This is a genomic window from Flavobacterium pedocola, from assembly GCF_053764385.1.
The window spans coordinates 230,687-288,357 of record NZ_JBSNCR010000002.1 but is presented as its reverse complement, the minus strand read 5'-3'; the positions used below and the strand labels follow the sequence as shown (position 1 = coordinate 288,357).

Here is a 57,671-nt window from a genome sequence, read left to right as displayed (position 1 = left end):
GTTTTCTGCTTTGAAAACGAAACTTCCGGCTACTAATACATCGGCTCCGGCCTCCACTAGCTGTCTGGCGTTTTTATTGGTTACCCCGCCGTCAATTTCGATTAGGGTGGCAGCACCGTTTCTGTTGATGATTTCCTTCAGTTGTTTTACCTTTTTATAGGTGTTTTCAATAAACGACTGTCCTCCAAATCCCGGGTTTACACTCATGATACATACCAAATCAATATCGTTGATCACATCTTCCAAAAGCGAAACATTGGTATGCGGGTTTAAAGCAACTCCGGCTTTCATGCCTTCTGCCTTGATGGCTTGCAAGGTGCGGTGTAAATGGGTAGAAGCTTCGTAATGAACCGTTAAAATATCAGTTCCTAAGTCTTTAAAGGTTTTGATGTAACGATCAGGGTCTACGATCATCAGGTGAACATCGATCGTTTTTTTAGCATGTTTGTTGATGGCTTCCAAAACCGGCATTCCAAAAGAAATGTTGGGTACAAATACACCGTCCATGATGTCGATGTGAAACCAGTCAGCCTCACTTGTATTAATCATTTCCACATCGCGTTGTAAGTTGGCAAAATCAGCTGCCAATACAGAAGGTGCAATAATTGCTTGTTTACTCATTATAAAGTGTGTTGTTGTGTTTGAAGGTGCAAAGATAGTTATTACTTATAAGTTTAAAGATATAACTAATGGGTTTTTGGATGCTTTTTAATTGTATTTTAACGCTAATGGATTGAAATTCAGATTGAGTTTGTGAAAAAATAGCATTATAAATGTCTGAAACTGAACCGAAGTCTGCTTAAAAAAAGTTTTCTTGTTAAGTGTATAAAAAAGCAAAACTCCGGGAACCCGAGCTTGCGAACAGACTGGAGTTTTGATTCCTTAAAAAGCAAAACTCCGGTAATCAGCCGGAGTTTCAATCATCAATCAAAAAACGAACAGTTATTGAAACTGTTGTTGCGTTCAATATTTTAAGAAGTAATTATCAAATTTTGAGCCGTAAAGTTAAAATAAACAATTCAATTTACAACTTTTTTTTAAATTTTCCAATTATCCTAAGTAAGTTTTAAGGATTTTACTTCTGGAGGTGTGTTTTAATCTGCGAATTGCTTTCTCTTTGATCTGACGTACGCGCTCGCGGGTCAGGTCGAAAGTTTCTCCGATTTCTTCCAGTGTCATTGGGTGTTGGTCACCTAATCCGAAGTACAAACGCACTACGTCTGCTTCTCTTGGTGTTAATGTTTCCAAAGCTCTTTCGATCTCGGTGCGAAGCGATTCGTGAATCAATTCTCGGTCCGGGTTTGGTGATTCTCCTGAACGTAAAACGTCGTATAAGTTTGAATCTTCCCCTTCTACAAGCGGTGCATCCATGGAAAGGTGACGACCGGAGTTTTTCATACTCTCTTTTACGTCGTTCACGGTCATGTCTAATTCCGCTGCAATTTCTTCTGCTGAAGGAGCGCGCTCTTGTGATTGCTCCAACAACGCATACATTTTGTTGATTTTGTTAATCGAACCAATTTTGTTTAACGGTAAGCGAACAATACGCGACTGTTCGGCCAATGCCTGAAGGATCGACTGGCGAATCCACCATACGGCATAGGAAATAAATTTAAAACCACGGGTTTCATCGAAACGCTGTGCAGCTTTAATCAAACCTAAATTTCCTTCATTAATTAAATCGGGTAGGGTAAGACCTTGATTCTGATATTGTTTAGCAACGGAAACCACGAAACGCAAATTGGCTTTTGTCAATTTTTCTAAAGCTCTCTGGTCGCCGGCTTTGATTCGTTGTGCTAATTCTACCTCTTCGTCTGCAGTAATAAGGTCTACTTTTCCGATTTCCTGAAGGTATTTGTCTAAGGAAGCAGTTTCACGATTGGTTACCTGCTTGGTAATTTTGAGCTGTCTCATTAATTGTTCTCCTTATCTTTTTAAGTGTTCAGGTTGTTATACGTAACAAAAAGATAAAAAGTTACAGGAGTTGCAAAAAAATATAAAAAAAGAGCTTCAGATATCTGAAGCTCTTTTAGTTAAGGGATTATTTTTTTAAAATTTGGACCGACTGCCTCCCTTTAGCCGTTGCGATTGTCAGGAAATAATTTCCAGGGCTGATATTTCCGTCCAGTGTGAAGCGCAAGGAGTGCTTTCCGGCTGGCTGGGTTTTGTTAGCTATCACTTTTTTTACAATCCTTCCTTGCAGATCGATAATGTCTACAGTAATAGTTTCGTTGTTTTCCAAAGTATATTCAAAAGTAGCCTCATTTTCTATCGGGTTTGGATAAATCAATAGTGATGAATTTTGATTTTCAAGAGCCAAAGTGCCTAATTGAACATCGGTATATCTCGCTAAGAAATTAAGATTAACATCTCCGCTAAACATTCTTGTCAGGTAAGATTCACCAAGTATTACAAGTTTGTTGTCGGGTTGGAGTAGGGTTTTAACTACTTTGGAATTGTTGTACATGATTAAGCCTAATTCTCCATTTCCGTTGATGCCAAATGTGTTATCTACAGTGCCATCAGTATTGTATCTGCTCATTGAAGCATGACCGTTTTTGGTACCCCCTTTTATGAATTTACCATCCGGTTGAACCGATAAAGCTCCTTGATTGTTTGTTCCTGCGGCATCGGCTGCAATTCCGTTTGTTCCAAACGTTGGATCCAGTGCGCCGTTAGCTGTAAATTTAAAAGTTTTGCTTTCAGTACCGATTCTTGACGATACAAGGAATTTGTCGTCAGCAAGTACCTGAGAAGCAAATGGGTAATTACCCGAGTTAAGTTGTAAAACTACTTTTCCGTTGGTTCCAAAAGTGGTGTCTAAAACGCCATCAGGGCTTAAACGCAAAGCGCACAAATTGTAGTCAAGAGTTGGAGTGATTAATTCATCGGTAACACCTATTATAATGATTTTGTTGTTGGATTGGACAACAATTTCTCTTGGGAATTCTGTAAATGTTGAACTGGTTTCGATAAAACGAGTAGTGAACATGCCGTTAGATCCGAAAGTTGTATCGAATGTACCATCGGAATTCATACGTAGCATACCAAATGAAGTGCCACCATCATCGTAATCAACCGCAACTAATATTTGGCCGTTAGGTAACAGGTGTATATTGTCGACATAACTTACTGTATAGCCAGACGCTTCAAATAGGTCAACAGAACCATTTGTGCCAAAAAAGGAATCCGCTGTTCCGTCCGCATTGAACCTTTTCAGAGTTTGGTTGCCTGTAACGATGATTTTAGAGTCGTTTTGGATAGCCATATTATAGGAGTAGTCATCTGAAGGTAAGGTGGTTACACCGGCAATTCCGAAACTTGTATCAACACTTCCGTTGGCATTGTGTCTTCTTATTGATGGGGTTGGAGTGTCCACTAAAATAAGGTATTTTCCATCCGCTAATAGTTTGATGTCCTTTGGGGAATCATAACCTACATAGGTTGTAATCCAATCGGTACCGGTTGCAAAAGTTCCGTTTTCTGAAATATCAAATCTTTTGCCTCTATAGAAGGATGTGGCATTTGAAGAATATCCACCCATGGTTATAGAATTGTCCGGTTTTACGGTTAAATAGGTTGCAACATCATTTTCGTTGTCAAAAGTAAATATCCCTCCCGAATTTCCAAAACTTGTATCGGTAGCACTTCCGTTTGCCAGGTATTTAATCAGTTTGTAATTATTGTCACTTGTACCCGAAACCAATAACTTGTCATCTGCTAAAGCCTTTATTATAGGCATTCTGTGAAGTGCGTTAGCTGAGTTCCCCAGGGTTAAGGTAACGTTTTCCGTTGAAATTAATTTTCCGTTGGCTGAACCGAAAGTAGTGTCCAGAGTTCCGTCTGTGTTGAATTTTACTATAGCAAATTTGCCAGCCGCCGAACCTGCCATTACAATTTTTCCATTTGATAAAATATCCAATGAACGTCCATAATCATTATTGGCTGATATAGGCACTGTTGTGATTCCGTTGGTTCCAAAACCACTGTCCAAAGTACCGTTGGGGTTCAGTCTTACAAGTGCAAAATCATAAGCTCCGCCAACAATTGACTGGCCTCCGATAATGATTTTATTGTCGGATTGTAATTTAACGGAAAATGCTTCGTCATGACCCGTTCCAATTGGAAGTATTAAAATACCATCCGAATCAAAAGCAGTGTCAAGGCTTCCGTCTGAATTCAATCGGGCCGCTACAAAATCATTGTTTGTTCCGTTCGAAAGATAGCCTACAACGACAATTTTGTTGTCCTGTTGTTGAATAACGGCTTTAATGGTTATATTGTTTGAGCCAGTAGAGATATTGTTTATTCCAGTGGTGTTAAAAGAGATGTCAATGTCGCCATTGGCTAAAAATCTTGAAACCGAACGGCCGGAAACCGTTAGTATTTTGTTGTCATTTTGAAGGTATACTGCCTGACTGAATACCCCTGAGCCTGTTCGCCATCCTTTTTGGTTGAATGAACGGTCAAAAGTACCGTCGGTATTATAACGGGCAATAAAGTTTGTGCTGGGAGCATTATAGTTTGTACTGAACCGCCCAATGCAAACGGTTTTTCCATCGGGTTGCAATTGAGCATCATAAATTATTTGTTTTGCTTCGTTGTTTGAGATCCCGTGATCAATGATTCCCGAGCTGTTATATCCAAAGCCCGGATCTAATGTTTGTGCGAGGCACGATGATGTGGTAAAAAGAAAAAATAAAATTTTTTTCATAGAATGCTTGTTGTTTGTTGGAATTTGTAAAAAATCGCACAAAGGTAGTTATCCTGTTATGAAAAAGAATATTTTTTTAAAAAAAATACTTACAAAAACAATTTGATAGTTCAATCGGTTAATAATCACCTGATTAGTTTGGATTGCCTGTTTGTTGGATTGTAAAAAGCAGCTGTTGATTGGCTTGAATGAAGAACTTACATTGAAATTATGGTAAAAAGTTGCGTAGGTTTTAAAAGAAATGCGGTTTTTTTGAAAAATGATGCGAATGAGCTTTGTTCCGAAACAGGACTGCATAAAAAAACCCTGCCGTAAAGGCAGGGTTCAACCTATGAATTAACTAATTGTAATTAACCTTGAGGATTTTCTTTTGTAACTTCTTTTTTCTCTTCACGCGGTGGTCTTGGTAACAACTGCTTGCGAGAAACTTTTTCTTTTCTTGTTTTAGGGTCTATTCCTAAGTATTTCACCATGAACACATCGCCCATTTTAACTACATCGGCAACATTTTCAGTGCGCTCCCAAGCTAATTCTGAAACGTGAAGTAATACTTCGTTTCCTGGAGCTTTAGTGTATTCTACCACAGCACCGAAATCAAGCATTTTGATCACTTTTACTTCGTAAGCTTCACCAACAGTCGGTTTGAAAATGATAGAGTCGATTTTTGCTAAAACCGCTGCGATTCCGTCCGGATCGGTTCCTAAAATTTCCACTACACCTTGCTCGTCCACTTCGTTGATTACGATAGTCGTTCCGGTAGCTTTCTGTAATTCCTGAATTACTTTTCCTCCAGGTCCGATTAAAGCACCGATGAAGTTTCCAGGAATAGTTCTGGTGATGATTTTTGGAGCATGTTTCTTAACGTCAGCTCTTGGTGTATCAATAACTTCGATTAATTTGCCTAAGATGTGTAAACGTCCGTCACGTGCCTGCTCTAATGCCTGCTCCATGATGTCGTAACGCAATCCGTCAATTTTGATATCCATCTGACAAGCGGTAATACCGTCTGCTGTTCCGGTTACTTTGAAGTCCATGTCTCCTAAGTGATCTTCGTCTCCTAAGATGTCTGATAAAACTGCAAATTTTTCACCGTCTGTGATCAATCCCATAGCGATTCCGGAAACCGGTTTTACCATTTGAACACCTGCATCCATTAACGCTAAAGTTCCGGAACAAACTGTCGCCATGGAAGACGAACCGTTCGATTCCAATACTTCAGAAACCACACGGATAGTGTAAGGACAATCTGCAGGGATCATGTTTTTCAAAGCACGTTGCGCTAAGTTTCCGTGACCTACTTCTCTTCTTGAGGTTCCTCTTAACGGTTTTGCTTCACCGGTTGAGAATGGAGGGAAGTTATAATGTAAGTAGAAACGCTCTTCACCTTGTTCTGAAGGTAAATCAATAATGTTTGCTTCTCTTGATGTACCTAAAGTTACGGTTGCTAACGCCTGAGTTTCCCCACGTGTAAATACTGCAGATCCGTGAGCAGATGGTAAATAATCCACCTCACACCAGATAGGACGGATGTCGGTAGTTTTTCTACCGTCTAAACGTGTTCCTTTTTCAAGTACTACGTTACGAACCGCTTCTTTTTGTGTTTTGTAGATGTATTTGGAAACCAATTCTGCTAAATCAGCATTTTCAGCGTGCTCTTCTTCAGTGAATAACGCTTTTACTTCTTCTTTGATTTCAGCGAATTTCTCTCCGCGTTCCTGTTTTGAAGAAGCTTCCTGAGCGATAGCATAATATTTGTCGTACGATGCTGCTTTAACTCTTGCGTAAACAGCCTCATCGCTTTTTTCAGCTTCGTATTCTCTGTACGCTGGAGTGCCGATAGCGGCTCTCATGCGCTCTTGGGCAGCAATCTGAATTTTGATGGCTTCGTGTGCAAATTTGATTGCCTCCACCATTTCGCTTTCAGAGATCTCTTTCATTTCGCCTTCCACCATACAAACTGAATCAGCAGAAGCACCAATCATCATGTCGATGTCGGAAACTTCCAATTGCTCACGGCTTGGGTTGATGATGAATTTTCCGTCCACACGTCCAACGCGCACTTCGGAAATCAAGTTGTAGAACGGAATGTCCGATACAGCTAAACACGCAGAAGCAGCTAAACCTGCTAAAGCATCCGGCATCACGTTATCGTCATGCGACATTAACTGGATCATGATTTGCGTTTCCGCGTGGTAATCATCCGGGAATAACGGACGCAATACACGGTCTACCAAACGCATGGTTAAAACTTCGCTGTCGCTTGGACGTGCTTCTCTTTTGAAGAAGCCTCCCGGGAAACGACCCGCTGCGGCGAATTTTTCACGATAATCTACCGTTAAAGGTAGAAAATCAATACCTGGATTGGCAGTACGGGCAGATACTGCCGTTGCTAATAACATTGCATCGCCCATACGAACCACGACAGAACCGTCGGCTTGTTTGGCTAGTTTTCCTGTTTCGATCGAGATGGTTCTTCCGTCTCCTAAATCGATAATTTCTTGGGTAACCTTAGGAATCATAAAATTTAATTCTTAATTAAACAAAGGGTTTCAGTTGTGTGTTGTTGTGTTGTTGTTGTAGTTGTCTAATACCCAATGAAAAACCAAACTTTTTTCTGTCAAAATATACAAAACAAAAAGAGGCGCGCAGGCACCTCTTCTTCATGATTATTTTCTGATGTTTAATTCTTTGATAATCGCACGATATCTGTTGATATCTTTCTTTTTTAAGTAGTCAAGAAGACTTCTTCTTTTACCTACCAATAAAACTAGTGAGCGCTCAGTGTTGAAATCGTGACGATTTTTTTTCAAGTGCTCAGTCAAGTGAGAAATTCTGAATGTGAATAACGCGATTTGACCTTCAGTAGAACCTGTGTTCTCAGCTTTTCCTCCGTGTTTTGCGAAAAGATCTGCTTTTACTTCTTTAGTTAAGTACATGCTAATATTATTAAAATGATTATTATGTAGATTGAGATGATCTCAATACGGGTGCAAAGGTAAACTTATTTTTTAATTGTGCAAAATATATATTAATCGAATTGCTTCTTCAGATAATCAACGACATGGGTTTCGATCTCGTTCATGGTCGTCTCCGAAATCAGAATGGCTTTTATTGCGCTTAGCTCGGCTGGAGCATTGGCCTTCTCGTTGTACCATGATCCCAAACCGGGACTTTTTTGGTTTCGCCATTTCTTTATTTGTTCGGGAGAAATTTTTTCCCAATCTAAGTTGTCAAAAGTGTTGTCGACGGTTGCTTTGAAATAAGTTGTTTTATTGCCGGCGTTTTTCAGCGGAACAATAAATTCTGACCAGCTGTGGTTTCCGTTGGTGACCACCTTTCCTTCATAGCCTAAAGTTTTCAGTAGGCAGACAAAAGACATTTCCCTTTCGCTGCACCAGCCGAACGTTCTGAATTTTCCATTTTCCGGTGTGGAATAATTAGGTTTGTCACTTAAGAAATCGTTCATGAACAGAGAAGGAATTCTGTCAACATCCGCCAGTGATTTGTATTTTTGTAATCCTTTCGGCGGTTTAACGGTGTTCAGTTTTTGGTTGGTTGCCGCGTATATAATCTCATGTCTTGGATTTGGATTGACCCAATGCCAATAATAAGGGATGTTCAGGATTTCTCCTTTGGAATTGTTGGCGGCACTTTTATTGGTAAAAAGTTTGTGCAGAATCTTAAACGTGTAAAACGATTTAGCGTTTGACGAATCATCCGGATTGATTTCATTTTCGGAAAAAAGTGCTTCAATATCCGAATGGTCTATGGCATAAAAATCCTTGTAATGATTTTCAACCAGTCGGGTAAAGAAATCAGGAGCCGGCATTTCTTTGTAACTATAGTTTTTGGGCTGAAAATCACTTGCGATTTCCTGAGCGTGTTTTTGGCATCCGCTTAATACAAAAAAGACAAGCAGTATTGTGGAACGTTTCAGAAGCATCTTAAAACAGTTTCGCAACTTCCAGATTCACAAATTCCAAAAAGCGTTCGTCGGCTTCGGTAAACGGATCGATTACATGGCTGTCGATATCGATTTGTCCGATGTTTACCCCGTCAACAAAAAGCGGTACCACAATCTCGGATTTCACCGTTAGGCTGCAGGCAATATAATTGTCCTGGGCTTTTACGTCCGGCACTACAAAATTAGCATTCGATTCGGCTACCTGACCGCAGATACCTTTTCCGAACGGGATTATCGTATGGTCGGTTTCCGCGCCGACATAAGGGCCCAAGTGCAGGGTTTTGGCTTCGTGATTGGCGAAATAGAAACCTACCCAGTTGTAATAACTAACGTTGTCGGTTAAAAGCTGGCAAAGGTTTTTAAGTTTCTCCTCCCTTGAAGTTCCGTTCTGGGAAAGTACTTCGATTACTTTTGGTTGTAATTCCTGAAAGCTCATGTTTTTTAGTTTTATGCAAAAGTATTGAAACGCCTTCTTTTAATTTTTATATTTTTGTTAAAATCAAATCCGTGAAACAACTGCTGCTGCAATACAAGCCTTTTTTTATTTTCCTGCTCAAGTTTTTTGTGCTGTATGCGGCGCTTTCGTTGGTGTATAAAGGATATCTTAATCAGTTTGATGAGAAATTGCTTGAGGTTGATGGCTTTACTGAAATAGTGGCCGAACAATCCAAATCGGTTTTGCATTTCATGGGCAAGGAGGCAACAGTTGAGCAGAGTATTTACGAGCCCTGCATGAATTTCATCTATAAAGGAAAGTTCGTGGCCCGCATCATTGAAGGCTGCAATGCAGTAAGTGTGATGATTTTGTTCGCTTCGTTTATCTTCGCTTTTTCAACAAAATGGCCCAAAACCATAGCCTATATTGTGCTGGGATGTGTAATCATTCACCTGCTGAATGTTTTGCGAATCGCTTTTCTGGCCATGGCACTTTACGGTTATCCTGAGTACGAGCATTTCCTGCATGGTGTTTTGTTCCCGTTGTGTATTTATGCAGTGGTTTTTGTGTTATGGGTGTTATGGCTTCAGAAATTTTCCGGTTATGAGAAACTACATACTAAGAAATAAAGGGAAAATAGGTGTGGTGCTGCTGCTGGTAACTTTGCTGGCGATTATTCGTTTTTTTGAGAAAACATTGTTTTACGATCCGTTTCTGGTTTTTTTTAAAGGTGACTTTCAAAATGAGAATTTGCCGGAATATAACGGTTTGCAACTGTTTTTTGGATTGCTGTTCCGATACGTTCTGAATACCGTTATTTCACTTGGGATTATTTACGTGATTTTTAAGGAAATACCGCTTTTGAAGTTTGCCGGTTTTCTGTATGCGGTACTGTTTGTGGTTTTGGCGGCGGCTTTTTTCGGATTACTTTCCTTTTCCGAAACCCCCGATTATATGATGCTTTTTTATATCCGACGGTTTTTGATCCAGCCACTTTTCCTGGTGTTGTTTTTACCTGCCTTTTACTATCAGAAAAAAGTTTCCTGAAAATAATTTCGTATCTTTAAGGAAAGTACACAATTATGAAGGTTATCAAGCAATCTGGCGATATTGTTCATTTCGATCGGGAGAAACTCCGTAATTCCCTTCAGCTTTCGGGCGCTAAAAAAGAAAAAATAGACAATATTCTCAGTATTATCGAAAGGGAAATCTATGACGGGATGCCAACGCGAAAAATCTATAAAATGGCATTCCAGTTGCTCAAGAAAACTTCCAAGGTTCACGCAGCGCGCTACAATCTTAAATCGGCAGTGCAGGCTTTGGGGCCGGCCGGTTTTTTCTTTGAAAAATATATTGCGTTGCTGTTCCGTTCTGAAGGGTTTTCTGCCAAGACTAATATGATACTCGAAGGCAGCTGTGTTTCCCATGAAATCGATGTGCTGGTCAAACGGGAAAACATAACGGCAATGGTGGAATGCAAGTTTCACAGCAGCAACGAAATCAAATCCGATGTTAAAATCCCGATGTACATTTTGTCACGCTTCAACGATCTGAAGGGAAAAGAACATTCGGTTTTCAGCCAGAACGATACGATTAACAAATGTTGGGTGATTACCAATAACAGATTTACCTCGGAAGCGATTCAGTTCGGTACTTGTTCCAATATGAAGATGGTCAGTTGGGATGCTCCGGCCAACGAATGTTTAAAATACAAGATTGAGGAAAACGGCTTGTATCCGGTTACCTGTCTGACCACGCTCACCCAATACGAAAAAGAAAAACTGCTGATCCGCGACGTGCTGCTGGCTTCCGATCTGATCGGGAACAGTGAACTGCTGTCGGATATCGGGATCAATCATAGCCGGATAAAAAACATCATGCGCGAAGCTTCGGATTTATGTGATTATGTAGGTAATAAATGCACTATTTTTAATGATTAGGTTATGAAATCGCCACTACTATCAAGTTTGTTGTAACAAATACCTATGATTAAAAAGGCGATTCCATATGTTACCACTGAAAATAAATTTTAAACATATGAAAATACAATTTCTGGGAGCCGCTGGTACGGTTACAGGTTCCAAAACTTTGATCGAATCTAACGGAATAAGGATTTTAATAGACTGCGGTTTGTTTCAGGGGAACCACGAAATTCGTCAGCAGAATTGGGAACCTTTGCCGGTTTTACCATCGTCAATTGATTATGTTTTGCTTACCCACGGGCATTTGGATCATTGCGGTTGGTTGCCGATTTTGGTCAATCAGGGTTTTGAAGGGAAAATTTTCTGTACCAGTCCGACCAAAGCGATTTCCCAATTGATCCTGATGGACAGTGCCAAAATACAGGAAGAGGAAGCTGAAAGGGCCAATAAGGAAAAATATTCCAAACACAATCCCGCCGAACCTTTGTACACGGTGGATGAAGCCGAAAAAGTATTGCCGCATTTCAGAGTGATTCAGCCGGATAAGGAATTCAACCTCGATGCGGAAATTTCCGCCCGATATTTTTATGCGGGTCACATTTTGGGCGCCTGTTCCATTGAACTGAATCTGGAAGGCAAGCGGCTTGTTTTTTCCGGAGACATTGGCCGCGACAATGATGATCTGTTGTTTCCGGCCGAGAAACCCAAGCTGGGCGATTATGTGTTTCTGGAAAGCACCTATGGGGATAAACGCCATCCGGATAACAGTCCAAAGGATGAACTGGCGCAATACATCAACGAAGCCTTTGAAAATGGCGGTAATGTGGTGATCCCGAGTTTTGCCGTTGAACGGGCGCAAGCCATTATGTATTTGATCTGGCAACTCAAAAAAGAAGGTAAAATTCCCGAGATGCCCTACATCATCGATACGCCTATGGGGATTGAAATGCTGGAACTTTTTACCCAAAACCGCGACTGGCACAAACTCCGGATAGATCAATGTGAGGAAATGTGTAAAGTGTTTTCCATGATTACGGAGTATGAAGATACGATAGCGGCCATTTACGATGATCGCCCTAAAGTGGTGATTGCTGCCAGCGGGATGTTAACCGGCGGCCGGGTGTTGAGCTATCTGGAACGTTACATTATTCAGCCCGAAAGCATCGTGGTGATTGTAGGTTATCAGGCGGAAGGGACAAAAGGTAGAAGGCTCCTGGATGGTGAGAAGGAAATCAAAATTTATGGAAAGTATTATCCGGTAGAAGCTAAAATTGTTGAAATCGAAGGGCTTTCCGCACACGGGGATCAGCAGGATTTGCTGGATTGGCTTTCGGAATTAAAAGAAAAACCGGAAACTGTTTTTTTAGTCCATGGTGAAACGGAAGCCTTGGAAACGCTGAAGGATAAGATCGAAGAACAGTACAAAATCCGATGTGAAATTCCGTACCAGGGACAAGTGACGGAAATCAATTAACAGGATTTTAGATTTTTGTTTCAGAAAAAGATGTACTTTTGGTTCGATTTTTTAGAACAATGAAAATAAATAAGCACATAAGTTTTATTCTGGCGTTGCTGCTATTGGTTTCCAATGTAGGCTTGGCGTTCAATGTGCATTATTGCGGTGGTGAATTGGCCGGCGTTTCTTTGGATTATAAAAAATACGAACCTTGTGTTGAAGAAAAGGTCGAAGAAGAAAATGCCTGTTGTGCTACTTCCAACGAACACGACAGCTGTTGTTCCAACGACAAAATCGATTTAAAAAAATCCTTTTCCGATGAAGTAATCGTAAAAAGTTTTCAGCTTGATTTAGGAGCTTTTACTTTTACGGATACTTGGAAACCGATAGTCTTTGAAGCGGTTGAAGAAGTTGCCGTAACAAGCGACACACCTTCTTTTTATTGTGATAGTAACGCACCGCCACTCTACAAACTTTATTGCCAATATATTTTCTACGATAAATTTTAATGTTTTGAGACTCCGATTGCTTCGGAGTAAACTTCTTTTCAAACATTAAAATTAAAATCATGTATAAATTTTTTATGATTTTCGCTGTGTTGTTGGCTCAGTTGGCTTCAGCACAGGAAAAAGTGACCGGTACGGTTACCGATGAAAAAAACCAACCGCTGATGGGCGCCTCCGTAATCTGGAAGGATTCCACTGTAGGAACGATGACCGATGACAAAGGGCAGTTTGAATTACCGATGAATCCGGGAAGCCATGAAATTTCCGTGAGTTATGTAGGGTATGAAACGACAGACCTGATGGTACACGAGCCGAAAGCCGTAAGCGTTCAGTTGAAACCGGTTAAAGCGTTGGATGGGGTAGTGGTGAATGCAAAACGCAATTCGCTGCAAAGATCCTATACCAAAACATTGAACACAACCACGATGAGCAGCAAGGAATTACTGAAAGCTGCCTGTTGTAACCTTTCCGAGAGTTTTGAAACCAATCCGTCCATCGATGTGAATTTCTCCGACGCCATTTCCGGCAGCAAACAGATTAAAATGTTAGGGTTGACGAGTCCATACATCCTGATTGCGGAAGAAAATATTCCTTCGGTCCGCGGGGCTTCTCAGGCTTACGGTTTGTCTTTTATCCCTGGAACCTGGGTGGAAAGCATTCAGATTACCAAAGGTGCGGGAAGTGTGGTGAACGGGTATGAGAGCATCTCCGGACAGATCAATACCGAACTGATTAAGCCTGCGAATGATATTCCGTTCTTCCTGAATGCCTATGGGTCTACGGACAGCCGTTACGAGCTGAATACGCATTTCAACAGAAAAATTAATGATAAGATAAGTACCAGTTTGTTTGTGCATGGGAATACGCGTGTTTCCAAAAATGATATGAACGACGACGGATTTCTGGACAACCCGCTTGGGAAACAGATCAACGTAATGAACCGCTGGCAGTACAACAACCTGGAGAAGGGCTGGGTGAGTTTTCTGAATGTTCGTTATATGAGAGACGAAAAGCAAACCGGTCAAAAAGACTTCGATCCGGACAGGGATAAGCTGACGACAAATCATTGGGGTTCGGAAATCAACACGGATAAACTGGAAATGTCTTCGAAAATCGGTTATGTGTTCCCGGATATGCCCTGGAAAAGCTTCGGTTTTCAGAATTCCTTCAACTATCACAATCAGGAATCGTATTTCGGCTTGAATCAGTATAACATCAAGCAGAACAGTTTTTATTCCAACTTGATTTATAACTCCATCATCAGCAATACCCTGCACAAATTCGCTACCGGTTTGAATTTTACTTCGGACGATTACAACGAATATGTAACGGTTGGGCTTCCGATGGATGTTAGTCGCCGTGATAATTCCTATGGTGCTTTCTTTGAATATACCTATGACAATACCGATAATTTCAGTTTGGTGGCCGGAGGACGTTTCGATGTGCACAACCGTTTAGGGGCTTTCTTTACCCCGAGAATACACATGCGTTATAATCCGTGGGAAAAAGCGGTTTTGAGAGCTTCAGTGGGAAGAGGAAAACGAAGCGCGAACATCTTTGCGGAAAACCAGAACCTTTTTGCGACCTCAAGAGCTTTCTCGATTTTAAATACCGACGGAAAAATTTACGGATTGGATCCTGAGATTGCCTGGAATTACGGGTTGAGCTTTTCGCAGAGTTTCCAGCTGTTCGGTAAAAAAGCGGAAGTGGCTTTGGATTATTACCGCACCGATTTCCAGAATCAGGCCGTTGTGGATTTGGATTACAGCCCGCAACAAGTGGTTTTTCATAATCTGGACGGAAAATCGTTTGCCAACAGTTTGCAGATTGATTTCAATGTGGACCTGATGACGCATTTTACCATCAGGACAGCTTATAAATTCTATGATATCCAAACCGATTATTTAAACGGAACTTTAGAACGTCCGTTGCAGGCCAAACACCGTTTCTTTACCAATCTTGCGTATGAAACGCACATTAAGGAAAAAGGACAGCAATGGAAGTTTGATTTTACCTACAATTGGATGGGAAAACAGCGTTTGCCGAATACAGGTTCTAATCCGTCCGTGTATCGTTTGAGTGAGTATTCCAATCCGTTTTCGGTGATGAATACACAAATTACCCGAACGTTCTCAAGTGTTTTTGAAGCCTATGTGGGCGGTGAAAATATTGGGAATTACAAACAAAAAAATGCTATTTTAGGGGCTGATGATCCTTTTGGTCCGTATTTTGATAGTTCTATGATATATGCTCCGGTTTTCGGACAGATGTATTATGCCGGTATTCGATTTAAAATAAAAAATAAAAAATAAAACCATGAAAAAAATTATAGTTGTAGTGCTTGTTTCCCTTTTCGGATTCGCAATGCAGGCACAGGAGAAAAAAAATAAAAATGCCAAAGCTGATTTTGAGGTAAAAGGCAACTGTGAAATGTGTAAAAAACGTATCGAGAAAGCGGCTTATTCCGTAGCTGGAGTGAAATCTGCGGTGTGGCATTCAGATGACCAAGTGTTGCATTTAGTCTATAACGAACAGAAATGTTCTTCCACGGATGTTTCAAAAGCGGTTGCAAAAGCCGGTCACGATACACAAGAAGTAAAAGCTACCGAAAGTGAATACAATGCGCTCCACGGTTGTTGTCAGTACGACAGAAAATAAATAGTTAAATCCGTCTTAAAGGCGGATTTTTTTTATGCCGTTGTGTAGTATCGGAATATTTTTGCCTTATAAAAGTAAGGTTAATCCGTTTAAGAATGAGTAAAGGTTACAGGTGGTTTGTGGTTTTGTTTAGTGTTTTAAGTTCGGTTTATGCACTAGCTCAGGAAAAGAGTCATAATGAAAATATTTGGCTGCATTATGTAGGTAAAAATAAACTGAGTGAAAAAGTATCTTTCACTTTTGAGGCATCTATGCGGTATGCTAACTGTTTTTCAGAAAAACAACAATGGTTTGTGCGTCCATCTGTCGATTATCAGTTTACCAAAAGTTTTGCCGGAAGTTTGGGATACAGCCATTACAATACGTATGTTTACGGAGATCCGGCCATGAACAAAACCGATATTCCGGAAGATCATGTTTGGGTGCAAGGGACGTATGTGCACAATACCGGTGATTTTAAATTTACCCATCGTTTGCGTGACGAACATCGTTTTGTCGGGATTGCCAAATATGAGGCTGCATCCGGAGATTTTGAGATCGACCATTACGACTACCGAAACCGTCTTCGGTATATGTTTTTAGTGAATTATCCTTTTACTAAAAAGGGCGGTCAGGTAAAACTCTTCGGATTCTTAGGTGATGAGGTTTTTGTGAATATGAGTTCGAATGCCGGAATGACGTTTTTCAATCAAAACCGGATTATAGGTGGAGTAGGATATAATTTTAATACTCACCATCAGGTTCAGTTATCGTATATTCAGCAGTATATCTGGAATTATGCCAATACGCTGCAGGAGAATAATGCCACGTTTAGGTTGTCCTATATCACGAATTTTGACTGGTACAAAAAACAGCAATAAAAAAGAAAACCCCGAAAGTTATTTCGGGGTTTTCTTTTTTATAAAGGTTCAGGATTACATCATGCCGGGCATTCCGCCGCCCATTGGCATTCCGCCACCTGCGTTTTCTTCTTTGATGTCCACTAAAGCACATTCCGTAGTTAAAATCATTCCGGAAACCGAAGCGGCATTTTCCAATGCAACACGGGTTACTTTTTTCGGATCGATAACTCCTGCTTTCAGCATGTCTACGTATTCGTCGGTTTTAGCATTGTATCCGAAGTTGTCTTTTCCTTCCGCAACTTTTGCTACTACTACAGAACCTTCTAAACCTGCGTTTTCTACGATGGTTCTTAAAGGTGCTTCCACAGCGCGGGCTACGATTTGTATTCCGGTTGCTTCGTCTGCATTGTCGGCTTTTACTTTGTCAAGTACTTTTTTGGCTCTTAATAAAGCAACGCCACCTCCGGCAACGATACCTTCTTCCACAGCCGCGCGGGTAGCGTGTAAAGCGTCGTCTACGCGGTCTTTTTTCTCTTTCATCTCTACTTCTGAAGCAGCTCCCACGTAAAGAACAGCAACGCCACCAGCCAATTTAGCCAAACGCTCCTGTAATTTTTCTTTATCGTATTCTGATGTTGAGGATTCCATTTGCGCTTTAATCTGGTTCACACGGTTTTTGATCAATTCCGCTTCACCGGCTCCGTTTACGATCGTGGTGTTGTCTTTGTCGATGGTTACTTTTTCTGAAGTTCCCAGCATTTCCAAAGTTGCGTTTTCTAAGTTATATCCACTTTCTTCAGAGATAACGATACCTCCGGTCAAGATGGCGATGTCTTCCAACATGGCTTTTCTTCTGTCTCCGAATCCCGGCGCTTTTACCGCGGCAATTTTTAAAGCACCGCGTAATTTGTTTACCACTAGGGTAGAAAGTGCTTCGCCGTCTACATCTTCAGCGATAATCAATAAAGGTTTTCCGGATTGGGCAACAGGTTCTAAAATCGGAAGTAATTCTTTTAAAGAAGATACTTTTTTGTCGTATAATAAAATGTAAGGGCGTTCTAATTCCACTTCCATTTTTTCGGTATTCGTTACGAAGTAAGGTGATAAATAGCCTCTGTCGAACTGCATGCCTTCCACCACATCTACATAAGTGTCGGTTCCTTTTGCTTCTTCAACAGTGATTACACCTTCTTTACCTACTTTTCCGAATGCCGTAGCTATCAAATCACCAATCATATCGTCGTTGTTAGCCGAAATGGAGGCAACTTGTTTGATTTTATCCGTAGAAGAACCAACTTCTTTCGCTTGTTTTCCTAAATCGGCAACGATGGCTTCCACTGCTTTGTCAATTCCTCGTTTTAAATCCATTGGATTAGCGCCGGCAGCTACGTTTTTCAAACCTTCTTTAACGATGGCTTGTGCCAAAACAGTTGCAGTTGTAGTTCCGTCACCCGCTAAATCGTTGGTTTTGGAGGCTACTTCTTTTACCATTTGCGCGCCCATGTTTTCCAAAGGGTCTTTCAGTTCCACTTCTTTGGCTACTGAAACCCCGTCTTTAGTTACGGTTGGAGCACCGAAAGATTTTGAAATGATTACGTTACGTCCTTTAGGGCCTAGAGTTACTTTTACTGCATTGGCTAATGCGTCCACACCGCGTTTTAAGCCGTCGCGTGCTTCAATGTCGAATTTAATATCTTTTGCCATTTTTTATTTTTTAGATAATCGCAAGAATGTCGTCCTCGCGCATGATTAAATAATCTTTTCCTTCAAATTTTAAATCGGTTCCGGCATATTTTCCGTAAAGAACCGTGTCGCCCACTTTAACGGTCATCGTGTGGTCTTTTGTACCATTTCCTACAGCTACCACTGTGCCTTTTTGTGGTTTTTCTTTAGCAGTGTCCGGGATGATGATTCCTGAAGCGGTTTGTGTTTCTGCTGCAGCAGGTTCCACAAGAACGCGATCTGAAAGAGGTTTGATTGTTAATGCCATAATTATATGCTTTATGTTATTACGTATTTGATGTTTCTGCCTGGTTCAGAAATTGTGCCAGTGCTTTTAAACTGACAAAATTACTAAATAAAAATGCCAGCACTGACAGGCTGGCATTTTTAAAGCATTTTGCTTGAAATTATTTTTTAGCTTCTTCTGTTGCTGCAGGTTGTGCAGCATCAGTGGCAGCAGGAGCTTCTGGTTTTGCGTTGGTAGCAGCCGGAGCAGTTGTAGTTGCAGCTGGAGCCGGAGCACTTCCGTCAATTAATTTAGAATTGTTGTCGCCTAAATTTCCTGAAAAGCTTAAGCTAGACAATAAAATCAAAACGATTAACAGACCAGCTAAAGTCCAAGTACTTTTGTCAAGGAAATCAGTGGTTTTCTGAACACCACCCATCATTTGCGTTCCGCCAACTGAAGAAGACAAGCCTCCACCTTTAGGATTCTGAACCATGATAACTACTACAAGTAGGAAACAAACGATTGTGATTAACACTAAAAAAATTGAAAACATATTGTAAATCTTTAATTGTTATTTTGTTGTAAAAGTCTAATATCCGAAATTCGGTCTGCAAAGAAACTACTTTTTTCCGGATATTTCAAAATTAAAATCTCATAAGCTTGTATAGCTTTCTGATATTTTTTTTGTTCCAGGTATACTTTTGCTAAAGTTTCGGTCATTAAATACGAGTTGTCTTGTGTGGATTTCTCAATATTTATTGGGGTTACCGGCGCATTTTTGGTAGGTGTTATTTTTGGATTTGCTTCAATGAATTTATCAATCAGCTCCGATTTTTTTTGTTTTTCGCTGTCGATTTCCGGAGCCGTTTCTTCTTCTTTTCTGTCAATTGGGGCAAATTTGGTCAGTTGGAGCCATTCCTGGAACGAATGTTTTTCGCTATCGGAAAATTCCAAAGGTTTGCCAATTTCCAGTTTTTCTTCTAAAGTAGGTTCGGTTTCTTCTGCTGTTTCAATGGGAAGTACTTCTTCTGCTATAACTTCTGGTTCGGTCTCAATTGCTTCAGGTTCCGCGATTTGAATGGAGTGGAGGATGGATTGCTCGAGTGGGTTGATTTTGGGCTGCACTTCAATTTTATCCGAAACCACAATCTTATACTGATTGACGATAATTTCGTTGATGGCCGCTTCTTTTTCCTCCAGAAAAGTCTTCTGAATTGCCGTGAACCCTTCCGAAGTAATGAATTCAAAAAGCACGCTGCGGTCTGTGGTATACGCCGCTGTTTTTTTAAGTTCCTGATTGTAACGGAAACTGTTCTGATTGTACAGTCCTTTCAGATGCAAGGCACGAAGCGCCTGAAAATAGGGGAACTCCTCTAAAACCGTTTCCAGTTCCAGGGTTTGCCTGCCGTTTATCGCATCAGGTTTGTGGATCAGATATGTTAAATCGTTTACGTTCAAGTTTCAGTGCTCTGTTTTAAAATTACCATTTCGCCAGTGAGGCATTAAAAACATCCTGGGTTATCCTTTCGAAAATCTCGTCCAGAGCGGCAGTAAGTCTGGAACCTACTAATTGCTCATTCCCTGGGAAGTCGTGGTAAAAGGAAAATATTTTTTCAAAGTCGTCGTCCGGCTTTTTCTTGTTGAAAAAACGAACTTTTACAGAGATGGACAAACGGTTTTGAGCCGCTTGCTGGTCTGCGGTGGCCGTCATCGGTGTGATGCGGTATTCTGTGATTTCCCCTTCGTAAACCAAATCACCATTGTTGTTGGTTAGGTTTAGATTGGTTTGGTTCTGAAGGATTTCCTGAAGTTTTAAGGTAAACGTCCTTTCGATTCCAGGTTCGATCAATTGGGCTGTGTTCTGAAAATAATTTACCTGAAAGGTTTTGGCGTCAATTTTTCCGGTTCCGGTGAAATTGTAGTGGGAGCAGGAATTGAAGCAAATAGCAATCAGGAAAATGGTGATATAGTGTAATTTTTTCATCTGTAAGTAAAACCCAAATATACTATAAATCAAATTGTTTTATTTTTCGGTAAAGCGTTCTTTCGGAAATACCCAATTCATCGGCGGCAGCTTTGCGTTTTCCTTTGTTACGTTCCAAGGCTTTTTTGATGAGTTCGATTTCTTTTTCGTCCAGGCGAAGCGAATCTTCTTCTTCCACGGCTTCGGCAAAAAGATAATTCTGGTCGTCATCGTCTTCAAATTCTTCCTGCTGGTCCTGGTTTGGTACCGGAATCGCGCTGATGGATGATTCTTCGAACGGAATTTCGGTTTCTTCCTTCTGGCCGTAAATGCGCTGAATCAGGTTCTGGTTCGTTTCCTGAACGTTTTTCACATTTCCGCTCTGCATCAGGTCTAAGGTCAGTTTTTTCAAATCGTTCAAATCGCTTTTCATGTCAAAAAGGATTTTGTACAGGATTTCCCTTTCGGAACTGAAATCGCTTTCTGATTTTTTACCAATCACCGATGGCAGATTACTTCCTTCCGGCGGCAAATAAGAAGCCAGCGTGCTGGCGTTGATGTCGCGGTTGGTTTCCAGTACCGAAATCTGTTCGGCGGCGTTGCGCAACTGACGGATGTTTCCGCCCCAACGGTATTTTATAAGGTACTGTACGGCATTGTCGTCCAGTTTGATAGGCGGCATTTTGTATTTATGGGCAAAATCCGATGCAAATTTTCTGAACAACAAATGAATGTCTTCTTTTCGGTCGCGTAAGGCTGGTAATCCGATCTCAACAGTGCTCAAACGATAGTACAAATCCTCGCGGAATTTGCCTTTTTCGATAGCTTCCTGCATGTTCACGTTCGTAGCCGCTACAATGCGGACATTCGTTTTTTGCACTTGCGAAGAACCTACTTTGATGAATTCACCGTTTTCCAGTACACGAAGCAATCGAACTTGTGTGGTTAAAGGTAATTCACCTACTTCGTCCAGAAAGATGGTTCCGCCGTCTGCCACTTCGAAATACCCTTCACGGGTGGAAGTCGCTCCGGTAAAAGAGCCTTTTTCGTGTCCGAACAATTCACTGTCAATGGTTCCTTCCGGAATGGCACCACAGTTTACGGCGATGTATTTTCCGTGTTTGCGGTGGGACAGCGAGTGGATGATTTTCGGAATACTTTCTTTACCAACACCGCTTTCCCCGGTGACCAATACAGAAATGTCGGTCGGGGCCACCTGAATGGCTTTTTCAATGGCGCGGTTGAGTTTCGGATCGTTTCCGATAATCTCAAAGCGTTGTTTTATGGCTTGAACGTTTTCCATTTTTATTGTTTAAAGTTTCGGAATTTGGCTGAAACCGGCATCACTTTAATGATTTTTTTATGTTTAAAGATCTGAAAAGATTTTTTAAATCATTGTGTTCCTGTGCTGTAATTTGTTTTTTGAAAACAGGTACGGCATTGTTTTTGTTGAGAAAAATCAGAAACCACTCTTCAGTTTCGGTTATGTTGTCAATATCGCTCCACTTGTAATTGTTAGTGAAAGATGCTGCATTTTGTGAGAAACCCTGATTGTCGAAATGCAGTTTTTGCGGTTCGAAATTTTTCGGATTTGCTTCCAGATTCTTTTTTATGGAATAGCTGAAAATTATATAAGCAAGTGCAATTGCCGGAATTAAACCAAGAACAGGAATAATGTTTTCCATTGTAATCATGTCCGATCCGTTATCAGCTTTGTTTAAAATATCCGGAAGTATTTGTGCAATGAATAGAAACAGGACAAAAAAAGGGAAAAACTTAAAAGGAGTTCTTGTAAAAAGTATATGTTTACTTGCCTTTAGTAAGTCTTTTTTATTTGGCTGATATAAAATTGTGATTTCCTTGTCTGTCATTGTTTTTTATTCCTCTGTTTAAACCGTTTAACTTTGCATTTCAGTCGAATAGCCAACCGCTTCCCCAATTAAGGTAGCCGAGGTACAGTCGCAGATTTTTACCAACACAAAATCCCCCGGTTTGTAATTTTCTTTCGGGAAAACCGCCACCGTGTTTTGTGAATTTCTTCCGCTCCAGTGGGCGTCGGAACGTTTGGATTCTTTCTCGATCAGGACTTCAACGGTTTGTCCGATAAAACGTTGTGCGCGCTCTAAGGATGTTTTCTGTTGCAAGTCGATGATTTCGTTTAATCTACGTTTTTTAATTTCTTCCGGTACATCGTCTTCCATTTTTCTGGCTGCCAAAGTTCCCGGTCTTTCCGAGTAAGCGAACATGAAACCGAAATCGTATTTTACGTGTTCCATCAGGCTTAAAGTGTCTTGGTGGTCTTCCTCAGTTTCTGTTGGGAAACCTGAAATCATATCCTGCGACAAAGAAATGTCCGGGATGATTTCATAAATTTTATCTACAAGCGTCATGTACTCTTCACGAGTGTGCTGACGGTTCATTTCTTTTAAGATTCTGGTACTTCCTGATTGTACCGGTAAGTGGATGTACTTACAGATGTTATGGTGTTTTGCCATGATTTCAATTACTTCCACGTGCATGTCCTGCGGGTTGGAAGTCGAGAAACGGAATCGCATTTTAGGGAATTGGGTAGCACACATGTCTAGCAGCTGGGCAAAATCCACAGCAGTAGCTTTTTGCATGTCGGTAGCTTTTTCGAAATCTTTTTTCAAGCCTCCGCCGTACCAAAGGAAACTGTCTACGTTTTGTCCTAAAAGTGTGATTTCTTTGAAACCTCGGTTCCATAAATCATGGATTTCTTCTAAAATGGATTGCGGTTCACGGCTGCGCTCACGTCCTCTTGTAAAAGGAACCACGCAGAAGGTACACATATTGTCGCAACCACGGGTGATGGAAACAAAAGCGCTTACGCCATTACTTTGCAGACGAACCGGAGAAATATCCCCATAGGTTTCATCTTTGGACAAGATTACGTTGATGGCGTCACGGCCTTCGTCTACGTCCTTTAACAGGTTCGGAATGTCTTTGTAAGCATCCGGGCCTACTACCATATCCACGATTTTTTCTTCCTCAAGGAATTTGCTTTTCAGGCGTTCGGCCATACAGCCCAAAACACCAACCTTCATTCCCGGATTGATTTTCTTAATCGCGTTATATTCTTGCAAACGTTTACGAACGGTTTGTTCTGCTTTATCACGTATGGAACAAGTATTTACCAGTACCAAATCCGCTTCTTCAAGGTTTTGTGTGGTGTTGTAGCCTTCATTCGCCAAAATGGAAGCCACTATCTCGCTGTCTGAGAAATTCATCTGACAACCGTAACTCTCGATAAAAAGTTTCTTTTGGTTTTCCTGCTTCTGTTCCGTCACAAGGCTAGTACCCTGTTTGTTTTCTTCGATAATCTTTTCCATAAATCACTTCAAAGTGTAAAAATCAGTCCGCAAAGATAATACTAAATTTGACTTTCTGACAAGATGGCAGATTTGTTTAACATTTTCACTGTAAATTCATACCTATATATATAGGTATAGTTTTCCACTTGTCGGGAAAATTGACTTTTAAAATTGTCAAAACTGCAATATTTAAAAAATTCCTATACTTTTGCGGTTCAAATAAAAGAGTAAATGGCAAAGAATTTAGTAATCGTTGAGTCGCCGGCAAAGGCAAAAACCATCGAGAAATTCCTTGGAAAAGATTATCAGGTGGAGTCCAGTTACGGGCACATTGCTGATCTTCCGTCTAAGGAAATAGGAGTGGATGTAAACAATAATTTCAAACCGAAATATGAAGTTTCCTCCGACAAGCGAGCCTTGGTAAAAAAACTCAAAGATTTGTCTAAATCGGCCGAAACCGTTTGGTTGGCTTCCGATGAGGACCGCGAGGGAGAGGCTATTGCATGGCACTTGGCGGAAGAACTGAAACTGGATAAAAGTAAAACCAAACGAATCGTTTTCCACGAGATTACCAAAACAGCCATTCAAAAGGCAATCGAAAATCCGCGAGGAATTGATTATAACCTGGTAAATGCACAACAGGCGCGACGAGTATTGGACCGTTTGGTAGGATACGAATTGTCTCCTGTGCTTTGGAAAAAAGTAAAAGGCGGTTTATCGGCCGGACGTGTACAATCGGTATCCGTTCGTTTGATTGTGGAGCGTGAACGCGAAATCCAGAATTTCAAAGCGGAAGCTTCTTACAGTGTTTCTGCGGAATTCACCAACGAAGCCGGAAAAACCTTCAAAGCCAAATTACCAAAGAATTTTGGAACAAAACAGGAAGCGGAAAACTTCTTAAAACAAAATATTGGTTCCTTATATAAGGTGTCGGATTTAGAAACCAAGCCGACCAAAAAATCACCGGCGGCTCCGTTTACCACTTCGACGTTACAACAGGAGGCAGCACGTAAGTTGTACTTCCCGGTAGGTGTTACCATGATGATGGCGCAGCGTTTGTATGAAGCGGGATTGATTACTTATATGAGAACGGACAGCGTGAACCTTTCTAACGAAGCAATGACAGCTGCAGAAGCAGAAATCACTAAATCCTACGGAAAGGAATTCAGTAAGCCAAGAAATTATGCCACGAAATCCAAAGGAGCGCAGGAAGCGCACGAAGCGATACGCCCAACGGATATGTCGCGTCATACGGTAGATATCGATCGTGATCAGGCGCGTTTGTATGATTTAATCTGGAAAAGAACTCTGGCTTCCCAAATGAGTGATGCGCAATTAGAGCGTACCAATGTGAAAATTGAAGCCAACAACCATAAAGAACTTTTTGCAGCCACAGGCGAGGTAATCAAATTCGAAGGGTTTCTGAAAGTGTACCTGGAAGGTCATGATGATGAGGAAGAAGAGCAGGAAGGAATGTTGCCGGCTTTGCGTGTAAACGAAAAGCTTGTAAACAATTATATTACCGCTACAGAGCGTTTCTCAAGAGCCGCTGCCCGTTATACGGAAGCGTCTTTGGTGAAGAAGCTGGAAGAATTGGGCATCGGTCGTCCGTCTACGTATGCACCTACCATTTCGACCATCATCAGTAGAAATTATGTGGAAAAAGGAAATTTTGAAGGGCAGGAGCGTAAATACCAGATGCTTACTTTGAAAGGTTCTGAATTGAAAGCAGAAGAACTGAAAGAAAATGTAGGTTCCGACAAAGGGAAATTGGTGCCGACGGACATCGGTATCATTGTGAACGATTTCCTTGTGAAAAACTTTGAAACGATTTTAGATTACAACTTCACCGCGAAAGTAGAGCAGGATTTTGACGAAATCGCCGAAGGAAATATTGAATGGGCAAAAATGATGAACGATTTTTACAATCATTTTCATCCGATAGTGTCCAAAGTTGAAACCACTGCCGAAAGAGAAACCGGTGAGCGTATCTTAGGGGTGGATCCTAAATCCGGTAAACAGGTATCTGTTCGTTTGGGGAAATTCGGGCCGATGGCACAGATAGGTGATATCGACGAAGAGAACAAGTTGTTCGCGAGTTTGCGTCCGGAGCAGAATATCGGGAGCATCACTTTGGAAGAAGCTTTGAATTTGTTCTTGCTTCCTAAAACATTAGGGACTTATAAAGGAGAAGAAGTAGAAGTGAACAATGGCCGTTTTGGCCCGTATGTGCGTTTCGGAAAAACCTTCATTTCTTTGCCAAAAGGAGAAGAGCCGTTGGATGTGACTTTTGAGCGTGCCGCCGAACTGATTCAGGAAAAAGAGCAGGCAGATGCGCCAATCGCCATGTATAAAGGTATGGAAGTGCAAAAAGGGGTGGGGCGTTTCGGGCCTTTCATCAAATGGAACAGCATTTTCATCAACGTAAGTAAAAAATACAATTTCGATAATTTGTCCCAAACCGATATTACGGAATTAATTGAAGATAAATTGCAGAAAGATATCGATAAGGTGATCCATAATTGGGAATCGGAAGGTATCCGCGTGGAAAAAGCACGTTGGGGACGTTCGGTTATCCTTAAAGGGAAAATTAAAATCGAATTGAGTAAGGATGTGGATGCTTCCAAAATGACGCTGGAGCAGGTGAAGGAACTTATTGAGAAAAAAGCACCGGCTAAGAAAACTGCTGCCAAAAAAGCAACTCCAAAAAAGAAATAAGATATGGCTTTTGATTTTTTTCAGCCTTTAGAAGATGACTTTCTTGCTTTTGTGCAGAGTTTGAGCAATCAGACTTTGGGAAAAAAAGTGGCTTTTCATACCCGAACAGATTTTCCGAATATTGAAAGAGCGTCCATCGCTATTATTGGGGTTTTGGAAAATCGTGGAGCAGGCTTGGATGCTGAAAGACATGAACTGGCACATGTCCGCAAAGAATTTTACAGTCTTTTTCCGGGGAACTGGGAGACCGAAATTGTGGATTTAGGAAATGTGGTTGCTGGCAATTCGCTGGAAGATACGTATTATGTATTGAAAACGGCCGTTGCGGAATTGATACGAAACAAAGTGATTCCGGTGGTAATAGGTGGTTCCCAGGATTTGACCTATGCGATGTACCGCGCCTACGATCAGTTGGATCAGATGGTAAATGTGGTGTCGATTGACAGTCGTTTTGATTTCGCTAAAGAACAAAGCCTGCCGGCCCATTCGTATTTGTCTAAGATGATTGTCGAAGAACCGAACAATCTTTTTAATTATAGTAATTTAGGATATCAGACCTATTACAATTCGCAGGAAGAGATCGATTTGATTGAAAAATTGTATTTTGACGCGTACCGTTTGGGGGAAGTGTGTAACAATCCGGCTATCGCAGAGCCTGTTTTCAGGGATGCCGACCTGGTTACGCTTGATTTGAATTCAATAAAATCATCAGATTCGGGTAATTTTGTGAATTTTATTCCAAATGGATTTGATGGTAAAGAAATTTGTGTACTTTCGCGCTATTCTGGAATTAGTGATAAGGTTTCGGCTTTCGGGATCTTTAATCATAACGACTCTAAAGCAGAAGCTGTGCTGATTTCCCAGATCATATGGTACTTTATTGAAGGTTACCATTATCGTTCAAAAGAATATCCTTACGGAAGTAAAGAAGATTATTTAAGGTATATCGTTCCGCTTGAAGACGAAGAATTGATTTTCTATAAGAGTGATAAAACGGAAAGATGGTGGATTGAAGTGCCTTTTTTAACAAATATTAACAATAAAATAAAAAGAAGCGCGTTATTACCCTGTACCTACGACGATTATGTAGGGGCTACTAATCAGGAAATCCCTGAAAGGTGGTGGAAGGCTCAGAAAAAAAACCTCCTATAAAAAGGATAAAGTATTGATTTTACCTGAAAAAAGGATGATTGATACTTTTTTAAGTTTTTTTTAGGAAAAAAATTGTTTTTTTAAAAATAAATAGATAGGTTTACGCCCTTAAAAATGTGTATATAATTAACCCAAATTTATATGAAGAAGTTCATTGCGTTAACAGCACTTTTATCATTATTCTTTAGCAGCTGTCACAAGAACGACAGAGGCGAGCTAGTAGGAGTTAAAGGAAGAAAATGGCATCCGGAAAAACCTTTTGGAATGACATTGGTTCCTGGCGGTGCGTTTATTATGGGTAAATCAGATGATGATTTGGCCAATGTAGGGGATGCTCCAACCAAAACTGTTACAGTTCGTTCGTTTTACATGGATGAGACGGAAATTACTAATAGTGAGTATCGTCAGTTCGTAGAATGGGTGAAAGATTCTACTATCAGAACAAGATTAGCTATTCTTGCCGATGAGCAAGGACAGAAGCCTGGTGCTGGTAAAGGTGGTAAAGGCGGAAGCATTGGTGATTTTGCTTTTAAAGATCAAGATCCTGCAAAAATGTCTGCATACGATAAGTATATGTACGAAAACTATTACAGTATTGGTACAGATGAAGATCCGTATGCCGGAAGACGTTTAAATAAGAAAGTTAAATTACATACAAATGTTCAGAAATACCCGGACGAGTATTACGTAGAGGTAATGGACTCTTTGTATTTGCCTGCAACAGAATCGTATAATGGGTTAAGAACTTTTGATGTTTCTAAATTGAAATTCAGATATACTTGGATGGATATTCAGGCTGCAGCTAAAGATAAAACTGTTGGAAACAGCAGAAAGAAAAGAAGTAAGTATATGAAGACTGAAAATATCGAGATCTATCCAGATACTACGGTATGGATTAAGGACTTCGCTTACTCTTACAACGAGCCAATGCATAATGACTATTTATGGCACCAAGCCTATGGAGACTATCCTGTAGTGGGTGTTTCTTGGAAACAGGCTAAAGCGTTTTGTGCTTGGAGAACTTTGAATAAGAATGCTTATATCAAAAAGAAAAAAGGAAGAGATCAGGTGAACTCATTCCGTTTGCCAACAGAGGCAGAGTGGGAATATGCTGCAAGAGGTGGTCTGGAGTCGGGAACGTATCCTTGGGGTGGTCCTTATGCTAAAAACGACAGAGGATGTTTCTTAGCGAACTTTAAACCAAACCGTGGAGATTATGCGGCGGATGGAGCTTTGTATACTGTTGAGGCAAAATCATACGAGCCAAATGAATTCCACTTATATAATATGGCTGGTAACGTAGCTGAATGGACAGACTCTTCATACGATCCTGCAGCTTATGAGTATGTCTCAACAATGAACCCGAATGTTCCGGATTTATCCAACATGCGTAAAGTTACACGTGGAGGTTCTTGGAAAGATGTTGCGTACTTCTTACAGGTGAGTACTCGTGATTATGAGTATGCGGATTCTGCAAGATCTTACATCGGATTCAGAACAGTTCAGGATTACATGGGAACTAGTAACACAGCTACTGAGGCTAAATAACATTAGAAAAATTAACCAATTTTTATATTAACTTAACTATCTAAAATTTTATTATTATGGCATTACCTAAAAAAGTTATGAATTTTGCCTACGGTATGGGGGCAGCGGTTGTAATTGTTGGAGCTTTATTCAAATTGATGCACTGGCCAGGTGCTGGGCCAATGTTGATTATTGGTCTATTGACAGAGGCAGCAATTTTTGCTTTATCTGCATTTGATCCAGTTGAAAAAGAATTAGATTGGACGTTGGTTTACCCTGAATTAGCGGGTGGTGAAGTGAAAAAGAGAGACGCTAAAAAAGCTGAAAACCCAACTGAGGCTCAAGGATTGTTATCTCAAAAATTAGACGCTATGTTGAAAGAAGCTAAAATTGACGGTGCGTTAATGGAAAGCTTAGGAAACAGTATTAAAAACTTCGAAGGTGCTGCTAAAAACATGGCTCCTACTGTTGATGCTATCGCTTCTCAGAAAAAATATGCTGAAGAAATGGGTATGGCTGCAACTCAGTTAGAGACTTTGAACAGCATGTATAAAGTACAATTGGATAGCGCTCAGCGTAATGCAGAAATCAACAAAGAAGTTGCTGAAAACAACTTGAAATTGAAAGATCAAATGCAATCATTGACTGCTAACTTATCTTCATTAAACAACGTATATGGCGGAATGCTTTCTGCAATGAGTAACAGAGGCTAATTAGTTTCATTATTATTTTATTAATCTTATAAACTAATTAGAAGAAATGGCAGGAGGAAAATTAACCCCTAGACAGAAGATGATTAACCTAATGTACTTGGTTTTCATCGCGATGTTGGCATTAAATATGTCAAAAGAAGTTTTAACGGCTTTTGGTAACTTTAACGATAAATTTACTGAATCAAATAAATTAACTGAGGAAGCGAATGGTAATTTATTGTCTGCGTTAAATACTAAAGCAAGTGACGAGCCGGCTAAGTATGCAGAATCAGCAAAAAAAGCTAAAGAAGTTAATCAGATTTCAAAAGAATTTGTAGCTTTTTTAGAGACTGTTAAAGCTGAAGTTACAGATGGAATTGAGCCGGACGAAAATGGTAAATTGCCATTTGAAGCTATGGATAAATCTACAATCGATGAAAAATGGTTTGCAGGTGATGGCTATAGCCCAAGAGGAACTGAAATTGTTACTAAAATTGACAAATACGTTACGGATATCAAAAAGGTACTAGGTTCAGATGTTAAATACATTCCTTTTATCAAAGAAATTGAAAAGAAATTTTCAACAGCTGATATCACTAACAGAGAAGGAGTAAAAGTTAAATTTTTAGACTACAAAACTAAAGGTTTCCCGGCTGTATCTACTTTAACATTTTTAACTGCTATGCAGAATGATGTTAAAAACACAGAAGCTGGAGCTTATAACTTATTCTTAGGAAATGCATTGAAGCAAGCTGCTTCTATGAAAAACTTCCAGGCGATTGTAGTGTTAGAGAAAAATGCTTATTTCCAAGGGGAGCAGGTAAAAGGTAAGGTTGTATTAGGTCGTTATGATGCTAACACTCAACCTACATCTTTTAAAGGTCCTGGTAAAATTGAGAACGGGCAGGCTGTTATCTCTATGACTGCTGGTGGAGTTGGTGAGCAAAATATTGCTGGAGAATTCGGTTTCTTAGAAGATGGAAAAGAAATTCCATTGAAATTCGAAGGTAAATATGTTGTGGTACCTCGTCCAAACTCAGCTAACATATCTGCTGACAAAATGAACGTAGTGTACAGAGGTTTACCTAACCCAATGACAGTTTCATTTGCTGGTATTGCAGAAGATAAAGTAACTGCTTCTGGTCCTGGTTTAACATCAGCTGGAAAAGGAAAATATAACTTGAACCCGGGTTCAGGAACTGAAGTAACAATTACTGCGACTGGTAAATTACCTGATGGAAAAACGGTTTCTGATAAGAAAGTTTTCCGTATCAAGAATATTCCGGGTCCTGTTGGAGCTATCGGTGGAACTGATGGAGTGGTTAAAGGAACTAAGTCTCGTTTAGAAGTTTCGCAAGTTTCTGCGGTATTAAAAGATTTCTTGTATGACTTAAACTTCCAAGTTACCCAGTTTACATTTAAAGTGCCTGGTCAGGCTGCTGTAATTGTTAACGGTGACCGTGTTAATGCTCAGTGTAAAGCTGCGTTAGCTAGAGCTGGACGTGGAGATCAGGTTACTATCTCTGATATCAAAGTTAAAATCGTTGGGGTGCCAAGTACTGTAGTGCCTCCAAAAACTGCTCCGGTTATTTACGAATTACAATAATTTTTAAAACTGGATGTCCTCAAATAACTTATAATTTTTGAACATGAAATTGAGAAAACTTTTAGTAGTATTTTTTGCAGTGGCAGGAAGCTGTGCTTCATTTGCTCAGTCGAATCTATTAAATGCCAAAACTCCGGATGAGATTGGTAAGAAGACCGCTGCTCAGATGAATGCGGATAATGATAAACCGTTACCTTACGGTTACGTTCACGACCGTGATGTTTTGATGGGTAAAACTACTTGGGAAATCGTCGACTTAGATGAGCGTGTGAACTTCCCTTTGTATTATCCAATTGATACTGCTAATATTGGTAAGGATCGTCGTTCTTTATTCGATGTATTGTTGAAAGGAATCAAATCAGGTAAAATCACTGAAGTGTATACCGATGATTACTTTAATACTAAGAAGACTTTTAAAGATATGGCTTCTTCGTTCACTTATATTGATACGACTCAGGCGGGTAGAGATGAAATCAATACCTACTATGATGACTATATGGTTAAGAAGACAAGAACTTTGGATCCTCAGTTTATCGATAAGAGAGAATTGGCTGCCATTGATATTTCAGGTTACAAAGTAAAAGGTTACTGGTATTTTGACAAACGTCAAGGTGAATTGAAATACAGAATGTTAGGGATATGTCCTGTATCGCCTGAGGCTAGAGACATCGGTAATGATAATGCCGACGTAATCGAATTGTTCTGGATTTATTTCCCGTCAATCCGTAACGAGCTTCATGAGGCAAAAGCCTTTAACGACCGAAACTCTGCTATGCCGCTTACGTTTGACCACTTGTTAAATGCACGTCGTTTCAGTGGTGTGATTTATAAAGAAGAAAACGTTTATGGTGACAGATCCATCGAGCAATACATGAAAGAAAATGCTCAGATGCAGTTGTTAGAGTCCGAAAGAGTTAAGGAGAAGATCCGTAACTTCGAAATGGATATGTGGAATTACTAATATTCTCAAATTATATAAAAACTCCTGTCATTCGGCAGGAGTTTTTTATTTTTGCACTATGATAGATTATCTAATTGTTGGCTCCGGTTTGGCGGGTGTTTCCTTTGCTGAGACGGCTTATTTGTATAATAAGTCTTTTCGTGTATTTGATGATTTTAGCTTTTCTTCCTCCAAAGTGGCGGCTGGCTTGTACAATCCCGTGATCTTAAAACGCTTTAGTCAGGTTTGGAAAGCTACGGAACAGTTGGACTATGCCTTGCCTTTTTATAAAGAGATTTCAGTAAGACTTGGTGTGGAATTTGATTTTCTGTTGCCGGTTTACCGCAAGTTTGCTTCTATTGAAGAGCAGAACAACTGGTTTCAGGCAGCCGATAAACCTAAGCTTTCTCCTTTTTTGTCTGCCAAAATCATCAACAAAAAGTTTCGAGCTATAGAATCTGTTTTTGGTTATGGTGAAGTTTTGCAAACCGGATATGTGGATACGGAAGCCTTGTTACTGGCATACCGAAAATACCTTCATGAAAATGAGGTTTTGCAGCAAGAAACCTTCGATTATTCCGCTTTGATTTTTCATGAGGATTCGGTTGAATACAAAAATCAATTCTATAAACATTTGATTCTTGCAGATGGGTTTGGGATGAAGAGTAATCCGTATTTTATGGAACTGCCTTTAGATGGTACCAAAGGGGAATTGTTGGTCATCAAGGCGCCGGATTTGGATCTGGATGTGGTTTTGAAATCAAGTGTTTTTATCCTGCCTTTAGGGAATCATTTGTATAAAGTTGGTGCAACCTATAACTGGGATGACAAAACCGATACGCCTACCGAAGAAGGAAAACAGGAATTAGTGGCGAATCTGAAGGAAATTATTTCCTGTGATTTCGAAATCGTGGACCACTTAGCAGGTGTACGCCCTACGGTTAACGACAGAAGGCCTTTGGTGGGAACACATCCGGATCATCCTCGTATGCATGTGCTCAATGGTTTAGGAACCCGTGGCGTCATGTTAGGTCCTTGGTTGGCAAAAGAATTGTTCGAACATTTGGAATACGGTTCTGAATTGGACAATCAGATTGATGTCAAACGCTTTTATAAAAAAAGAGGAGCCTGATAGCTCCTTTTATTTTTTGTTCACCTTCCAGTTTTTGTCGTAATGGATGAAAAAATTGATCCAGATGTTGCGGGAAAGACGCATGATCACCGGCATAAAAGCAATTAATGTGGCAATGATGGTAATAAAAGCAGTTTTTAAGCTAGTCCCCAAAATAAGAGAACTGATTACGAAAGCCGCCACGCCAAACGCGATCCCAACTCCATAGCTCACATACATGGCGCCATAAAAGAAGGAAGGTTCTATCTTGTAACGGGTTCCGCAATGACTGCAGGTTTCATGCATTTTGAAAATATTCGAAAGATTGTATGGGTTTTTGTCCAGATACATGCTCTCTTCCTGACATTTAGGACAACTTCCTGTTAAAATGCTGTTGAGTTTCGATCCTTTTTTTAACATTTGCAAAAAATTTCAGTAAAGGTACTTCATTTTAGAAAGTGTCTTAATAATTATAGTCACAATTTATGCTTAATATTCACAATTTGTCGGTTTCTTTTGGTGGAACCTATCTGTTCGAAGAAGTAACGTTTCGCCTCGGTGCCGGAGACCGTGTAGGTCTTGTTGGTAAAAATGGAGCCGGGAAATCCACGATGCTGAAAATCCTTTCACGTGACATGCAGCCTGATACTGGAAGTATTGCAACCGAGAAAGAAGTCCGTATTGGGTTTTTACGTCAGGATATCGATTTTGTTCAGGGAAGAACCGTTTTGGAAGAAGCCTATCAGGCTTTTGAAGAAATCAAGCAGGCCGAATTCAAAATGGATGAGATCAACCATCAGCTGGCCACACGCACCGATTATGAAAGCGCGGCCTATTCTGAATTGATTGAGCAGTTAAGTGATGTGACGCACCATTATGAGATTTTAGGTGGGTATAACTATGTTGGTGATACCGAACGTATTTTGTTGGGATTGGGTTTTAAGCGTGAAGATTTCGAGAATCAGACCGATACATTTTCGGGAGGTTGGCGTATGCGAATCGAATTGGCGAAACTCTTGCTTCAAAGCAACGATATTTTGCTACTGGATGAACCAACGAACCACTTGGATATCGAGAGTATCATCTGGTTGGAAAGTTTCCTGAAAACCTTCCCAGGGGTAGTGATGATCATTTCCCACGATAAAATGTTTCTGGATAACGTGACCAACCGTACTATTGAAATTTCGTTAGGGAAGATTTACGATTACAACAAACCGTATACACAATATTTAGTGCTGCGCAATGAAATCCGCGAAAAGCAATTGGCTACACAGAAGAATCAGCAGAAGAAAATCGAAGAAACTGAAAAACTGATCGAGAAGTTCCGCGCGAAAGCTTCCAAAGCTTCCATGGCGCAATCCTTAATCAAAAAGCTGGATAAGGTGGAGCGCATTGAAGTGGATGAAGATGATAATTCCGTGATGAGCATTTCATTCCCCGTTTCCGTTACGCCGGGAAGGGTAGTGGTGGAAGCGGAACATGTGACCAAGAAATATGGCGATAAAACGATTCTGAAAGACATTTCGCTTTTGGTGGAACGCGGCAGCAAGATTGCCTTCGTGGGACAGAACGGCCAGGGGAAATCCACGTTTGTAAAAGCGATTCTGAATGAATTCGAATATCAGGGAAATATCAAGTTAGGACACAATGTGCAGGTTGGGTATTTTGCCCAAAACCAAGCTGAATATCTTGATGGTGAAAAAACGTTGTTGGACACCATGACCGAAGCGGCTACTGATACCAATCGTTCTAAAGTGCGCGACATGTTAGGGGCATTCCTGTTCAGGGGCGACGATGTGGAGAAAAAAGTGAAAGTACTTTCCGGTGGTGAACGAAACCGATTGGCGTTGTGTAAACTGTTGTTGCAGCCGTTTAACGTCCTGATTATGGATGAGCCGACCAATCACCTTGATATTAAGTCGAAAAACGTTTTAAAAGCCGCTTTGCAGCAATTTGAAGGCACCTTGCTTTTGGTGTCCCACGACCGTGATTTTCTTCAGGGTATGGCAAATATTGTCTACGAATTCAAAGATCAGAAGATACGCGAATATTTAGGGGATATCAACTTCTTCCTGGAGCAGCGCAATGTGCAGAACATGCGTGAAGTGGAAAAGAAAGACGTAGTGGTGAAAGAAGCGCCGAAGGAAAACAAATCGCTTTCCTACGAAGACCAGAAAAAGAACAAATCACTTCAGAACAAACTGAGCAAAATAGAAGGCCAAATCCAGCAACTGGAAAACGATATCCAAAAAGACGACAAAGCACTGGCGGAAAACTACGAAAAGCTAATGCAGGATGCTTCGTTCTTTTCGGCCTACGAAAAGAAAAAGAAAGATCTTGAACAATTACTTGAAGATTGGGAAGTCGTTCAGATGGAATTAGAGGCGTAGTTTTGCAGTATGCAGTCACAGTATTCAGTCGCGGTTATCAGTTATGGGTAACAATCTGAGACTGCTCACTGAGACTGTTCACTGAGACTGGGACTATTTAAAAGGATGCCGTTGTTGCCATTCCGTTTCCGGCTCTAAATTGGTGAAGATTTTTCCAATGTACCGGTTGATGAGTTGGTTGCGGTGATAAATGAAGCCGGACATCATTACCGGTTGCGCGCCAATGGAGCTCTTGATTTCCAGAGCGGTTCTTCCGAAAATGATTTTTTTATACTGTTTTTCAATGCCGTATTCCGTCATGTTGTAGAGCATGTTCAGGTAGAGCATTTTTTCTTTCTGCACTTCGGAATCATAGCCAAGGAAATACGTTTCCAAAACCGTTCCGTTCAATAGTAAAGTGTGAAAGCCGATTAATTTGTCATTCAGGAAATAACCGGTCAGTATGAACTGGTCTTTTAATTGTTTCTTAAAGGTTGAAAAATGGTTTTTGGCCAGAAAGAAGGTGTTGAAAGGGGCGTTTTTGGCCACATGATGGTACAATTCGTAAATGCGGTCTTCGTTGGTGATAATTTCTTCCAGGCTTAATTCACGAGTAGCCACAGTATCACACTTTTTGCGAGCCCTTTTGTATTGATCCCGGTATTTTTTTGAAAACGATGCAATATAATCCGCTCCGGTTTTCCATTCCTCCCGAAGTTCGAAAACCATATTGGGCTGGGTGTTGAATTCGTACACCGAAGCAAAGTCGTAGTGTTTTAATTCATCGGCACAGTGCTGGTAAAAATCCTTGAACGAAACCAGGTGGATGTTGATTTTTTGTTTTTTGAAGTAATCGGTGATTGCTTCCGCACATTGTACCAACACTTCACTGATGTGTTTGAATCCGATCTCTTTATTGAAAGTATAGCCGTTTTGTCCGGTAATCATGTTGTTGCCTAAAAACAAAACATGCGAGGCGAAGTTTTTGAAGACAAAATTCCTTACAGCGGTTTTTAAACATTTGTCCCGCTCTCCAAACGATTCCAGTTTGTTCAGGTTCAGGTATTGGGCTAAAGCCACGCCAATAAGTTGGGAGGCTTCATAAATACCGATGTAGAAACACTGCATGTTGGTAGGGGCCGAGGCTTCCAGAACTTTTAAATAAGGGGTTTGAAGGAAAGCATTGGCAACGGCCACCTCGTTCCAGTTTTCAGGAAGTTCGGAAATTTTCGAATAAACGGTAAAGGTAGTTGTGCTCAAGGTTAAAAAAATCGCCCTACAAAGGTAGAGCGATTGTCTTATAATTAAATGTTAATTCTTATTTCCAGCCGCAGATAATAGCGCCCATGATAGTCAGGGACACAACCCAATATCCGGCGTTTACCAAAATGTACTTCCATGATTTTTGCTCAAAAAGAGCGTTGATGGCTGTAATCGGTAAAGCTATGAACAACCCGGCAAAGAAACCGTGAAAGGCTCCGTGTTTGAACGTGCGGAAAGCATCTCCGTAATCTGCCATGAAAGCAGCGTAAGAAGGTTTTGCGGTAGCAACGAATTCCGGTCCTCCGATCATTCCCATAGCGCTCAATTGGTGAATGGTCAGTGCGGGTAATATAAAAGCAAGCATCAACGAGTAGAAAATCGTCAGTCCGAAAATTTTCACCATGTTGCCTTGTTTGGCTTTTTCGTCGGTCATGCCTGTTTCATTCATCCAGATGGTTCCGAAAACTTTAGGATTGTACCATACGAAACCAACCAATAAGGTAACCAAAGCGGCTACAAATACTGCTAAAAAGTTAAATTCCATAAATTGTTTTGTTTTTGGTTATCCTCAAATTTAACAAATAAAAACACATGAAACAAAAAACCACCAACTTTCGTTGATGGCTTTCTTTTATTTGTTGTTGCTGATTATTCTGCGGCAACTAATTTGCTGGAGCTTCTGTAGGCAAACTCGTTGAAGATATGGCGTTTTGCAAAACGGTTCGGGGAATCAGCGTTGATCATTTTGATATATGTGTTTTTCGGAACCCCAAAATACTCAAACTGATTGCCGTCCAAAAAACTGATGAACAAAACCCCGTTATCCATATAAAACTCCAAAATAGTTGAAGTTGAAATGGTTTTCAGGTATTCTTCTTTGTCTTTTTTAAGGGTTTCGGGAGCAATACTTACCAGGAAATGGTAGGCTTCAATAACGGCCTTGCTTCGCTCTTCAGCAGCTAAACGCTCTACAGGATCTGCGATGGTGTCCGGATGGTCTTCCTTCATGCTGTTTCTGTAAATCGTTTTTAACTCTTTCAATGTCGCTGTTTTAGTAACATTAAGTAAGGTGCGGTATTCTGCAATTTTTTTTGTGTTCATGTGTAAAAAATGAAATGTTTCACGGGTGAAACAATCTGATTAACAGTTGGGTAGTTCTGTAAATGCAGAAAATAGCCAACTTCGGTTTGTTTAAAAAAAAAGAGAACCAAAATGATTCTCTTCTTAGTAGCGGGAACAGGACTCGAACCTGTGACCTTCGGGTTATGAGCCCGACGAGCTGCCTACTGCTCTATCCCGCGCTGTACGGTTTGTATTCTCAATATTTTCTTAGTAGCGGGAACAGGACTCGAACCTGTGACCTTCGGGTTATGAGCCCGACGAGCTGCCTACTGCTCTATCCCGCGATGTTTCGGGTGCAAAAGTACAACGAATATTTGAATAAACAAGTTTTATTTAGAATAATATTCTTTTATTTCGTCTATTCGCTTGATATGACTACCTTTGTAGGCTAATTTTTTCACCATGTCGCATAAAGCAGGTTTTGTAAATATCATCGGGAACCCAAATGTAGGGAAGTCCACCTTAATGAATGCTTTCGTTGGGGAGCGTCTTTCTATTATCACATCTAAAGCACAAACTACCCGTCACAGGATATTGGGGATTGTGAACGGAGACGATTTTCAGATTATGTTTTCCGATACACCGGGGATTATTAAACCGGCGTATGAAATGCAGGAATCCATGATGAATTTTGTAAAATCCGCTTTTGAGGATGCTGATGTTTTAATCTACATGGTAGAAGTAGGTGAGCAGGAGCTGAAAGACGAAGCCTTTTTCAATAAGATCATTCATTCTAAAATTCCGGTGTTGTTGTTGCTGAACAAGATTGACAAATCGAATCAGGAACAATTGGAAGAACAGGTGAATCTGTGGAAAGAGAAAGTGCCGAATGCCGAACTTTTCCCGATTTCGGCTTTGGAGAATTTCAATGTGAAAGAAGTTTTTAACCGCATCATAGAGTTATTGCCGGAATCACCGCCGTATTATCCGAAGGATGCTTTGACGGACAAGCCGGAACGTTTCTTCGTAAACGAAACCATCCGTGAGAAAATCCTTTTGAACTACGACAAGGAAATCCCGTATGCCGTGGAAATCGAAACGGAAGAATTCAAAGAAGACGACGACATCATCCGAATCCGTGCGATAATTATGGTGGAGCGCGACACCCAGAAAGGAATCATAATCGGACACAAAGGTTCGGCGATTAAGAAAGTAGGGATCCAGGCGCGTGAGGATCTGGAGAAATTCTTCGGAAAACAGATCCACATCGAAATGTTTGTGAAAGTGAACAAAGACTGGAGAAGCAATGCGTTCCAATTAAGACGATTCGGTTATAATCAGAAATAAGTGATTGGTAATTGGTCGTTAGTAATTAGTGAAAAGAGGTGTTGGGTTAAAGTCTTCTTTTAAGATCCGGATTTCAAATCCATAAACCTTTTAAATATAAAAGCGTACTTTTGCGCAAAATTTGATAGAAAATGAACAATATCGTAGCCATAGTAGGACGACCGAATGTAGGGAAATCGACTTTCTTTAACCGTCTGATTCAGAGAAGAGAGGCCATCGTTGACTCGGTGAGCGGGGTGACGCGTGATAGAAATTACGGAAAAAGTGAGTGGAACGGAAAGGAATTTTCGGTAATCGATACCGGTGGTTATATTAAAGGTTCGGACGATATTTTTGAAGGTGAAATCCGTCGTCAGGTGGAATTAGCAATTGACGAAGCTGATGCCATCATTTTTGTGGTAGACGTGGAAGAAGGAATTACGCCAATGGACGAAGAAGTGGCGAAGTTGCTTCGCAAAGTGACCAAACCGATTCTTTTGGCCGTAAACAAAGTAGACAATGCCATGCGTGAGAAAGACGCGGTGGAGTTTTATAATTTAGGTTTAGGCGAGTATTTTTCCATTGCCGGGATGAACGGTAGCGGAACCGGAGAACTTTTGGATGAACTTGTACGCGTATTGCCGGAATTACCGGATGCCGTAGAGGAAGAAAATCCATTGCCGCGCTTTTGTGTGGTGGGACGTCCGAATGCAGGTAAATCCTCGTTTATCAATGCCTTAATTGGAGAAGATCGTTTTGTGGTTACCGATATTGCAGGAACTACACGTGATGCGATCGATACCAAATACAACCGTTTCGGGTTTGAATTCAACTTAGTGGATACTGCGGGAATCCGTAGAAAAGCAAAGGTGAAGGAAGATTTGGAATTTTACTCCGTAATGCGTTCGGTACGTGCCATTGAGCATTCCGATGTTATTATTTTAATGATTGATGCCACGCGTGGTTTTGAAGGGCAGGATCAGAGTATTTTCTGGTTGGCCGAGAAAAACCGTAAAGGCATCGTGATTTTAGTGAACAAATGGGATTTGATTGAAAAAGATACGATGTCGACCCGTGATTACGAAGCGAGAATCCGTAAAGAAATCGAGCCGTTTACCGATGTGCCGATTTTATTCGTTTCCGCATTAACAAAACAACGTTTGTTGAAAGCGCTGGAAACCGCGGTGGAAGTGTTTGAAAACAGAAAACAGCGCGTAGCCACTTCAAAATTCAATGATCTGATGTTGCCGATTATTGAAAGAATGCCGCCTCCGGCCCTGAAAGGGAAATACATCAAAATCAAATATTGCATGCAGTTGCCAACGCCAACACCTCAGTTTGTGTTTTTTGCCAACCTGCCGCAGTACATCAAAGATCCGTACAAGCGTTTTATCGAAAACCAGTTGCGCCAAAACTACAATTTCAACGGTGTGCCGATCGATATTTACTTCAGACAGAAATAATCTGTTAAATATTAGTGAACAAATAAAATTCTTACATAATAAAATCTTTATTTCGCGGTTTTTATGAGTAAATCATTTTAACCGCGTTTTTTATTTATGTTTCAGAAACTACTGTTCTTTGTTCTTGCGATGTGTTCTTTGTCTTCCCTGGCTCAGAATTCCATAACCTTAAAAGGGAAAATCATTGAAGAAAACACTAAGTTGCCTATAGAAGCCGTAACGGTTTATGTTTCGGTGGTTAAGGATTCTTCTTTGGTTGACTACACCATCACCGACAAAAACGGTAACTTTTCGTTAGGGATAAAAAAACTGGCCTATCCGGTATCCCTGAAATTTTCAATGGTAGGTTTTGAGGACCACAAAATTACCCTGAATGACGTTTTGGCGAGTAAGGATTTTGGTGTGATCACTTTGAAAGAACAGGCTAAAATGTTAGGGGAAGTAGTGGTGAAAACCGAAGCACCACCAGTGCGCATTAAAAAAGATACACTTGAGTTTAATGCGGCTTCGTTTAAAGTGCGACCGGATTCTAATGTGGAAACCCTATTGAAACAGCTACCGGGCGTAGAAATTGATTCCGAAGGGAAAATTACGGTAAACGGAAAAGAAGTAAACCAGATTCTGGTAAACGGAAAGCCTTTCTTTGATAAGGACGGTAAAATTGCGTTACAGAATTTACCTTCCGATATTGTCAACAAAGTACAGATCAGTGATACCAAAACCAAGAAAGAAGAACTTTCCGGTAAAGCAGCCAGTGGAAACAATGCCAGTATCAATCTGACCATCGATGAAAAAAAGAACAAAGGTTTCTTCGGGAAATTCATGGGAGGCCTTGGGACGGATGACCGTTATGAAAGTAGTGCGCTGGTCAATTACTTCAAAAACAAGCGAAAGCTGAGTGTATTGGCTTCCTCCAATAATATTAATTCTACCGGTTTTTCAATGGACGAGATTTTTGACAACATGGGAGGTGGCCGAAGCCGTTCGGTGAATTACAACGATAACGGTTCGTTTTCTATTAACGGAGCACGTTTCGGAGGTGGGGCTGGGATCACACAGTCGGACATGATCGGGGTGAATTATTCCGATGAATTGTTCAAGGATTTTGAATCGACAACGAATTATTTCTTTACCGACCAGCATTCTAAAAATAAGCGAAGAGCAAAACAAATTAACTTTTTACCGAACGGGACTTTTACCACAGAATCGAATTCACAGGCCAAATCCGATCGTTACAGCCATCAGGCCAATATGGAGTTGGCATATAAAATCGATTCGACGACTTCGGTAACCTATATCCCTAAGTTTTTGGTGTCGTCAGGAAAAGACAGGGAAGATTCTTATCAGGCTTCCACAGATGAAACAAACACGCTTCAGAATGAAAGTACAGCGAAAAGTCTTGACGAGAGTAAAGGGACATCCTTTGAGAATAAATTGTATTTCAACAAAGCGTTTAAGCGTAAGAGGCGTAATCTGGATGTTTCTTTCGAGCAAAATTCAAATAATGATGATATCACGTCGTGGAACCAATCGGCAACTATTTTTCATCAGGGAACCGATCCGGACGATATACGGGATCAGTTGAGAAAAAGCAATAACACGGTTGATAATTATTCGATTGATTTGAATTATTCGGAACCGATCGTGGATTCGCTAAATGTGGCTGTCGGATTGGATTACCAATGGAAAAAAACATCCAATGACCGAAAAACCTTTGATTATGATGCGGTTAGTGATTCGTATTCGGTAGTGAACGATAATCTTACCAATCGTATTTCTTCCTTGGCCCGTATTGCCAAACCTACAGTAGGGTTGACGCTGGAAAAGAAAAAATTCACGTTTTATTTTTTTACCGGGACTGCCGTAATTGATTTTGAAGGCAGATCCTTCTATTTGGCGAACCAGACCGATCTGCAAAAAAATTATGCGCTGCCGTTTGCCAGTTTGAACATGAATTACAAATTGGGGAAATCGAAACAGATTTGGATGAATTATTCTTATGATTATGATTTGCCGAGTGCCAGTCAATTGTTACCGGTTGAAGATTTTTCCAATCCGTTGAATACCTTTAGAGGGAATTCGGATCTGGATTTGAACAAGAGGCACTATTTGTATGCAAGCTTTAGTAACTTCGATCAGTCCAGAAAATCGTTTTTCAGTTTTTACTTAGGAGGGAATTATTATGAAAACCAGTTTGTATCCTCCACTATCATCGGGGCAAACGGGAAAAGAGAAACCAGCTACCGAAACGTTAAGGATAATTATTATACCTGGTCCGGAGTCAATTTCAGTAAAACCTTTAAAAGTGAAGCGCATACCTTCAAATTTGGAGGGGGAAGCGGGGTTAATTTTTCGATGAACAAAGGATTTGTGAACAATGAAATGTATGACGCTTTCGGAATCCGTTGGAGGCTTCGCGGCTATTTTAACTATGAATACGGCGAATTGTTTATGATCAATCCGAGTTACAGTTATGTGTTGAATAAGACCGATTACACCAATTATTCCGTGAATTCAGCCTCAAATTTCCAGCATCAGTTTAGTCTGCAAACAACCAATTACTGGCCTAAAAATTGGGTTTTCGGAAATGATTTCAGTTATAATTACAATTCCACCATTGCGGATGGTTTCAAGAAGGACTTCTATTTGTGGAACACGAGTTTGTCCTACAGTTTTTATGAGAAAAGATTTGTTGCGAAAGTAAAGGTATACGACCTGTTGAACCAGAACCAAAGTGCCACCCGAAACATTTCGGCCACGACAATACGCGACGAGGAAAATACGGTGTTGAAACGTTATGCCATGTTCTCGTTAACTTATAAGATTGAGAAATTTGCGGGTAAAGAGAAATCTTCCCGAGGTAGGGCCATGATGCATTTGTAGATAAAAAAAGAGATTGCATAGCAATCTCTTTTTTTTACAATAGGAAGAACTAAATCATAGGGTAATCTTCATACCAATCATCGAATGATTTTGAAGTGGTGTAATCGTCGGTCAGAACTTTGTAGACCATGAACGGAATCAATAGGAAACCCAAAAAAAGTAATCCTATCAACGCCGGAAGACTAACATTCAGCTGGCACAAAACCGCAAATGCGATAAGATACAATGTCGTTGCCCATACCATTTTCATTGCAACATTTTTCATGACATTCTAATTTCTGGTAAAGGTACGGTTTATTGGGATTTTTTACGGTTAATTAATTGGTAATAAGATGGTTGAATATAAAAAGGAGATTGCTATGCAATCTCCTTTTTATATTTCGCGGAATACTGTAAACTGTTTACGGGTTTTACCAACCGCCGCTGGCTCCACCACCGGAGAAACCGCCGCCGCCAAAACCACCACCGAAGCCTCCGCCTCCGCCAAAACCGCCTCCGGAACTTCCACCACCAAAACCACCGCGGCCTAAGCTGCTCAGGATAATGATGTCGCCCAAATCAGGTCCGGAAAAGCGTCCGCCGTTTCCGCCGCCTTTTTTGCCTTTGGAGATTATGATGATAATTAGGAGGAACACAATTACAAAGAAAATGATCTTTCCAAGGCTTATCCCGTCGGGTTTGTCCCCAATTCTGGTGCCTTTGTATTTGCCTTTCAGGGCGTCAAAAACAACATCGGTACCTTTGTCCAGTCCGCTGTAATAGTCTCCGGCTTTAAATTCGGGGGTGATGACATTTCTGATGATTTCCCCACAGATCCCTGCTGTAAGCCTGTCTTCAAGACCATATCCAGGACGGATACTCATCTTCCGGTTGTTTTTTGCGACTAGGATAATGAGGCCGTTATCTTCTTTTTTCTGTCCGATGCCCCACTTATGTGCCCAGTTGGTAGCCAATACGCCAATATCTTCGCCTTTTAAATCGTCAATAGTGATGATTACAATTTGAGTGGTTGTGGAATCAGAATATCTTACAAGTTTGTCTTCCAATTGCTTTTTCTGACTTGCATCAAGCAAATTGGCGTTATCGTAAACACTGGTCTGAAAACTCGGTTTTTCAGGGATGTCATACTGCGCAAATCCCAACTGATGCAATAACAGGAAGGTTATCACAACAGAGAGCTTTATCAATTTTAAAAGGAAATTTATCATTTATCCTTTGGATATTTCGTTAGATAATTCGTTAGTGTCGTCGCTCTGGTAAGGGAAGTACTGTTTCAGACGCTCACCGGCTCTTAAAATCCCGTCCACTAAACCTTGTTTGTAGCGTTTGTTTTTGAAGTGTTCGATAATGACATCTTTGGTACAGTCCCAAAAATCTGCTTCCACCATTTTATCAATGCCTTCATCACCAATTATGGCAAAGGTGTGGTCTTTTACACCAACGTAAAATAATACGCCGTTTTTTGCTGCGGTGTTGTCCATGTTCAGAGAATGAAAAACCTCCTTGGCCCTTTCGAGCGGAGGTTTTTCAGTATGAGCTTCTATGTGTACTCTAATCTCACCTGAGGTGTTTTTTTCCGCCTGGGAGATTGCCGCAACAATTTCTTTTTCTTCTTCCGGGGTTAGGAATTCTTCCGTTAAAGACATTATTTTTTCTCTTGATTGTTGTCAAAATTGAATTCCACCTCTACTGGTTTTTCAGCACCGGCTACTGCGTCGAAGAAAGGTTTCTCTTTGTATTCGGATAAGAACCAGTTGTTAGGAATTTTCAGGATGTAGTTGTTGTAGCTCTGAACCGATTCGTTGAAACGTGTTCTGGCTGTTAAGATCTGGTTTTCAGTACTTGCCAATTCGTCCTGTAATTTCAGGAAGTTAGCGTTGGCTTTCAAGTCCGGGTATTGTTCCACGGTTACCAATAATCTTGATAAAGCTGATGAAACACCACCTTGTGCCTGATTGAACTGCGCCAATTGCTCTGGTGTAACATTTGAAGGGTCGATGGTAACCTGTGTGGCTTTGGCACGGGCTTCGATTACCGCGGTTAAGGTTCCTTTTTCGAAATCGGCAGCTCCTTTTACGGTTTTAACCAGGTTTCCGATAAGGTCGTTTCTTCTTTGGTAAGCCGTTTCCACGTTACCCCATTCTTTTCCCACAGCCTGATTCTCACGGATAGCGCCGTTTTTTATTCCGATGTACCAAAAACCAAGGATTACTAAAAGTCCAATACCTACTAAAATTGGTGCAAATTTTCTCATGTGTCTAGATTTAAAATTGTTTTTGTATTAGTCTATCGTTTTGTGAATTGTTACTTACAATTCGTTTTTCATGTTGGTCAGCTGTACTTTGATCGCTTCCAGTTTTCGGATGATTTCGAATTTGTCCAGCGTTTTTTTCTGGCCTTCTTTCAGGTGCACTTTTGCGCCGTCAAGTGTGAAGCCCCGTTCTTTGACCAGATGATAAATCAGTTGTAGGTTTTTTACATCTTCCGGCGTGAACATACGATTCCCTTTGGCATTCTTTTTTGGTTTCAGAATGTCGAATTCCTTGTCCCAAAAACGGATCAGGGAAGCGTTAACGTCAAAAGCTTTGGCCAGTTCGCCAATACTGTAATATCTTTTTTCTGGTAAGTCTAAATGCATTCTTTAGTTATAGGTTATGAGTTAAGAGTTATAAGTGAAAATACAATATCTTTCCTCTTGTCTCTTGTTTCTTTTTTAATCCAACGACTGATTCTCCTGATTCGCAATCTGTGAAATCAACACATATTCTTTGGCGGAAATCGAACCGTAATAAAAATTCAATGGGTTGACTACTTTGCCGTTCTGATACACTTCATAATGCAAGTGCGGTGCTTCACTGCGTCCCGTACTCCCCACATAGCCGATAATATCACCGCGTTTCACCCGTTGGCCCGGTCGTGTTTTGTATTTGCTCAAATGTGCATACAAGGTTTTGTAGCCATAACCGTGACGGATTTCAATATGATTACCATACCCGGAAAGCGATGCGTCGGCTTTTTCCACTACACCATCACCGGTTGCGTAAATCGGAGTTCCGGTTCTTGCCGTAAAATCCATGCCTTTGTGGAACTTTCGCACTTTGGTGAACGGGTCGCTTCTGTAGCCGAAACCGGAAGCCATCTGTCGTAATTCTTCATTCTTAACCGGTTGGATCGCCGGAATTGCCGCCAGTAATTTTTCTTTTCCTTTGGCCAGTTTCACGATTTCATCCAATGATTTCGACTGGAACGCCATCTGGTTGGAAACCACATCCAGTCGTTTGGAGGTATTGATGACCAAATCCGAATTGTTGAAACCTTCTAACTGTTTGTAACGGTTGGCCTTTGTTTCTTCTCCTTTTCGTTTTTCGGTACCCACCGGCGAACTGTTGAAATACGCCCGGTACACATTGTTGTCACGGTCTTCCAGATCGCCCATTGTTTCGTTTAACGCTTCGATACGCTTGTTCAGAATCGCATAATTGATTTTCATATTGTCAATTTCGCGTGCCATCATCCGGTCTTTTGGCGTTTCAAAATAAGAGGTGTTCAGAAGCACCACAAAACACAAAAAGCCAAACAGTGCTGAAGCCACCAGGAACAGTGCAAAATAGCCGAATTTGCGCCCTTTCTTCGGTTTGATTTTCCGATAGGCTAATTTTTCGGGGTCGTAAATATATTTTACCTTCGACATGTTCTAAAATATACTATTTTTGCAGCTTGTAAAATGGTGCTTGCGAACCAGTTGTAGGGGTTATACGAACAAATTTAAAAAATGTTTCAAATTAATTGCTTTTTGAAGCGAAACATTTGGCTTATTTGGAAACCTTAATCCTGCCTTCGCTGCTAGTCCCGATTTTAATCGGGAGCTAAACGCTCTGTCAGGGCTAGGGTAGCAGCCGTTTTATTTTTTGTAATGTATAAATAAATTTGTGGATTCGTGGATTTGTTTATTTGTGAATTTTCCGAATAACCAAATTACCAAATCACCACATAAACGAATAAAAAAAATGAAATCACAAGACATTCGTAAGGCTTACCTTGATTTTTTTGAAAGCAAAGGGCATTTAATCGTTCCTTCTGCGCCGATCGTTTTAAAAGACGATCCGACTTTGATGTTTAACAATTCCGGAATGGCTCAGTTTAAAGAGTTTTTTCTGGGGAACGGAACACCAAAATCACCAAGAATCGCCGACACGCAAAAATGTCTTCGTGTATCCGGAAAGCATAACGATTTGGAGGATGTAGGTTTTGATACCTACCACCACACCATGTTCGAAATGTTGGGGAACTGGTCCTTTGGTGATTACTTCAAAAAAGAAGCATTGGCTTGGGCTTGGGAATTCCTGACTGAAGTTTTAAAGTTAGAAAAAGACCGCTTATACGTTTCCGTGTTTGAAGGAAATCCGGCGGAAAATGTACCGTTCGATCAGGAAGCTTTCGATATCTGGAAGCAATATGTGTCTGAGGACCGAATTATTCTTGGTAACAAAAAGGACAACTTCTGGGAAATGGGTGATCAGGGACCGTGTGGGCCTTGTTCGGAAATCCACATCGATTTAAGAACCGATGCCGAAAGAGCAGCTGTTTCCGGTCGTGATTTAGTAAACGCGGATCATCCGCAGGTAGTGGAAATCTGGAACAACGTATTCATGGAATTCAACCGTAAAGCGGATGGTTCTCTGGAAAAACTTCCGGCACAACACGTAGATACCGGAATGGGCTTCGAACGTTTGTGCATGGCGATGCAAGGTGTAACGTCCAATTACGACACCGATGTGTTCACACCGCTTATTGAGAAAATTGAGCAAATCACTGGAAAAAAATATACCAACAACGAAATAAAAAATATCAGCGAAGAGCAAAACAAAACCAATATTGCGATTCGTGTAATTGTAGACCACGTTCGCGCAGTGGCGTTTGCTATTGCAGATGGGCAGTTGCCTTCTAACGGAGGAGCCGGTTATGTGATTCGCCGTATTTTACGTCGTGCGATCCGTTACGGGTTTACGTTTTTGGATACAAAAGAGCCATTTATCTATCAATTAGTTGAGGTATTGGCGAATCAGATGGGGGCTTTCTTCCCGGAGATTGTAGCGCAGAAAAATTTGGTTTCGAACGTAATCAAAGAAGAAGAAGCATCTTTCTTAAGGACTTTGGATCAGGGATTACAATTGTTAGAGAATGTAGTTGTGGAAACCAAAGGCGCAGAGGTTTCAGGAGAAAAAGCATTCGAATTGTACGATACTTTCGGATTTCCTAAAGACTTAACGGCTTTGATTCTGAAAGAAAAAGGCATGTCGTTCAACGAAAGCGAGTTTGAGAAATCGATGGCGGAGCAAAAAGCACGTTCAAGAGCGGCTTCGGAAGTTTCAACCGAGGATTGGAATGTTCTGGTTCCCGGAAATGTTGAAACTTTCGTAGGGTATGACCAAACGGAAAACGAAGTAAAAATCACCCGTTTTAGAAAAGTTGATTCTAAAAAAGACGGTAAACTATACCAAATCGTTTTAGACAATACACCGTTCTATCCGGAAGGAGGAGGACAGGTGGGTGATAAAGGAACTTTGGTTTCTGCAAACGAGACTATCGAAATCATCGACACTAAAAAAGAAAACAACTTAATTCTGCATTTTGCGAAAAGCTTACCGGAAAACGTAAACGGAAGTTTTCAGGCAAAAGTAAATACGGATTTAAGAAACCATACGGCAAGTAATCACTCGGCGACCCACTTGTTGCACCAAGCCCTTCGTTCGGTTTTAGGAACCCATGTGGAACAAAAAGGATCGTTGGTAGCACCAAATTATTTACGTTTCGACTTTTCACACTTCGCAAAAGTAACCGATGAGGAATTGAAACAAGTTGAGGATTTCGTTAACGCAAGAATCCAAGAACAGTTGCCGCTTATTGAAAGAAGAAGCATTCCGTTTGCTCAGGCGATTGAAGAAGGCGCGATGGCATTGTTCGGAGAGAAATACGGTGATAATGTTCGTGCGATCAAATTTGGGGAAAGCATGGAGCTTTGCGGAGGAATCCATGTGAAAAACACTGGCGAAATCTGGCATTTCAAAATTACTAGTGAAGGAGCGGTTGCGGCAGGAATCCGTCGTATTGAAGCAATTACCAATGATGCGGTGAAACAGTTCTTCGCGGCTCAGGAATCAGCTTTAAAAGAAATTAAAGAGACGTTGAAAAATCCTCAGGATGTGATCAAGTCCGTGGTTTCTTTACAGGACGAAAACGCAAAACTGAAAAAACAGATTGAACAGTTGTTAAAAGAAAAAGCAAAAAACCTTAAAGGGGAATTGGCTTCTCAACTGCAAAACATAAATGGAGTAGACTTCTTAGCGATTCAGGTGGATTTGGATGCTAACGGGGCAAAAGATTTAGCCTACGAGTTAGGACAGAATAAAGACAACCTGTTCCTGCTTTTAGCAACAGCAACCGATGATAAACCAATGTTGACTTCCTACATTTCAAAAGAGTTGGTGGAAAGCAAAGGTTTGAATGCAGGGCAAGTGGTTCGCGAGCTAGGAAAGTACATCCAAGGCGGCGGGGGCGGGCAACCGTTTTTCGCAACAGCGGGAGGTAAGCATGTAGCCGGAATAAAAGAAGCTTTGGAAAAAGCGGTTGATTTTGTGAAATAAAAGTTTAAAACATAAGTTATTTGAAGCCCAAATCAGTAATAGGTTTGGGCTTTTTTTTAACAAAAAATAATGATTTTTATTTTTTTAAAACGAAAGAAAAGTGCTTTTTTTGTAAAAAAAATTTTAAAAAAAACCAAATGAGAAAACTTATTTATGCCTTCAGTGCTTTGGCACTTTTGTTTGCTTCGTGTTCCAGCGACAGTGACAGTTCTTCTAACGATGATTCAAGTAATGATTTGTTGACTAGAGTAGTTGAAACTTATGGAGATGGTTCTGAAGAAACCATTGCTTTTACGTATAACGGTAACAAAATTGTTAAATATACTTTAAGTATTGACGGTACAATTACTGAGGAAACTACTTTTACTTATACAGGCGATTTAATTACCCAAGAGAAGTATTACATAGACGGTAATTTGGACGAAACCATTACCTATGAATATGATGCTAATTCGAGATTAATTGGTTCAAATAGAAACGGTGAATTTATTCATGAAGAGGATGTTTTTACTTATAACACTAATGGAACTGTGTCGTTTGTAACAACTTCCGGTACCGAAACAATTGCAACTGGAACGATATACCTTAATGGGGATCAGCCTTATAAAAAAGAGATAACAAGAGATCCTGGAACAATGTTTGAGTACTCTGTTGTTGAGGTTACCACTTTTGATAATAAAAATAATCCTTTTAAAAACGTTACAGGTTTTGCAAAGACTGAAATTGCTTTACCTAATTATACTGAAGGCTATTTTGGGACGGTAAATAATATTACAGGGTATAGTGAAGATGGTGTAACGAAACAAACGTTTACAAATACTTACAATAGCGGAAATTATCCGACCAGTCAGACTTGTGATGATTTAGATAATCCGGATAATGATTTCACTGCCCAATATTTTTATGGGAATTAATAATTAATAGCTGCAAGAAAAGTAAATGAACCCAAAATCATCCGGTTTTGGATTAAAACCTTTCTGTGTTTAAATGCAGAAAGGTTTTTTGTTTTTCGGATGGATTATCAACAGGAAGTATCGCTATGACTGATATATTGGTAGTATATCGAAAGCCTTCTTTGTTTTTTGGTTTATTTGTTATATTTAACTGAAATTCAACATGTTGGGCATTTTTGATTGCTGAGTAAAGTTTGTGGCATATGAAAATAGGGGTTACTTTATTAGGAGTGACAGCGTCGTTCCTTCTGCTTTTTTGTTCTTGTACTTCTGAAAATGAAAACGATCCGGAGCAGTCATCCGTATTGCTGAAACAACTGCAGTATACAGTCATGGCAGATCATGCAGCCTATGATTTTTATTATAAAGGACAAAAAATAGACAGCATTGTCTATCAGTTTGAATTACCTTTTAAAGCGTATGATAAATATGTTTATTCCGGGGATTTTATTACTGAAATCCGGACGTATGACCATGGAGGCCACATCATCGAAAAAACCATTTTTTTCTATAATACTATCGGGCAGCTGACGGAAGAAGTAACATTGTATTTAGACCGCAACACTGCAACCAAAAATGTGTTTACCTATACCGGAAATGCAAGTGTGGAAGTGCGGAATTTTCATGGTGATTTGAATACCCAGACCAACTACCGCCATACCGAAGTGTTCCATCTGGAAAACGGTGAGATTTCGCTGATAGAGTACAATGTGGGAACGCCGTCTTTGTATACCCGGCAATTCGAGTACGATCAGGGTAACAATCCGCTGCGGAATGTAATCGGGCTGGACAAAATTAAATGGTGCGAATACATGAGCGACGGGTTGTACGGCCTGACCAGAAACATACAAACAACGACGACACATTTCTTCTCGGAAGAAATACAAGATTCTCCTTTAGTGTTTGAAATTGTTTATAATGATGAAAATTATCCCGTATCAGCAGTCAGCACGGTTGATTCACCGGGTGGTTTCAATTACCAGTACCGGTATTATGAGTAGTTGAGGCTTTAAAATAATTTGCGCTTCGATATTTCGTTTCGGGAATTAGTTTTTACATTTGAAATAAATCTTGAAACATGAACTTCCGAACCGTCATTCCCATACCAAAAACGGAGCTGCCTATCGATTACGATTCCAAAATCCTGTCATTGGGCTCTTGTTTTGCGGAAAATATGGGGGAGAAGTTTAATTACTATAAATTTCAGAACAGTGTTAATCCGTTCGGGATTATTTTCAATCCGGTTTCCCTTGAGAAAGTGATTCGCAGAGCGATAAACCAGGACTTTTTTAAAGAATCCGATATCTTTTTTCATAATGAACGCTGGAACTGCTTCGAAGTGCATTCCGAACGGAGCCATTCCGACAAAGCCATTTTTCTGCACGAACTCAACCAAATTGTTGAAAGTACTAACCGCTGGATACACGAAGCGAGTCACGTCATCATTACCTTGGGAACCGCTTGGGTATATAAAAACCTAACCGATGCTGAAATCGTAGCGAATTGTCATAAAGTGCCTCAAAAGCAATTTACCAAAGAATTGCTTTCCGTTGAGGTGATTGAAGAAAGCCTGCAAAACATACTATCGATGATCACTTCGGTAAACCAACAGGCGGCCTTTATTTTTACAGTGTCGCCCGTACGCCATATCAAAGACGGTTTTACGGAAAACCAACTGAGCAAATCCCATCTGATAACCGCTTTGCACAAAACACTGCAAAGGGAATCCGGCAGCCAAAACATGGTTTATTTTCCGTCTTATGAAATCATGATGGACGAATTACGCGATTATCGTTTTTATGCCGAAGACATGCTGCATCCCAACACAATAGCTGTAGACTATATCTGGGGACGTTTTCGGGAAACGATGATAGCTGAGGTGAGTTCGCCTGTTATGCACGAAGTGGAAGCCATTCAAAAAGGAATGCAGCACCGTCCCTTCAATCCTGATTCTCTGGAATTCCGTAAGTTTCAGGACAATCTTAAAGAGCGGATAACCAGAATTCAGGCACAAAATCCAACCATCCTTTTTTAAAAAATAGGGCAATTGTCGTATTGTTTGCCATTCTCTTTTTAGGCAATTTTACCTCGAAACTATTTGGGGTCAGCAATGTATGGGAAGGTAAAAAATACGATTAGGAAAGAACGACGACTGCTAATGGCGATAGTGTTTATCGCACTATTAATCCTGTTTTGTTTGCTGTTGAATGTTTATATACTTACTATAAACTAATGTTGATTGGTTTTTTAGTTATCCTCTTCGAGTGGTTTCGGAGAGGATTTTTTACTCTGAAGCACATGCGGTTCAGGCGTGTGTTCGGAATTTATTCTTGATAAGGTTATGATGATAGTGCTTGCAATACTTTTTGCGGTTGATTTTTTTATTATTTTTAGAATGCTTAAAAGTAATAAAGAGATGAACGATGTGCATCGTTTTAAGATGAAATCGTTAGCTGCCTCGTTTAAAGCCATGCAGCAGGAAAACAGGAAACTGGAAAACAAAAACCGGCTGGTGTCGGATTTTGAATCCCAATACCAAAGTGGCATGAAGAGAATCGGGAAGGAAATTGTCGATTTGCAGCATCTTTTTTTACAGCGCATCACTAAGAAAAACAACTAACGGTAAACGTATATGCTGAAAAAAAGAATGGCACTGCTTTGTTTTCTGATCACCACAGGTGTTTCGGCCCAGAACTTGAAAAAGATTTTAATTAAGGCATATACTTCTACAGATTCATCGGATTATTATTTCAAAGAAGCGAAAAAATTTATCAAAACCGAGGCAGACGAAGGCGAGTTCTACTTCTGCAAAAATGCCCGCCATGTGGATTTCGGGAACCCCGACAGCGCCGTTTTCTACGGGAAGAAAGCTATCGAAAAATTGAGTAAAACCAACAGCAGTGCTTCCTTGTACACGGTGTATAACAACATCAATAAAGTTTATAAAAAGCAAGGACAATACGATAAAGGACTGCATTATCTTTTTGAAGGGCTGAAACTCGCCGAAAAGGAAAGTGCCTCGAAATGGGTTCGGTTTTTCTATACGCAATTGTCCCTGAATTACCACGATTTCGAACATTACAACCGAGGTGTTTATTATGGCAAGAAAGCGGTCGATCAGTTTCTGAAAGAAGCCAAGCCTGATCCTTCATCGCTTTATTTGGCCTTAAATGCCCTGGCTATCAATTATGACGATTGGAACAAACCCAACGAAGCGCTGTATTACCACAAGATGGTTTTGAAGTATGTTAAAGGCAAAGATACCTTAGGTTTGGCTAGTACGTATAACAACATCGGGAACACCCTGCTCAAACAGAAAAAATTTAAGGAAGCGGAAAGCTGGATAAAACGAGCCATAGTAGTAACCGATCTGACCAAAGAAGGCAATGAGGCGTATTACGATTACGAACATGCTACGCATTATACTAATTTGGGGACGATTGCCAGCGAATTGGGGGATTATGAAAAGGCGGAAAAAATGTTTGCCAAAGCACATTATTATGCTAGGAAAAGCCAAAATGCCGAAAAGCTGCGGGATTATTATTATCAGAGTTTTCAGTTCAATAAAAAACGGAAAAACCTTCAGAAAACTGTTGAAGATCAGGATTTGTACATAAAGCTTCGTGATTCTGTTTACAAAGAAGAACGTGCCAAAACTGTAGCCGAGGCCGAAGCCAAATACCAGAACGAGAAAAAGGAGAAACAACTGCTGTTGGCTAAAAATAAACTGATTACGGAACAGATCGAAAACAAGGAGAAAACCAATTGGCTGATCATTATTTCGCTGCTTACTGTATCGGCAGTAATTGCAGGAGGCTTTTTCATTCGTCAGCAAAAGATGAAAAACAGGCAACAGGAGCAGGAGTTCGAATTGAAAAATGCGATTTCTGTCGTGGAAACCCAAAACAAATTGCAGGAGCAACGTCTGGGTATTTCCCGCGATTTGCACGACAATATCGGGGCGCAGCTTACATTTATCATTTCCTCGATCGATAACCTGAAATACGGCTTTACAATCGAAGATGAAAAACTTAAAGAGAAGTTATCCGGCATCAATATGTTTACCCGGAACACTATAGCCGAACTCCGCGATACGATTTGGGCGATGAACAAAGACGAAATCACGTTTCTGGATCTGAAAGCGCGCATAGCCAATTTTATCGACAGCGCTAAAACAGCTTTTCATAATGTTCAGTTTAATTTTGAAATCGACAATGCGGTGGCCGATGATGTTACCTTCACGTCTTTGGAAGGTATCAACATTTATCGGGTAATTCAGGAAAGTCTTAACAACAGTATGAAGTATGCACAGGCTTCCGTCATTGAAGTGAAAATTCAAAAAGAAGAAGCAAAAATCAGCGTAACGATAACCGATAACGGAAAAGGATTCAATACCAATGAAACCGCTTTGGGAAACGGGCTGAACAATATGGCCAAACGCATGGCCGAAGTGGGTGGTCAAATCCGGATTACTTCAGAAATTAACCGCGGGACTACCGTAAAAGTAGTGCTTTAAAATAGAAACGATGAGCCAGAAAATAAGAATCGCGTTAGCAGACGACAATACATTTTTACTGAAAACCGTCATGGAGAAACTGTCCTTTTTTGACGTTTTTGAAGTGCGGTTCCATGCCTTAAACGGAGAAGCGTTTTTGGAGAAACTTGCTAAACAAACTGCGGTAGATGTTATACTGATGGACATCGAAATGCCACTGATGAACGGCATTGAAACCACTGTTTTGGTAAAAAAAAGATATCCGCACATCAAAGTGATCATGCTGACAGTTTTTGATAATGATGAAAACATCTTCAAAGCCATTAAAGCCGGAGCAGACGGTTATCTGTTAAAAGAAATCGATGCCAAAGACCTGCACGACGGTATCCTTGAGACCTTGAACGGCGGAGCTGCGATGACGCCTTCCATTGCTTTAAAAACGCTAAGGTTGTTGCGCAATCCGATTGAAATTACCGATATGCGGGAACAGGAAAATATCCGTTTGTCAGAAAGGGAAATCGATGTGCTGGAGCAGCTCAGCAAAGGATTGAGTTATACCGTAATCGCCGATAATTTAATTCTCTCGCCCAGCACGGTTCGCAAACACATCGAGAATATCTACAAAAAATTGCAGGTACATTCCAAAATCGAAGCAATTCAAAAGGCGAAAGACAACAATTGGATTTAAGTTTTTGCTATCTTCGTAAGTAAATCCGTAAGTATGGCCACACGAAGAGATTCCTCCACCGAAACCGCAATCAAGAACATGCTGATTCCCCTGGTTCAGGCAATCGGGCGTTCCGGTAAATTGCTGTACCTGATTATTTTTCTGGTAATCGGGGTGGTTGCCTATAAATATTTTACCGCTGAAAAGAGCACCACTACTACGGAATACAACTCCAGTCTGATCCAGGAGAAAATTAAAAATGTCGGGAAACTGGTGGTTACCGAAGGCCATTTTGCTCAGGTGATGACTTATAAAGACCAGCAAAAATACCTGATGGATTTACTTTCCTTCGAGAAAAAAGCCTTGATCATTATTAATGCCGATGTGACCGTGGCATACGATCTGCGTCAGGTAAAATACGATATCGATGAAAAAAATAAAACCATCACCATTGTCAGCATTCCGAAAGAAGAAATAAAAATCAGCCCGGATATTCAGTTTTATGATGTGGAGCAAAGCCGCATGAATCCTTTTACCGGAGACGATTACAACAAAATCAACAAGAAAGTGAAGGCGGATCTGGCAGCCAAAATCGAAAAATCATCCCTGAAATCAAATGCTCAAAACCGTTTAGTGAGCGAATTGGCAAAAATCCTGATCCTGACCACGGAAATGGGTTGGAAACTAGAATACAAGAATCAGGTAATTGAAAGTGAAAAACAAATGGGCGAGACCCTTAAATTATAAAAAGAAACCCCAAGGAATTGGGGTTTTATTTTTTTTCAAAACTGCAGAAGATAAAATTCTGAACGGTGTCAAAAGGGGTGTTGTGGTTTTCAAAAAAGCATTCCAAAGGTGTAAAATCCTCTTTGAACGTTTCTTTCATAAGGTTCTCCGAATACTGTCGGATTTCAATGCCGCTGCATTTTTTAGGCCCCGATTCCGAAAACGTTCCGATGAGTGTCTTTCCTTTAGGTTGTAAGGCACTTACCGCAATTTTTCTGTAGGCTTCAATATCGGCTGCTTCTGTTAGAAAGTGAAATACTGCCCGGTCAT

The 57,671-nt window shown here is 40.5% G+C and carries 53 protein-coding genes and 2 tRNA genes (2 of these 55 running past the window's edge); 27 read left to right on the top strand and 28 right to left on the bottom strand.

Annotated features, from left to right (window positions below; translation table 11 throughout):
* The 7 genes from rpe to ACWPKD_RS05290 form a co-directional block, all read right to left on the bottom strand.
* A protein-coding gene (gene rpe, locus ACWPKD_RS05320; protein WP_455411639.1) for a ribulose-phosphate 3-epimerase crosses the window boundary here: on the bottom strand, positions 1–621 show its 5' portion. Its footprint begins 45 nt before the window's first position; the window shows 621 of its 666 coding nt (coding positions 1–621); its start codon is at positions 619–621; the stop codon falls past the left edge of the window.
* Positions 622–1,050: 429 nt separating this feature from the next.
* Positions 1,051–1,914 (bottom strand): sigma-70 family RNA polymerase sigma factor, encoded by an 864-nt coding sequence (locus tag ACWPKD_RS05315; protein WP_026979542.1) that lies wholly within the window; start codon positions 1,912–1,914, stop codon positions 1,051–1,053.
* A 127-nt stretch (positions 1,915–2,041) separates the two neighbouring features.
* Positions 2,042–4,714 carry a T9SS type A sorting domain-containing protein gene (locus ACWPKD_RS05310; RefSeq protein WP_455411638.1) on the bottom strand — a complete coding sequence of 891 codons (2,673 nt, stop codon included), beginning with the start codon at positions 4,712–4,714 and terminating at the stop codon, positions 2,042–2,044.
* A gap of 350 nt (positions 4,715–5,064) precedes the next feature.
* Positions 5,065–7,233 carry a polyribonucleotide nucleotidyltransferase gene (locus ACWPKD_RS05305; RefSeq protein WP_455411637.1) on the bottom strand — a complete coding sequence of 723 codons (2,169 nt, stop codon included), beginning with the start codon at positions 7,231–7,233 and terminating at the stop codon, positions 5,065–5,067.
* Positions 7,234–7,380: 147 nt separating this feature from the next.
* Positions 7,381–7,650, bottom strand: a complete 270-nt coding sequence (rpsO, locus tag ACWPKD_RS05300) for a 30S ribosomal protein S15 (RefSeq protein ID WP_455411636.1) — start codon at positions 7,648–7,650, stop codon at positions 7,381–7,383.
* A gap of 92 nt (positions 7,651–7,742) precedes the next feature.
* Positions 7,743–8,657, bottom strand: a complete 915-nt coding sequence (locus ACWPKD_RS05295) for a hypothetical protein (protein ID WP_455411635.1) — start codon at positions 8,655–8,657, stop codon at positions 7,743–7,745.
* 1 nt (position 8,658) lies between these two features.
* The gene (locus ACWPKD_RS05290; protein WP_455411634.1) at positions 8,659–9,114 is read right to left on the bottom strand and encodes a GAF domain-containing protein; all 456 of its coding nucleotides are present in this window, start codon (positions 9,112–9,114) and stop codon (positions 8,659–8,661) included.
* 71 nt (positions 9,115–9,185) lie between these two features.
* On the opposite strand from ACWPKD_RS05290, the gene xrtF reads away from it, so the two are divergent.
* From xrtF to ACWPKD_RS05250, 8 genes are all read left to right on the top strand, one after another.
* The gene (xrtF, locus tag ACWPKD_RS05285; protein ID WP_455411633.1) at positions 9,186–9,743 is read left to right on the top strand and encodes an exosortase family protein XrtF; all 558 of its coding nucleotides are present in this window, start codon (positions 9,186–9,188) and stop codon (positions 9,741–9,743) included.
* Positions 9,718–10,161: an exosortase F system-associated membrane protein gene (locus ACWPKD_RS05280; protein WP_455411632.1), complete on the top strand. Its 444-nt coding sequence runs from the start codon at positions 9,718–9,720 to the stop codon at positions 10,159–10,161. The genes xrtF and ACWPKD_RS05280 overlap by 26 nt, the downstream gene beginning before the upstream one ends.
* A 35-nt stretch (positions 10,162–10,196) precedes the next feature.
* Positions 10,197–11,054, top strand: a complete 858-nt coding sequence (locus tag ACWPKD_RS05275) for an ATP cone domain-containing protein (protein WP_455411631.1) — start codon at positions 10,197–10,199, stop codon at positions 11,052–11,054.
* A gap of 97 nt (positions 11,055–11,151) precedes the next feature.
* Positions 11,152–12,510, top strand: a complete 1,359-nt coding sequence (locus tag ACWPKD_RS05270; RefSeq protein ID WP_455411630.1) for an MBL fold metallo-hydrolase RNA specificity domain-containing protein — start codon at positions 11,152–11,154, stop codon at positions 12,508–12,510.
* A 59-nt stretch (positions 12,511–12,569) separates the two neighbouring features.
* A complete protein-coding gene (locus ACWPKD_RS05265) occupies positions 12,570–13,001 on the top strand; it encodes an HYC_CC_PP family protein (protein WP_455411629.1) in 432 nt (143 codons plus the stop codon).
* A gap of 59 nt (positions 13,002–13,060) precedes the next feature.
* Positions 13,061–15,310 (top strand): TonB-dependent receptor, encoded by a 2,250-nt coding sequence (locus ACWPKD_RS05260; protein WP_455411628.1) that lies wholly within the window; start codon positions 13,061–13,063, stop codon positions 15,308–15,310.
* Between the two features lie 4 nt (positions 15,311–15,314).
* On the top strand, positions 15,315–15,656 hold the full coding sequence (locus ACWPKD_RS05255; RefSeq protein ID WP_455411627.1) for a heavy-metal-associated domain-containing protein: 342 nt from the start codon (positions 15,315–15,317) through the stop codon (positions 15,654–15,656).
* Positions 15,657–15,751: 95 nt separating this feature from the next.
* Positions 15,752–16,516, top strand: coding sequence for a DUF2490 domain-containing protein (locus tag ACWPKD_RS05250; protein ID WP_455411626.1), 765 nt, complete (start codon positions 15,752–15,754; stop codon positions 16,514–16,516).
* A gap of 54 nt (positions 16,517–16,570) precedes the next feature.
* On the opposite strand, the gene groL is transcribed toward ACWPKD_RS05250, so the two are convergent.
* From groL to miaB, 8 genes are all read right to left on the bottom strand, one after another.
* Positions 16,571–18,202 (bottom strand): chaperonin GroEL, encoded by a 1,632-nt coding sequence (groL, locus tag ACWPKD_RS05245; protein ID WP_455411625.1) that lies wholly within the window; start codon positions 18,200–18,202, stop codon positions 16,571–16,573.
* A 10-nt stretch (positions 18,203–18,212) separates the two neighbouring features.
* Entirely contained in the window at positions 18,213–18,488 is a 276-nt protein-coding gene (locus ACWPKD_RS05240; protein ID WP_455411624.1) for a co-chaperone GroES, read from the bottom strand.
* Between the two features lie 139 nt (positions 18,489–18,627).
* On the bottom strand, positions 18,628–19,002 hold the full coding sequence (gene secG, locus ACWPKD_RS05235) for a preprotein translocase subunit SecG (protein ID WP_455411623.1): 375 nt from the start codon (positions 19,000–19,002) through the stop codon (positions 18,628–18,630).
* An 11-nt stretch (positions 19,003–19,013) separates the two neighbouring features.
* On the bottom strand, positions 19,014–19,907 hold the full coding sequence (locus tag ACWPKD_RS05230) for a tetratricopeptide repeat protein (protein WP_455411622.1): 894 nt from the start codon (positions 19,905–19,907) through the stop codon (positions 19,014–19,016).
* A 22-nt stretch (positions 19,908–19,929) separates the two neighbouring features.
* Positions 19,930–20,433, bottom strand: a complete 504-nt coding sequence (gene lptE, locus ACWPKD_RS05225) for an LPS assembly lipoprotein LptE (RefSeq protein ID WP_455411621.1) — start codon at positions 20,431–20,433, stop codon at positions 19,930–19,932.
* A gap of 22 nt (positions 20,434–20,455) precedes the next feature.
* Complete coding sequence (locus ACWPKD_RS05220) at positions 20,456–21,715, bottom strand: sigma-54 interaction domain-containing protein (RefSeq protein ID WP_455411620.1); 1,260 nt, start codon at positions 21,713–21,715, stop codon at positions 20,456–20,458.
* 40 nt (positions 21,716–21,755) lie between these two features.
* A complete protein-coding gene (locus ACWPKD_RS05215; RefSeq protein ID WP_455411619.1) occupies positions 21,756–22,283 on the bottom strand; it encodes a YcxB family protein in 528 nt (175 codons plus the stop codon).
* Positions 22,284–22,310: 27 nt separating this feature from the next.
* Complete coding sequence (gene miaB / locus ACWPKD_RS05210) at positions 22,311–23,762, bottom strand: tRNA (N6-isopentenyl adenosine(37)-C2)-methylthiotransferase MiaB (protein ID WP_455411618.1); 1,452 nt, start codon at positions 23,760–23,762, stop codon at positions 22,311–22,313.
* A 213-nt stretch (positions 23,763–23,975) separates the two neighbouring features.
* Here miaB and topA point away from each other — a divergent pair, with 213 nt between their 5' ends.
* From topA to ACWPKD_RS05175, 7 genes are all read left to right on the top strand, one after another.
* Entirely contained in the window at positions 23,976–26,462 is a 2,487-nt protein-coding gene (gene topA, locus ACWPKD_RS05205; RefSeq protein WP_455411617.1) for a type I DNA topoisomerase, read from the top strand.
* A 3-nt stretch (positions 26,463–26,465) separates the two neighbouring features.
* Complete coding sequence (locus ACWPKD_RS05200; protein WP_455411616.1) at positions 26,466–27,614, top strand: formimidoylglutamase; 1,149 nt, start codon at positions 26,466–26,468, stop codon at positions 27,612–27,614.
* A gap of 141 nt (positions 27,615–27,755) precedes the next feature.
* Complete coding sequence (porK, locus tag ACWPKD_RS05195) at positions 27,756–29,162, top strand: T9SS ring complex lipoprotein PorK/GldK (RefSeq protein ID WP_455411615.1); 1,407 nt, start codon at positions 27,756–27,758, stop codon at positions 29,160–29,162.
* A 53-nt stretch (positions 29,163–29,215) separates the two neighbouring features.
* Positions 29,216–29,854: a type IX secretion system motor protein PorL/GldL gene (gene porL, locus ACWPKD_RS05190; RefSeq protein ID WP_455411957.1), complete on the top strand. Its 639-nt coding sequence runs from the start codon at positions 29,216–29,218 to the stop codon at positions 29,852–29,854.
* Between the two features lie 46 nt (positions 29,855–29,900).
* Complete coding sequence (gene porM, locus ACWPKD_RS05185) at positions 29,901–31,439, top strand: type IX secretion system motor protein PorM/GldM (protein WP_455411614.1); 1,539 nt, start codon at positions 29,901–29,903, stop codon at positions 31,437–31,439.
* 43 nt (positions 31,440–31,482) lie between these two features.
* Positions 31,483–32,400, top strand: a complete 918-nt coding sequence (gene porN / locus ACWPKD_RS05180; RefSeq protein ID WP_455411613.1) for a type IX secretion system ring subunit PorN/GldN — start codon at positions 31,483–31,485, stop codon at positions 32,398–32,400.
* Positions 32,401–32,458: 58 nt separating this feature from the next.
* Entirely contained in the window at positions 32,459–33,511 is a 1,053-nt protein-coding gene (locus ACWPKD_RS05175; protein ID WP_455411612.1) for an NAD(P)/FAD-dependent oxidoreductase, read from the top strand.
* A gap of 9 nt (positions 33,512–33,520) precedes the next feature.
* Here ACWPKD_RS05175 and ACWPKD_RS05170 read toward each other — a convergent pair whose 3' ends face one another.
* Entirely contained in the window at positions 33,521–33,910 is a 390-nt protein-coding gene (locus tag ACWPKD_RS05170) for a DUF983 domain-containing protein (protein WP_455411611.1), read from the bottom strand.
* Between the two features lie 65 nt (positions 33,911–33,975).
* Here ACWPKD_RS05170 and ACWPKD_RS05165 point away from each other — a divergent pair, with 65 nt between their 5' ends.
* The gene (locus ACWPKD_RS05165) at positions 33,976–35,880 is read left to right on the top strand and encodes an ATP-binding cassette domain-containing protein (RefSeq protein WP_455411610.1); all 1,905 of its coding nucleotides are present in this window, start codon (positions 33,976–33,978) and stop codon (positions 35,878–35,880) included.
* Between the two features lie 93 nt (positions 35,881–35,973).
* On the opposite strand, the gene ACWPKD_RS05160 is transcribed toward ACWPKD_RS05165, so the two are convergent.
* The 5 genes from ACWPKD_RS05160 to ACWPKD_RS05140 all read right to left on the bottom strand — a co-directional run bounded on the left by ACWPKD_RS05160 (position 35,974) and on the right by ACWPKD_RS05140 (position 38,528).
* On the bottom strand, positions 35,974–37,119 hold the full coding sequence (locus ACWPKD_RS05160) for a GNAT family N-acetyltransferase (RefSeq protein WP_455411609.1): 1,146 nt from the start codon (positions 37,117–37,119) through the stop codon (positions 35,974–35,976).
* Between the two features lie 58 nt (positions 37,120–37,177).
* Positions 37,178–37,666: a DUF1761 domain-containing protein gene (locus ACWPKD_RS05155; protein ID WP_455411608.1), complete on the bottom strand. Its 489-nt coding sequence runs from the start codon at positions 37,664–37,666 to the stop codon at positions 37,178–37,180.
* 104 nt (positions 37,667–37,770) lie between these two features.
* The gene (locus ACWPKD_RS05150) at positions 37,771–38,223 is read right to left on the bottom strand and encodes a KTSC domain-containing protein (protein ID WP_455411607.1); all 453 of its coding nucleotides are present in this window, start codon (positions 38,221–38,223) and stop codon (positions 37,771–37,773) included.
* A gap of 127 nt (positions 38,224–38,350) precedes the next feature.
* A tRNA-Met gene (locus ACWPKD_RS05145) sits at positions 38,351–38,423 on the bottom strand.
* Positions 38,424–38,455: 32 nt separating this feature from the next.
* A tRNA-Met gene (locus tag ACWPKD_RS05140) sits at positions 38,456–38,528 on the bottom strand.
* A 118-nt stretch (positions 38,529–38,646) separates the two neighbouring features.
* Between ACWPKD_RS05140 and era the strand changes: the two genes are divergently transcribed.
* The 3 genes from era (at position 38,647) to ACWPKD_RS05125 (ending at position 43,856) form a co-directional block, all read left to right on the top strand.
* Entirely contained in the window at positions 38,647–39,531 is an 885-nt protein-coding gene (era, locus tag ACWPKD_RS05135) for a GTPase Era (RefSeq protein WP_455411606.1), read from the top strand.
* 131 nt (positions 39,532–39,662) lie between these two features.
* Positions 39,663–40,973: a ribosome biogenesis GTPase Der gene (gene der, locus ACWPKD_RS05130; protein ID WP_455411605.1), complete on the top strand. Its 1,311-nt coding sequence runs from the start codon at positions 39,663–39,665 to the stop codon at positions 40,971–40,973.
* Positions 40,974–41,069: 96 nt separating this feature from the next.
* Complete coding sequence (locus ACWPKD_RS05125) at positions 41,070–43,856, top strand: outer membrane beta-barrel protein (RefSeq protein ID WP_455411604.1); 2,787 nt, start codon at positions 41,070–41,072, stop codon at positions 43,854–43,856.
* Positions 43,857–43,905: 49 nt separating this feature from the next.
* On the opposite strand, the gene ACWPKD_RS05120 is transcribed toward ACWPKD_RS05125, so the two are convergent.
* The 6 genes from ACWPKD_RS05120 to ACWPKD_RS05095 form a co-directional block, all read right to left on the bottom strand.
* On the bottom strand, positions 43,906–44,121 hold the full coding sequence (locus ACWPKD_RS05120; RefSeq protein WP_455411603.1) for a hypothetical protein: 216 nt from the start codon (positions 44,119–44,121) through the stop codon (positions 43,906–43,908).
* Between the two features lie 145 nt (positions 44,122–44,266).
* Positions 44,267–45,064, bottom strand: coding sequence for a TPM domain-containing protein (locus ACWPKD_RS05115; RefSeq protein WP_455411602.1), 798 nt, complete (start codon positions 45,062–45,064; stop codon positions 44,267–44,269).
* On the bottom strand, positions 45,065–45,502 hold the full coding sequence (locus ACWPKD_RS05110; RefSeq protein ID WP_455411601.1) for a TPM domain-containing protein: 438 nt from the start codon (positions 45,500–45,502) through the stop codon (positions 45,065–45,067).
* Positions 45,502–46,110: a LemA family protein gene (locus ACWPKD_RS05105; RefSeq protein WP_455411600.1), complete on the bottom strand. Its 609-nt coding sequence runs from the start codon at positions 46,108–46,110 to the stop codon at positions 45,502–45,504. Before ACWPKD_RS05105 ends, ACWPKD_RS05110 begins: the two co-directional genes overlap by 1 nt.
* A gap of 54 nt (positions 46,111–46,164) precedes the next feature.
* A complete protein-coding gene (locus tag ACWPKD_RS05100; RefSeq protein ID WP_237789372.1) occupies positions 46,165–46,494 on the bottom strand; it encodes a MerR family transcriptional regulator in 330 nt (109 codons plus the stop codon).
* Positions 46,495–46,569: 75 nt separating this feature from the next.
* Positions 46,570–47,547 carry a M23 family metallopeptidase gene (locus ACWPKD_RS05095; protein WP_455411599.1) on the bottom strand — a complete coding sequence of 326 codons (978 nt, stop codon included), beginning with the start codon at positions 47,545–47,547 and terminating at the stop codon, positions 46,570–46,572.
* Between the two features lie 316 nt (positions 47,548–47,863).
* Here ACWPKD_RS05095 and alaS point away from each other — a divergent pair, with 316 nt between their 5' ends.
* From alaS to ACWPKD_RS05055, 8 genes are all read left to right on the top strand, one after another.
* Positions 47,864–50,500 (top strand): alanine--tRNA ligase, encoded by a 2,637-nt coding sequence (gene alaS / locus ACWPKD_RS05090; RefSeq protein ID WP_455411598.1) that lies wholly within the window; start codon positions 47,864–47,866, stop codon positions 50,498–50,500.
* A gap of 137 nt (positions 50,501–50,637) precedes the next feature.
* Positions 50,638–51,414: a hypothetical protein gene (locus tag ACWPKD_RS05085; protein WP_455411597.1), complete on the top strand. Its 777-nt coding sequence runs from the start codon at positions 50,638–50,640 to the stop codon at positions 51,412–51,414.
* Positions 51,415–51,656: 242 nt separating this feature from the next.
* Positions 51,657–52,454 carry a hypothetical protein gene (locus ACWPKD_RS05080; RefSeq protein ID WP_455411596.1) on the top strand — a complete coding sequence of 266 codons (798 nt, stop codon included), beginning with the start codon at positions 51,657–51,659 and terminating at the stop codon, positions 52,452–52,454.
* Between the two features lie 77 nt (positions 52,455–52,531).
* Positions 52,532–53,488, top strand: coding sequence for a GSCFA domain-containing protein (locus ACWPKD_RS05075; protein WP_455411595.1), 957 nt, complete (start codon positions 52,532–52,534; stop codon positions 53,486–53,488).
* 360 nt (positions 53,489–53,848) lie between these two features.
* Positions 53,849–54,073, top strand: a complete 225-nt coding sequence (locus tag ACWPKD_RS05070) for a hypothetical protein (RefSeq protein ID WP_455411594.1) — start codon at positions 53,849–53,851, stop codon at positions 54,071–54,073.
* 12 nt (positions 54,074–54,085) lie between these two features.
* Complete coding sequence (locus ACWPKD_RS05065; protein WP_455411593.1) at positions 54,086–55,969, top strand: tetratricopeptide repeat-containing sensor histidine kinase; 1,884 nt, start codon at positions 54,086–54,088, stop codon at positions 55,967–55,969.
* A 10-nt stretch (positions 55,970–55,979) separates the two neighbouring features.
* A complete protein-coding gene (locus tag ACWPKD_RS05060) occupies positions 55,980–56,636 on the top strand; it encodes a response regulator (RefSeq protein WP_455411592.1) in 657 nt (218 codons plus the stop codon).
* Positions 56,637–56,714: 78 nt separating this feature from the next.
* A complete protein-coding gene (locus ACWPKD_RS05055) occupies positions 56,715–57,362 on the top strand; it encodes a DUF4230 domain-containing protein (protein ID WP_455411956.1) in 648 nt (215 codons plus the stop codon).
* A gap of 25 nt (positions 57,363–57,387) precedes the next feature.
* Here ACWPKD_RS05055 and ACWPKD_RS05050 read toward each other — a convergent pair whose 3' ends face one another.
* Positions 57,388–57,671: the 3' end of a class I SAM-dependent methyltransferase gene (locus ACWPKD_RS05050; RefSeq protein ID WP_455411591.1), read on the bottom strand. Its footprint extends 334 nt past the window's final position; 284 of the gene's 618 nt are visible here — the last part of the coding sequence; the start codon falls outside the window, past its right edge; its stop codon occupies positions 57,388–57,390.

Excerpts from the sequence above, each read along its gene's own strand:
- ACWPKD_RS05315 (WP_026979542.1), bottom strand. The coding sequence starts at position 1,914 with ATGAGACAGCTCAAAATTACCAAGCAGGTAACCAATCGTGAAACTGCT.
- ACWPKD_RS05310 (WP_455411638.1), bottom strand. The coding sequence starts at position 4,714 with ATGAAAAAAATTTTATTTTTTCTTTTTACCACATCATCGTGCCTCGCA.
- ACWPKD_RS05305 (WP_455411637.1), bottom strand. The coding sequence starts at position 7,233 with ATGATTCCTAAGGTTACCCAAGAAATTATCGATTTAGGAGACGGAAGA.
- rpsO (WP_455411636.1), bottom strand. The coding sequence starts at position 7,650 with ATGTACTTAACTAAAGAAGTAAAAGCAGATCTTTTCGCAAAACACGGA.
- ACWPKD_RS05295 (WP_455411635.1), bottom strand. The coding sequence starts at position 8,657 with ATGCTTCTGAAACGTTCCACAATACTGCTTGTCTTTTTTGTATTAAGC.
- ACWPKD_RS05290 (WP_455411634.1), bottom strand. The coding sequence starts at position 9,114 with ATGAGCTTTCAGGAATTACAACCAAAAGTAATCGAAGTACTTTCCCAG.
- ACWPKD_RS05280 (WP_455411632.1), top strand. The coding sequence starts at position 9,718 with ATGAGAAACTACATACTAAGAAATAAAGGGAAAATAGGTGTGGTGCTG.
- ACWPKD_RS05275 (WP_455411631.1), top strand. The coding sequence starts at position 10,197 with ATGAAGGTTATCAAGCAATCTGGCGATATTGTTCATTTCGATCGGGAG.
- ACWPKD_RS05270 (WP_455411630.1), top strand. The coding sequence starts at position 11,152 with ATGAAAATACAATTTCTGGGAGCCGCTGGTACGGTTACAGGTTCCAAA.
- ACWPKD_RS05265 (WP_455411629.1), top strand. The coding sequence starts at position 12,570 with ATGAAAATAAATAAGCACATAAGTTTTATTCTGGCGTTGCTGCTATTG.
- ACWPKD_RS05260 (WP_455411628.1), top strand. The coding sequence starts at position 13,061 with ATGTATAAATTTTTTATGATTTTCGCTGTGTTGTTGGCTCAGTTGGCT.
- ACWPKD_RS05255 (WP_455411627.1), top strand. The coding sequence starts at position 15,315 with ATGAAAAAAATTATAGTTGTAGTGCTTGTTTCCCTTTTCGGATTCGCA.
- ACWPKD_RS05250 (WP_455411626.1), top strand. The coding sequence starts at position 15,752 with ATGAGTAAAGGTTACAGGTGGTTTGTGGTTTTGTTTAGTGTTTTAAGT.
- groL (WP_455411625.1), bottom strand. The coding sequence starts at position 18,202 with ATGGCAAAAGATATTAAATTCGACATTGAAGCACGCGACGGCTTAAAA.
- ACWPKD_RS05240 (WP_455411624.1), bottom strand. The coding sequence starts at position 18,488 with ATGGCATTAACAATCAAACCTCTTTCAGATCGCGTTCTTGTGGAACCT.
- secG (WP_455411623.1), bottom strand. The coding sequence starts at position 19,002 with ATGTTTTCAATTTTTTTAGTGTTAATCACAATCGTTTGTTTCCTACTT.
- lptE (WP_455411621.1), bottom strand. The coding sequence starts at position 20,433 with ATGAAAAAATTACACTATATCACCATTTTCCTGATTGCTATTTGCTTC.
- ACWPKD_RS05220 (WP_455411620.1), bottom strand. The coding sequence starts at position 21,715 with ATGGAAAACGTTCAAGCCATAAAACAACGCTTTGAGATTATCGGAAAC.
- ACWPKD_RS05215 (WP_455411619.1), bottom strand. The coding sequence starts at position 22,283 with ATGACAGACAAGGAAATCACAATTTTATATCAGCCAAATAAAAAAGAC.
- miaB (WP_455411618.1), bottom strand. The coding sequence starts at position 23,762 with ATGGAAAAGATTATCGAAGAAAACAAACAGGGTACTAGCCTTGTGACG.
- topA (WP_455411617.1), top strand. The coding sequence starts at position 23,976 with ATGGCAAAGAATTTAGTAATCGTTGAGTCGCCGGCAAAGGCAAAAACC.
- ACWPKD_RS05200 (WP_455411616.1), top strand. The coding sequence starts at position 26,466 with ATGGCTTTTGATTTTTTTCAGCCTTTAGAAGATGACTTTCTTGCTTTT.
- porK (WP_455411615.1), top strand. The coding sequence starts at position 27,756 with ATGAAGAAGTTCATTGCGTTAACAGCACTTTTATCATTATTCTTTAGC.
- porM (WP_455411614.1), top strand. The coding sequence starts at position 29,901 with ATGGCAGGAGGAAAATTAACCCCTAGACAGAAGATGATTAACCTAATG.
- porN (WP_455411613.1), top strand. The coding sequence starts at position 31,483 with ATGAAATTGAGAAAACTTTTAGTAGTATTTTTTGCAGTGGCAGGAAGC.
- ACWPKD_RS05175 (WP_455411612.1), top strand. The coding sequence starts at position 32,459 with ATGATAGATTATCTAATTGTTGGCTCCGGTTTGGCGGGTGTTTCCTTT.
- ACWPKD_RS05170 (WP_455411611.1), bottom strand. The coding sequence starts at position 33,910 with ATGTTAAAAAAAGGATCGAAACTCAACAGCATTTTAACAGGAAGTTGT.
- ACWPKD_RS05165 (WP_455411610.1), top strand. The coding sequence starts at position 33,976 with ATGCTTAATATTCACAATTTGTCGGTTTCTTTTGGTGGAACCTATCTG.
- ACWPKD_RS05155 (WP_455411608.1), bottom strand. The coding sequence starts at position 37,666 with ATGGAATTTAACTTTTTAGCAGTATTTGTAGCCGCTTTGGTTACCTTA.
- ACWPKD_RS05150 (WP_455411607.1), bottom strand. The coding sequence starts at position 38,223 with ATGAACACAAAAAAAATTGCAGAATACCGCACCTTACTTAATGTTACT.
- era (WP_455411606.1), top strand. The coding sequence starts at position 38,647 with ATGTCGCATAAAGCAGGTTTTGTAAATATCATCGGGAACCCAAATGTA.
- der (WP_455411605.1), top strand. The coding sequence starts at position 39,663 with ATGAACAATATCGTAGCCATAGTAGGACGACCGAATGTAGGGAAATCG.
- ACWPKD_RS05125 (WP_455411604.1), top strand. The coding sequence starts at position 41,070 with ATGTTTCAGAAACTACTGTTCTTTGTTCTTGCGATGTGTTCTTTGTCT.
- ACWPKD_RS05120 (WP_455411603.1), bottom strand. The coding sequence starts at position 44,121 with ATGAAAAATGTTGCAATGAAAATGGTATGGGCAACGACATTGTATCTT.
- ACWPKD_RS05115 (WP_455411602.1), bottom strand. The coding sequence starts at position 45,064 with ATGATAAATTTCCTTTTAAAATTGATAAAGCTCTCTGTTGTGATAACC.
- ACWPKD_RS05110 (WP_455411601.1), bottom strand. The coding sequence starts at position 45,502 with ATGTCTTTAACGGAAGAATTCCTAACCCCGGAAGAAGAAAAAGAAATT.
- ACWPKD_RS05105 (WP_455411600.1), bottom strand. The coding sequence starts at position 46,110 with ATGAGAAAATTTGCACCAATTTTAGTAGGTATTGGACTTTTAGTAATC.
- ACWPKD_RS05100 (WP_237789372.1), bottom strand. The coding sequence starts at position 46,494 with ATGCATTTAGACTTACCAGAAAAAAGATATTACAGTATTGGCGAACTG.
- ACWPKD_RS05095 (WP_455411599.1), bottom strand. The coding sequence starts at position 47,547 with ATGTCGAAGGTAAAATATATTTACGACCCCGAAAAATTAGCCTATCGG.
- alaS (WP_455411598.1), top strand. The coding sequence starts at position 47,864 with ATGAAATCACAAGACATTCGTAAGGCTTACCTTGATTTTTTTGAAAGC.
- ACWPKD_RS05085 (WP_455411597.1), top strand. The coding sequence starts at position 50,638 with ATGAGAAAACTTATTTATGCCTTCAGTGCTTTGGCACTTTTGTTTGCT.
- ACWPKD_RS05080 (WP_455411596.1), top strand. The coding sequence starts at position 51,657 with ATGAAAATAGGGGTTACTTTATTAGGAGTGACAGCGTCGTTCCTTCTG.
- ACWPKD_RS05075 (WP_455411595.1), top strand. The coding sequence starts at position 52,532 with ATGAACTTCCGAACCGTCATTCCCATACCAAAAACGGAGCTGCCTATC.
- ACWPKD_RS05070 (WP_455411594.1), top strand. The coding sequence starts at position 53,849 with ATGCTTAAAAGTAATAAAGAGATGAACGATGTGCATCGTTTTAAGATG.
- ACWPKD_RS05065 (WP_455411593.1), top strand. The coding sequence starts at position 54,086 with ATGCTGAAAAAAAGAATGGCACTGCTTTGTTTTCTGATCACCACAGGT.
- ACWPKD_RS05060 (WP_455411592.1), top strand. The coding sequence starts at position 55,980 with ATGAGCCAGAAAATAAGAATCGCGTTAGCAGACGACAATACATTTTTA.
- ACWPKD_RS05055 (WP_455411956.1), top strand. The coding sequence starts at position 56,715 with ATGCTGATTCCCCTGGTTCAGGCAATCGGGCGTTCCGGTAAATTGCTG.